This window comes from Alloalcanivorax balearicus MACL04 (genome assembly GCF_025532145.1).
GTDB lineage: Bacteria > Pseudomonadota > Gammaproteobacteria > Pseudomonadales > Alcanivoracaceae > Alloalcanivorax > Alloalcanivorax balearicus.
Genome location: NZ_ARXS01000007.1, coordinates 1 through 57671 on the forward strand (window position 1 = coordinate 1; position 57671 = coordinate 57671).

The 57671-nt window shown below is 62.3% G+C and carries 50 protein-coding genes, 1 tRNA gene and 1 riboswitch (1 of these 52 running past the window's edge); of the genes, 28 read left to right on the forward strand and 23 right to left on the reverse strand.

Annotation, left to right across the window (positions count from 1 at the left end; all coding sequences use genetic code 11):
- Positions 1-61 precede the first annotated feature (61 nt).
- The 9 genes from urtE to MA04_RS07825 form a co-directional block, all read right to left on the reverse strand.
- Positions 62-757 carry an urea ABC transporter ATP-binding subunit UrtE gene (gene urtE, locus MA04_RS07785; RefSeq protein WP_262460022.1) on the reverse strand — a complete coding sequence of 232 codons (696 nt, stop codon included), beginning with the start codon at positions 755-757 and terminating at the stop codon, positions 62-64.
- A 33-nt stretch (positions 758-790) separates the two neighbouring features.
- Entirely contained in the window at positions 791-1621 is an 831-nt protein-coding gene (urtD, locus tag MA04_RS07790) for an urea ABC transporter ATP-binding protein UrtD (protein WP_262460023.1), read from the reverse strand.
- A complete protein-coding gene (gene urtC, locus MA04_RS07795) occupies positions 1608-2774 on the reverse strand; it encodes an urea ABC transporter permease subunit UrtC (protein ID WP_262460024.1) in 1167 nt (388 codons plus the stop codon). The genes urtD and urtC overlap by 14 nt, the downstream gene beginning before the upstream one ends.
- Positions 2774-4390, reverse strand: coding sequence for an urea ABC transporter permease subunit UrtB (urtB, locus tag MA04_RS07800; RefSeq protein WP_262460025.1), 1617 nt, complete (start codon positions 4388-4390; stop codon positions 2774-2776). The genes urtC and urtB overlap by 1 nt, the downstream gene beginning before the upstream one ends.
- 95 nt (positions 4391-4485) lie before the next feature.
- A complete protein-coding gene (gene urtA, locus MA04_RS07805; RefSeq protein WP_394356144.1) occupies positions 4486-5784 on the reverse strand; it encodes an urea ABC transporter substrate-binding protein in 1299 nt (432 codons plus the stop codon).
- 48 nt (positions 5785-5832) lie between these two features.
- Positions 5833-6573, reverse strand: coding sequence for a GntR family transcriptional regulator (locus MA04_RS07810; protein ID WP_262460026.1), 741 nt, complete (start codon positions 6571-6573; stop codon positions 5833-5835).
- Positions 6570-10226: an urea carboxylase gene (uca, locus tag MA04_RS07815; RefSeq protein ID WP_262460027.1), complete on the reverse strand. Its 3657-nt coding sequence runs from the start codon at positions 10224-10226 to the stop codon at positions 6570-6572. Before uca ends, MA04_RS07810 begins: the two co-directional genes overlap by 4 nt.
- 12 nt (positions 10227-10238) lie before the next feature.
- A complete protein-coding gene (atzF, locus tag MA04_RS07820; protein WP_262460028.1) occupies positions 10239-12020 on the reverse strand; it encodes an allophanate hydrolase in 1782 nt (593 codons plus the stop codon).
- A gap of 174 nt (positions 12021-12194) precedes the next feature.
- Positions 12195-13097 (reverse strand): LysR family transcriptional regulator, encoded by a 903-nt coding sequence (locus MA04_RS07825; RefSeq protein WP_041717285.1) that lies wholly within the window; start codon positions 13095-13097, stop codon positions 12195-12197.
- A 124-nt stretch (positions 13098-13221) separates the two neighbouring features.
- On the opposite strand from MA04_RS07825, the gene atzD reads away from it, so the two are divergent.
- From atzD to hpxZ, 9 genes are read left to right on the forward strand one after another with little or no spacing between them, the layout of a single operon-like run.
- Positions 13222-14304: a cyanuric acid amidohydrolase gene (gene atzD, locus MA04_RS07830; RefSeq protein ID WP_163123335.1), complete on the forward strand. Its 1083-nt coding sequence runs from the start codon at positions 13222-13224 to the stop codon at positions 14302-14304.
- Positions 14305-14329: 25 nt separating this feature from the next.
- Complete coding sequence (locus MA04_RS07835; protein ID WP_163123338.1) at positions 14330-15439, forward strand: BMP family ABC transporter substrate-binding protein; 1110 nt, start codon at positions 14330-14332, stop codon at positions 15437-15439.
- A 3-nt stretch (positions 15440-15442) separates the two neighbouring features.
- Entirely contained in the window at positions 15443-16558 is a 1116-nt protein-coding gene (locus MA04_RS07840) for an ABC transporter permease (RefSeq protein WP_262460029.1), read from the forward strand.
- Positions 16551-17471: an ABC transporter permease gene (locus MA04_RS07845; protein WP_014993111.1), complete on the forward strand. Its 921-nt coding sequence runs from the start codon at positions 16551-16553 to the stop codon at positions 17469-17471. Before MA04_RS07840 ends, MA04_RS07845 begins: the two co-directional genes overlap by 8 nt.
- Positions 17472-17482: 11 nt before the next feature.
- Positions 17483-18505, forward strand: a complete 1023-nt coding sequence (locus tag MA04_RS07850) for a formamidase (RefSeq protein WP_262460030.1) — start codon at positions 17483-17485, stop codon at positions 18503-18505.
- Between the two features lie 5 nt (positions 18506-18510).
- Positions 18511-19200 carry a biuret amidohydrolase gene (gene biuH, locus MA04_RS07855; protein WP_262460031.1) on the forward strand — a complete coding sequence of 230 codons (690 nt, stop codon included), beginning with the start codon at positions 18511-18513 and terminating at the stop codon, positions 19198-19200.
- Between the two features lie 2 nt (positions 19201-19202).
- Positions 19203-20732 carry an ABC transporter ATP-binding protein gene (locus MA04_RS07860; protein ID WP_262460032.1) on the forward strand — a complete coding sequence of 510 codons (1530 nt, stop codon included), beginning with the start codon at positions 19203-19205 and terminating at the stop codon, positions 20730-20732.
- Positions 20726-21403, forward strand: coding sequence for a cysteine hydrolase family protein (locus tag MA04_RS07865; protein ID WP_163123353.1), 678 nt, complete (start codon positions 20726-20728; stop codon positions 21401-21403). The genes MA04_RS07860 and MA04_RS07865 overlap by 7 nt, the downstream gene beginning before the upstream one ends.
- Positions 21400-21795, forward strand: coding sequence for an oxalurate catabolism protein HpxZ (gene hpxZ, locus MA04_RS07870; protein ID WP_163123356.1), 396 nt, complete (start codon positions 21400-21402; stop codon positions 21793-21795). Before MA04_RS07865 ends, hpxZ begins: the two co-directional genes overlap by 4 nt.
- Positions 21796-22019: 224 nt before the next feature.
- Here hpxZ and MA04_RS07875 read toward each other — a convergent pair whose 3' ends face one another.
- Complete coding sequence (locus MA04_RS07875) at positions 22020-22511, reverse strand: 6,7-dimethyl-8-ribityllumazine synthase (RefSeq protein ID WP_262460033.1); 492 nt, start codon at positions 22509-22511, stop codon at positions 22020-22022.
- 102 nt (positions 22512-22613) lie between these two features.
- Positions 22614-22804, reverse strand: a riboswitch (FMN riboswitch).
- Between the two features lie 283 nt (positions 22805-23087).
- Between MA04_RS07875 and MA04_RS07880 the strand changes: the two genes are divergently transcribed.
- Positions 23088-24398: a peptidoglycan DD-metalloendopeptidase family protein gene (locus tag MA04_RS07880; protein WP_262460034.1), complete on the forward strand. Its 1311-nt coding sequence runs from the start codon at positions 23088-23090 to the stop codon at positions 24396-24398.
- A gap of 353 nt (positions 24399-24751) precedes the next feature.
- Here MA04_RS07880 and MA04_RS07885 read toward each other — a convergent pair.
- The 4 genes from MA04_RS07885 to MA04_RS07900 form a co-directional block, all read right to left on the reverse strand.
- A tRNA-Phe gene (locus tag MA04_RS07885) sits at positions 24752-24827 on the reverse strand.
- 51 nt (positions 24828-24878) lie between these two features.
- Positions 24879-25163, reverse strand: a complete 285-nt coding sequence (locus tag MA04_RS07890) for an oxidative damage protection protein (RefSeq protein WP_163123362.1) — start codon at positions 25161-25163, stop codon at positions 24879-24881.
- A gap of 31 nt (positions 25164-25194) precedes the next feature.
- The gene (gene mutY, locus MA04_RS07895; protein ID WP_240342684.1) at positions 25195-26232 is read right to left on the reverse strand and encodes an A/G-specific adenine glycosylase; all 1038 of its coding nucleotides are present in this window, start codon (positions 26230-26232) and stop codon (positions 25195-25197) included.
- 29 nt (positions 26233-26261) lie between these two features.
- A complete protein-coding gene (locus MA04_RS07900; protein ID WP_262460035.1) occupies positions 26262-28508 on the reverse strand; it encodes an AsmA family protein in 2247 nt (748 codons plus the stop codon).
- Between the two features lie 187 nt (positions 28509-28695).
- On the opposite strand from MA04_RS07900, the gene MA04_RS07905 reads away from it, so the two are divergent.
- Positions 28696-30606, forward strand: a complete 1911-nt coding sequence (locus tag MA04_RS07905; RefSeq protein WP_163123368.1) for a sensor histidine kinase — start codon at positions 28696-28698, stop codon at positions 30604-30606.
- 15 nt (positions 30607-30621) lie between these two features.
- Here the strand turns inward: MA04_RS07905 and asd are convergent, their stop codons facing one another.
- The 3 genes from asd to rsgA form a co-directional block, all read right to left on the reverse strand.
- The gene (gene asd, locus MA04_RS07910; RefSeq protein WP_262460036.1) at positions 30622-31482 is read right to left on the reverse strand and encodes an archaetidylserine decarboxylase; all 861 of its coding nucleotides are present in this window, start codon (positions 31480-31482) and stop codon (positions 30622-30624) included.
- A gap of 25 nt (positions 31483-31507) precedes the next feature.
- The gene (locus MA04_RS07915) at positions 31508-32326 is read right to left on the reverse strand and encodes a sulfurtransferase (protein WP_262460037.1); all 819 of its coding nucleotides are present in this window, start codon (positions 32324-32326) and stop codon (positions 31508-31510) included.
- A 148-nt stretch (positions 32327-32474) separates the two neighbouring features.
- The gene (gene rsgA, locus MA04_RS07920; protein WP_262460038.1) at positions 32475-33503 is read right to left on the reverse strand and encodes a small ribosomal subunit biogenesis GTPase RsgA; all 1029 of its coding nucleotides are present in this window, start codon (positions 33501-33503) and stop codon (positions 32475-32477) included.
- Between the two features lie 101 nt (positions 33504-33604).
- Here rsgA and orn point away from each other — a divergent pair, with 101 nt between their 5' ends.
- Positions 33605-34147: an oligoribonuclease gene (orn, locus tag MA04_RS07925; protein WP_262460039.1), complete on the forward strand. Its 543-nt coding sequence runs from the start codon at positions 33605-33607 to the stop codon at positions 34145-34147.
- A gap of 65 nt (positions 34148-34212) precedes the next feature.
- Positions 34213-34863, forward strand: coding sequence for a cytochrome b/b6 domain-containing protein (locus MA04_RS07930; protein WP_262460040.1), 651 nt, complete (start codon positions 34213-34215; stop codon positions 34861-34863).
- A 36-nt stretch (positions 34864-34899) separates the two neighbouring features.
- On the opposite strand, the gene MA04_RS07935 is transcribed toward MA04_RS07930, so the two are convergent.
- Both MA04_RS07935 and queG read right to left on the reverse strand, forming a co-directional pair.
- Positions 34900-35340, reverse strand: coding sequence for a c-type cytochrome (locus MA04_RS07935; RefSeq protein ID WP_163123385.1), 441 nt, complete (start codon positions 35338-35340; stop codon positions 34900-34902).
- A 102-nt stretch (positions 35341-35442) separates the two neighbouring features.
- On the reverse strand, positions 35443-36489 hold the full coding sequence (queG, locus tag MA04_RS07940; RefSeq protein ID WP_262460041.1) for a tRNA epoxyqueuosine(34) reductase QueG: 1047 nt from the start codon (positions 36487-36489) through the stop codon (positions 35443-35445).
- A gap of 64 nt (positions 36490-36553) precedes the next feature.
- Between queG and MA04_RS07945 the strand changes: the two genes are divergently transcribed.
- From MA04_RS07945 to MA04_RS08000, 12 genes are all read left to right on the forward strand, one after another.
- Positions 36554-38044, forward strand: a complete 1491-nt coding sequence (locus MA04_RS07945) for an NAD(P)H-hydrate dehydratase (RefSeq protein WP_262460042.1) — start codon at positions 36554-36556, stop codon at positions 38042-38044.
- Positions 38034-38465 (forward strand): tRNA (adenosine(37)-N6)-threonylcarbamoyltransferase complex ATPase subunit type 1 TsaE, encoded by a 432-nt coding sequence (gene tsaE, locus MA04_RS07950; RefSeq protein ID WP_163123394.1) that lies wholly within the window; start codon positions 38034-38036, stop codon positions 38463-38465. The genes MA04_RS07945 and tsaE overlap by 11 nt, the downstream gene beginning before the upstream one ends.
- A gap of 43 nt (positions 38466-38508) precedes the next feature.
- Positions 38509-39825: an N-acetylmuramoyl-L-alanine amidase gene (locus MA04_RS07955; RefSeq protein WP_316252588.1), complete on the forward strand. Its 1317-nt coding sequence runs from the start codon at positions 38509-38511 to the stop codon at positions 39823-39825.
- Positions 39826-39873: 48 nt separating this feature from the next.
- Positions 39874-41721 carry a DNA mismatch repair endonuclease MutL gene (gene mutL / locus MA04_RS07960; protein ID WP_262460043.1) on the forward strand — a complete coding sequence of 616 codons (1848 nt, stop codon included), beginning with the start codon at positions 39874-39876 and terminating at the stop codon, positions 41719-41721.
- Positions 41721-42725, forward strand: coding sequence for a tRNA (adenosine(37)-N6)-dimethylallyltransferase MiaA (gene miaA / locus MA04_RS07965; protein ID WP_262460044.1), 1005 nt, complete (start codon positions 41721-41723; stop codon positions 42723-42725). The genes mutL and miaA overlap by 1 nt, the downstream gene beginning before the upstream one ends.
- Positions 42726-42926: 201 nt before the next feature.
- Positions 42927-43226, forward strand: a complete 300-nt coding sequence (hfq, locus tag MA04_RS07970) for an RNA chaperone Hfq (protein ID WP_014993139.1) — start codon at positions 42927-42929, stop codon at positions 43224-43226.
- Positions 43227-43382: 156 nt separating this feature from the next.
- The gene (gene hflX / locus MA04_RS07975; RefSeq protein ID WP_163123405.1) at positions 43383-44750 is read left to right on the forward strand and encodes a ribosome rescue GTPase HflX; all 1368 of its coding nucleotides are present in this window, start codon (positions 43383-43385) and stop codon (positions 44748-44750) included.
- 11 nt (positions 44751-44761) lie between these two features.
- Positions 44762-45946 (forward strand): FtsH protease activity modulator HflK, encoded by a 1185-nt coding sequence (hflK, locus tag MA04_RS07980; protein ID WP_262460045.1) that lies wholly within the window; start codon positions 44762-44764, stop codon positions 45944-45946.
- Positions 45946-47007 carry a protease modulator HflC gene (hflC, locus tag MA04_RS07985; RefSeq protein ID WP_163123411.1) on the forward strand — a complete coding sequence of 354 codons (1062 nt, stop codon included), beginning with the start codon at positions 45946-45948 and terminating at the stop codon, positions 47005-47007. Before hflK ends, hflC begins: the two co-directional genes overlap by 1 nt.
- 75 nt (positions 47008-47082) lie before the next feature.
- Positions 47083-47280, forward strand: coding sequence for a DUF2065 domain-containing protein (locus MA04_RS07990; protein ID WP_163123414.1), 198 nt, complete (start codon positions 47083-47085; stop codon positions 47278-47280).
- Between the two features lie 16 nt (positions 47281-47296).
- Positions 47297-48520 (forward strand): ATP phosphoribosyltransferase regulatory subunit, encoded by a 1224-nt coding sequence (locus tag MA04_RS07995; RefSeq protein ID WP_262460046.1) that lies wholly within the window; start codon positions 47297-47299, stop codon positions 48518-48520.
- A complete protein-coding gene (locus tag MA04_RS08000) occupies positions 48480-49772 on the forward strand; it encodes an adenylosuccinate synthase (RefSeq protein ID WP_163123421.1) in 1293 nt (430 codons plus the stop codon). The genes MA04_RS07995 and MA04_RS08000 overlap by 41 nt, the downstream gene beginning before the upstream one ends.
- Before the next feature lie 79 nt (positions 49773-49851).
- Here the strand turns inward: MA04_RS08000 and MA04_RS08005 are convergent, their stop codons facing one another.
- Together MA04_RS08005 and MA04_RS08010 are read right to left on the reverse strand one after the other, a co-directional pair.
- Positions 49852-51486, reverse strand: a complete 1635-nt coding sequence (locus tag MA04_RS08005; RefSeq protein ID WP_262460047.1) for a hypothetical protein — start codon at positions 51484-51486, stop codon at positions 49852-49854.
- A gap of 81 nt (positions 51487-51567) precedes the next feature.
- Positions 51568-53310: a PhoX family protein gene (locus MA04_RS08010; RefSeq protein ID WP_022993848.1), complete on the reverse strand. Its 1743-nt coding sequence runs from the start codon at positions 53308-53310 to the stop codon at positions 51568-51570.
- Between the two features lie 319 nt (positions 53311-53629).
- On the opposite strand from MA04_RS08010, the gene MA04_RS08015 reads away from it, so the two are divergent.
- The 3 genes from MA04_RS08015 (at position 53630) to MA04_RS08025 (ending at position 57271) form a co-directional block, all read left to right on the forward strand.
- Complete coding sequence (locus MA04_RS08015) at positions 53630-55090, forward strand: alkaline phosphatase (protein WP_262460048.1); 1461 nt, start codon at positions 53630-53632, stop codon at positions 55088-55090.
- A gap of 26 nt (positions 55091-55116) precedes the next feature.
- Complete coding sequence (locus MA04_RS08020; RefSeq protein WP_262460049.1) at positions 55117-56523, forward strand: alkaline phosphatase; 1407 nt, start codon at positions 55117-55119, stop codon at positions 56521-56523.
- Between the two features lie 64 nt (positions 56524-56587).
- Complete coding sequence (locus MA04_RS08025) at positions 56588-57271, forward strand: hypothetical protein (protein WP_262460050.1); 684 nt, start codon at positions 56588-56590, stop codon at positions 57269-57271.
- Between the two features lie 27 nt (positions 57272-57298).
- On the opposite strand, the gene MA04_RS08030 is transcribed toward MA04_RS08025, so the two are convergent.
- A complete protein-coding gene (locus MA04_RS08030; protein WP_022993844.1) occupies positions 57299-57553 on the reverse strand; it encodes a hypothetical protein in 255 nt (84 codons plus the stop codon).
- A gap of 88 nt (positions 57554-57641) precedes the next feature.
- A protein-coding gene (locus tag MA04_RS08035; RefSeq protein WP_262460051.1) for an alkaline phosphatase D family protein crosses the window boundary here: on the reverse strand, positions 57642-57671 show its final stretch. Its footprint extends 1728 nt past the window's final position; 30 of the gene's 1758 nt are visible here — the last part of the coding sequence; its start codon lies off the right edge, out of view — the gene reads right to left on this strand; its stop codon occupies positions 57642-57644.

Here is a 57671-nt window from a genome sequence, read left to right on the forward strand (position 1 = left end):
GCGAGTCCATCCGATTACAGCGGCTTCGTAGTTTGGTCTGTGGGAATTGTTTTAGTCTCCCTTAGACAGTCAGATACTTCTTCACTAATGCATCATTGAGTTCCCCAACTGCCCCTTCCGCCACGTTACGGCCACGGTCGAGGATGGTGAAGCGGTCGGCGGTGGCGCGGGCGAAGTGGAGTTTTTGTTCCACCAGCAGCACGGTGAGGCCTTCTTCCCGGTTCAGGGTTTTGATCACGCGGCCGATCATGTCGACGATGTTGGGCTGAATGCCTTCCGTGGGTTCGTCCAGAATCAGCAGTTTCGGGTCCAGGGCCAGGGCGCGGCCGATGGCCAGTTGCTGTTGCTGGCCACCGGACAGGTCGCCGCCACGGCGGTGACGCATTTCGTGAAGCACGGGAAACAGTTCATAGATCCGTTCGGGGATTTTGCGCTGGCGATCCGGGCGCGCCTGCAGGCCGGTTTCCAGGTTCTCTTCCACGGTCAGTAACGGAAAGATCTCCCGGCCTTGGGGGACGTAGCCGATGCCGGCACGGGCGCGGTCCTCGGCGGCTTTCTTGCGCAGGTCCTGGTCGAGAAAGCGGATCTCGCCGGATGCCGAAGGCAGCAGGCCCATGATGGTTTTCAGCAGTGTGGTTTTACCGACGCCGTTGCGGCCCATCACGCACAGGCACTCGCCTTGTTGCACGGACAGGTCCAGATCCCAGAGCGTATGGGATTCGCCGTAGTATTGATTGATGCCTTTCAATGACAGCATGAGCGTTCCTGTTCATTGGTATGGGGCGGAGCGTTACTCGCCCAAATACACTTCGATCACTTTCGGGTCGTTCTGCACGTCCTGCATCTTGCCTTCGGCGAGGACGCTGCCCTGGTGCAGTACGGTGACGGTGCTGGCGATGCTGCGGATGAATTCCATATCGTGTTCCACCACCACCACGGAATGCTCGCCGGCCAGTTGTTGAAGCAGTTCGGCGGTGCGCTCCACTTCCTGTCGGGTCATGCCGGCGATGGGTTCGTCCACCAGCAGTAGTTTCGGTTGCTGCATCAGCACCATGGCGATTTCCAGCCATTGCTTCTGCCCGTGGGACAGCGCGCCGGCCACATGGTCGTGCCGGTCCAGCAGGCCGACGGTGTTCAGGGTGGCGGCGATGCGGTCGCGCTGTTCGCCGTTGAGCGGATGCACCAGGGTATGCCAGGTGGTTTTTTGGCCGGCCATGGCCAGCTCCAGATTTTCCGCCGCAGTGTGTTCCGGAAACACGGTGGGCTTCTGGAATTTACGGCCGATACCGGCGCCGGCGATTTCGGTTTCGCTCATGCGGGTCAGATCGAGGGTCTGGCCGAAGAAGCAGGTGCCCTGGTCCGGCCGGGTCTTGCCGGTGATCACGTCCATCATGGTGGATTTGCCGGCGCCGTTGGGACCGATGATGCAGCGCAGCTCGCCGGGTTCGATGTACAGGGTCAGGTCGTTCAGGGCTTTGAAGCCGTCGAAGCTGACCGTGATGTTCTCCATGTACAGCAGGTATTTGCCGCCGGTGTCCAGCTCGCCCGGTTTGATGGTGCGGGTACCGGGGCGGACCACATCGAACACACGATCACGGCGAAAGGTGTCACGCAGGTTCATGGGGCGCCTCCGGCTGGTCGTCGTTGGCGGTGCCGTTGCTATTGTTACCATCACTTTTGCGCAGGCGCTGACGGACGTTATCCGCCAGGCCCACCAGGCCACGCGGCAGGAACAGGGTCACCGCCACGAACAGGCCCCCCAGGGCGAACAGCCAGGCTTCCGGCATGATGCCGGTGAACACGGTCTTGCCGTAGTTGACCAGAATGGCGCCGATCACCGCGCCATACAGAGTGGCGCGGCCGCCCACCGCCACCCACACCACCAGTTCGATGGAGTTGAGCGGTGAGAACTCGCCGGGGTTGATGATCCCCACTTGAGGTACATACAGGGCGCCGGCGATACCGGCCAGTACCGCGCTCAGGGTGAAAATCCACAGCTTGTAGTGCTCGGTGCGATAGCCGAGGAAGCGGGCGCGGGACTCACCGTCGCGAACCGCCATCACCACCCTGCCCATGCGGGAGCCGGTAATGTAGCGGCACAGTACGAAGGCCAGTGCCAGGGCAATGGCGGTGGCGATCAAGAGAGCCACCCGGGTGCTGTCCTCGCGCAACGAAAAGCCGAGAATGTCCTTGAAGTCGGTGAGGCCGTTGTTGCCGCCAAAACCCAGTTCGTTACGGAAGAACGCCAGCATCAACGCGTAGGTCAGCGCCTGGGTGATGATCGACAGGTACACTCCGGTGACGCGGGAGCGGAACGCCAGCCAGCCGAACACGAACGCCAGCAGCCCGGGCACCAGCGCGATCAGCACCATGGTGAACAGAAACGAATGGGAGCCGAGCCAGTACCAGGGCAGTTCCTGCCAGTTCAGAAACACCATGAAATCCGGCAGCACCGGGTTACCGTAGACGCCGCGATCGCCGATCTGGCGCATCAGGTACATGCCCATGGCGTAACCGCCCAGGGCGAAGAAGGCGCCATGGCCGAGGCTGAGTATGCCGCAGTAGCCCCAGACCAGATCCAGGGCCATGGCCAGCAGCGCGTAACACAGATACTTGCCGAGCAGCGTGACCGTGTAGCTGCTCACATGCAGCCCGGAGTCCGCCGGGATCAGCTGATTCAACAGCACCACCAGGGCCACGGCGCCGAACAGGATGCCGATGAACCAGCGGGCGGCACGGTCGGTCAGGGCGGTTTTCAAATCCGAATGTCTCATTATTCCTCCGCGGCCCGGCCGCGCTGCGGGAACAGACCGCGCGGTTTACGTTGAATGAACAGGATGATGAACACGAGCACGAAGATTTTCGCCAGCACCGCGCCGGAAACCGGCTCCAGCAGTTTGTTGGCGATACCCAGGCTGAAGGCCGCGGTGAGCGTGCCCCACAGATTGCCGACGCCGCCGAACACCACCACCATGAACGAATCGATGATGTAGGCCTGGCCCAGGTTGGGGCCGACGTTGGTGAGCTGTGCCAGCGCCACGCCAGCGACACCGGCGATGCCGGAGCCGAGCCCGAAGGTGAGGGCGTTGATGCGGTCGCTGCGGATACCGAGGCCGCGGGCGGTTTGCCGGTTCTGACTGACCGCGCGCACTTGCAGGCCCAGCCGGGTTTTCTTCAGCACCAATAGCAGGCCGAGGAACACGGTAAGAGCGAAGGCGATGATGTAGAGCCGGTTAAAGGTCAAGGAGAACACCGGATTGATCTGCCAGGCGCCGCTCATCCACTCCGGCGTGACCACCGAGCGGTTCAGCGGCGAGAAGATCACCCGCACGGCTTGTTGCAGGATCAGGCTGATGCCGAAGGTGGCGAGCAGCGTTTCCAGTGGGCGTCCGTAGAGATAGCGGATCACGAAGCGTTCGATCAGAACGCCGACAAAACCGGAGATCAGAAACGCCGCCGGTATGGCCACAAGCAGGGACCACTCATGGCCCTGGGGAAAAATCTGTTGTACTACGAAGGTGGTGTAGGCTCCGAGCATGATCAGCTCGCCATGGGCCATGTTGATCACGCCCATGACACCGAAGGTGATGGCCAGGCCGATGGCGGCCAGCAGCAGTACCGAACCCAGACTGAGGCCGAAGAACAGCGTATCGGCGGTCTGGTAGCGGGCGGTACGGGCGTCGATACGCTTTAACGCGGTTTCCACCGCTTTGCGCTCACTGGGCGCGTCACTGTCGAGGCGGCTGCGCAGGGCATTGCGCACCGTCGGTTCAAGGCTGCCGGACAGGGCTTCAATGGCGTTGAGGCGCGCATTCAGGTCGCTGTCCTCGGAATACAGGGCGGCGGTGTTCAGTGTGGTATCGATGGCCGCCGCCACCGAGGTATTGTCTTCCCGTGCACGCCGTTCACGCAGAGCGGCCAGCAGGTCGGGATCCTTGGTACCGATCAGGCTGATGGCGGCCGCCCGGCGCAGGGTGGCGTCCGGGTTGTTGAGGCCGACCACCGCTTGCAGATTCTCGATCTGCCGGCGCAGACGGTTATTGATGGTAATTGGCGCGGCGGCCCGTGACTCCACCGTGCCGAGGTCCGCTTCACTGAGCGGGTCATGGAGTTGCCAGCCGCCGTCGGCGCGCTCGCCGAGCACGATGCGGTCGTTGGCACGGTCCAGCAACAGGCGCCGGTCTTGCAACGCTTTGAGCAGCGCATCCGCCCGGGGATGGCCGGAATGAGCCAGCGCATCAATGGCGGCGGCTTTGTCGTCGAAGCTGCGGCTGCGCAGTTGCTGCAGCACCTCTTCTATATCGGTTGTCGGTTCAGTGGCCGGCGATTCGGCCTGAGCCACACTCGTCAGACACAATAGGGCGAGTGCGAGCGCGAAAACCCTGAGCATGGTGGCTCCTCATTGCATAAGCGTCGGAGGCCGGGGACCGGCCTCGACGGCGTTTCCCATGGTGCATCCCTTTTTTTGGGGGACAACGGAAACGATTACTGCGCGGCCTGACCGCCGCAGGTTTTGGTTTTGCTGTTGTAGTTGCCGCAGTTGATCGGTTTGGTCCAGTCAGCGATCAGGTCCTTGGAGCCGGGCAGGAAGTCGGACCAGGCATCGCCGGCCACCAGGCCGTCGGTCTGCCAGACCACGGCGAACTGGCCGTCGTCCTGGATCTCACCGATCAGAACCGGTTTGGAGAGATGGTGGTTTTTGTTCATCACCGCGGTACCGCCGGTAAGGTTGGCGGTGCTGATGCCGATCATGGCGTCGGCGACTTTGTCGGTGTCGGTGGACTTGGCTTTCTCCACCGCCTTGGCCCACATGTTGAAGCCGATATAGGTGGCTTCCATGGGGTCGTTGGTCACTCGTTTGTTGTCACCGATGTAGTCGTGCCATTGCTTGATGAAGCTGTTGTTCTCGTCGGTGTAGACGCTTTGGAAATAGTTCCAGGCGGCCAGGTGGCCGACCAGCGGGCCGGTGTCGACACCGGACAGTTCCTGCTCGCCGACGGAGAACGCCACCACCGGAATGTCGGCGGCGTCGATGCCCTGGTTCCCCAGTTCCTTGTAGAACGGCACGTTGGCGTCACCATTGATGGTGGACACCACCGCGGTCTTCTTGCCCTGGCTGCCGAATTCCTTGATGCGGGAAACGATGGACTGCCAGTCGGAGTGACCGAACGGGGTATAGTTGATCATGATGTCCTCGTCGGCCACGCCTTTGCTTTTCAGGTAGGCTTCGAGGATCTTGTTGGTGGTGCGCGGATAAACGTAATCGGTACCGGCCAGCACGAAGCGTTCGGCGCCCAGATCGTCGATCAGATAGTCCACCGCCGGAATGGCCTGCTGGTTCGGTGCCGCGCCGGTGTAGAACACGTTCTTGGAGGACTCCTCGCCTTCATACTGAACCGGATAGAACAGCAGGCCGTTGAGTTCCTCCACCACTGGCAGCACGGACTTGCGTGATACCGAAGTCCAGCAGCCGAAGATAACGTCGACTTTTTCCTTGCTGATCAGCTCACGGGCTTTTTCCGCGAACAGTGGCCAGTTGGAAGCGGGATCGACCACCACCGGCTCCAGCTTCTTGCCGAGCAGCCCGCCTTTCTTGTTCTGTTCTTCCACCAGCATCAATACGGTGTCCTTGAGCGTGGATTCACTGATCGCCATGGTGCCGGACAGTGAATGCAGAACCCCCACCTTGATGGTGTCGGCGGCATTGGCCAGGGCCGACAGTGACAGCGCACCGGCGGCGAGCCCGGCCTGGGCCAGTCGTTGCCAACGTCTTTTCATGATCATGGTTTTCCCCTCTGTATCATTGCCGATTGAAGTGCCAGGTTGTGCGCATCACGCTCCGGCTCGGGAGCCGGAGGTGGGCGCGGGCAGGGCATCGCCGGTATCTCCGCTACCTTGACGCCGTGCCTCGTAAAGCATGTGCAGGGTGATTTTGCGAACCTCGTTGCGGCTCGCCTCGATGTGCGCCTTGAGCATGATCTGCGCCGGTTCCACCCACCGGTGCAGAATCGTCTCGAGAATCGCGTGATGCTCGTCGTAGGTGGCATCGATGCGCGCGCGCTTGGTGAAGTCCAGGCGGCGAATGATGCGCAGCCGCTCGGTGATGTTTTGATGGATGCGAGTCATCTCGCCGTTGCCGGCGGTACGCACCAGTTCGCTGTGGAAATTCTCGTCCAGATTGAGCACGCCGCTGATATCCCGCAGCCGCTGGTCCTCCGGTACACTCCACAGGGCCATCAGGGGTTGCAGCGTGTCGGCCAGATTCTCCAGCTCGCAGAGCCGGCGCACCGCCGCGCATTCCAGCACGGTGCGAACGTCGTAAAGTTCTTCGAAATAATGAAAATCGAAGGGCTTCACCTGCCAGCCGTTACGCGGGGAAACTTCCACATAGCCTTCCCGCTCCAGCCGGAACAGGGCCTCCCGCACCGGCGTGCGCGAGGCGCCGGTACGTTGCGCCATTTCGTTTTCGCTGAAGCGGTCGCCGGGCAGCAGCCGGAATTCAAAGATGTCGTCCTTGATGTCCTGATAGACCTTGTCGGCCAGCTGCTTGCCACGACGCGGGGACGAGATCATGCGGCGCTCTCCGTATCAATGACCGCCACCGGATCACCGGCGTTGATCAGGGTGCCGGGCTTGCAGTGCAGGCCGGTGACGGTGCCGGCGGCGCTGGCGGTGATGGCGAATTCCATCTTCATCGCTTCCACCACCACCAGGGTTTGCCCGGCTTCCACCTGGGCGCCTTCTTCCACCAGCAGCTTCCAGACGTTGCCGCTGATCTCGGCGCTGACCACATGGCCGTCGAGATCGCCGATTTCCACCTTGTTGCCCAGTAGCGCGGATTCCACCGCCGCGTCCTCGTCCTGCCAGCGCTGCACTTCGGCCTGGTAAGCGCTTTGCTGGCGCTCGCGGAACGCTTCCATCTCCGGTTCGATGCTTTCCAGGAAGGCGCGGTACTCCGCCAGGCTGAACGGTTCCTCGGTGATTTCCACCTGCAGGCGGCCTTCGCGGAAAGCGTCGCGCATTTCCCCCAGCTCCGCCTCGCTCACCGGGTAGTAACGCACCTGATCGAAGAACTTCAGCAACCAGGGCTCTCCGGGTTTGAATTGCGGGTTCTTCAGATGCTTGTTCCAGATCGGCAGGGTGCGGCCCACCAACTGATAACCGCCGGGGGAGTCCATGCCGTAGATGCACATGTAGACGCCGCCGATGCCGACGGTGCCTTCGGCGGTGTAGGTGCGGGCCGGGTTGTACTTGGAGGTCATCAGGCGATGGCGGGGATCCACCGGCACCGCGCAGGGCGCACCCAGATAAACGTCGCCGAGACCAAGCACCATGTAGCTGGCGTCGTAAACGATACGTTTGACCGCCTCGATGGAATCCAGGCCGTTGATGCGGCGGATGAACTCCGCGTTATTGGGCAGCCAGGGGGCGTCCGGGCGGATGGTTTCCTGATAGCGTTGCACCGCGTCGAGGGTGGCGCTGTCCTCGAACGCCAGTGGCAGATGTACCACCCGGGTGGGTACCACCAGATCGTCCACGGAACCGATGGCGGCTTCCCGTTCCAGCAGCGCGGCCACCAGATTCTGCTGGTGTAACACACGGGAATCGTAGTGCACCTGCAGGCTGCGCACGCCGGGAGACAACTCAAGAATGCCGTCCACCGGTGTCGATTTCAGTGATTCCATCAAGGCGTGGACACGGAAGCGCAATGCCAGATCGAGCACGTTTTCGCCGTACTCGATCAGAACGTATTTATCGCCGGCCTGGCGGTAGGTGATGCGTGGTACATCGCCGTCCGCGTCCCGTTCCACCAGCATGGTGGGAGAGGTGGTGTCCTCCGGCATCACGGTGGGAGATGTCGGGGCCGGCGTTACCGGCGTCAGACTCTCGATGCTTTGATCCTGGGCCTGCTCCAGCGCCAGCGCCTGATCGAAGTCGATGGCGACGAAACGGATCGAATCGCCGGGCTTCAACTGTCCGACCTTCCACAGTTCGGCCTTGGCGATGGTCACCGGGCAGACGAAGCCGCCGAGGCTCGGGCCGTCCTTGGTCAGGATTACCGGGAAGTCGCCGGTGAAGTTGATCGAGCCGATGGCGTACTCGTTATCGTGCAGGTTGGACGGATGCAGCCCGGCCTCGCCGCCGTCGGTGCGCGCCCAGGTGGGTTTCGGGCCGGTCAGGCGGATACCCAGGCGGTTGGAGTTGTAGTGCACCTGATAGTCAGCGCCGAAGAAGGTATCGATGGCCTCCTGGGTGAAATAATCCGGCGCGCCGTGGGGACCGTACAGTACCTTGATTTGCCAATGCTGCGGATAGTCCGGGATCAGTGTGCCCTCCGCCGGTGACGGTTCATGCACCGGCGCCGGGGTCGGGCAGCCGGGCAACTGAGGCTGGCACAGGGACAGCACATCACCCTTGCGCAAAGTACGGCCGCCGTGTCCGCCGAACTGTCCCAGCACGAAAGTGGATTTGCTGCCCAGGTAATCGGGCACGTCGATACCATTACGTATGGCGATGTAGGTGCGGCAGCCGCTGGCCACCTTGCCGGTGACCAGGGTCTGGCCGGCACGGACCCGTATCGGTTGCCACAGCGCGACGGCTTCCCCGTCCAGGGTGGCGTCACAGGTGGCGCCGGTGAGGGCGACAATCGTTTCGCTATGGAAGTACAGAGTCGGGCCGATCAGTGTGGCTTCCAGGCCGGCGGCGCTGTCGTGGTTGCCGACGATGCGGTTGGCCAGACGGAACGCGTAATCATCCATCGGGCCGGAGGGCGGCACGCCGATATCCCAGTAGCCGGCACGGCCAGGATAGTCCTGCACCGTGGTATAGGTCCCCGGTTCCTGTACCTCGAATACTCGGGGACGATATTCGAAGGTCTCCAGATAACGAGTGGAGACGCGGCCTGCCGCCACGTTCGGGTCGATCAGAATCTGCCGCAGGTAATCCAGGTTGGTGGCAATGCCGCTGAGGCGGGTTTCCGCCAGGGCGGTCTGCATTTTCCGTAGAGCGGCCTCGCGATCGTCGGCATGGACGATCAGTTTTGCCAGCAGAGGATCGTAGTGCGGGCTGACCACGGTACCGGTGTCGACCCAGCCGTCCAGCCGCGCCGCCGCCGGAAACACCACTTCGGTGAGTTCGCCGGGGCTGGGCTGGAACGCCTTCAGCGGGTCTTCCGCATAAATACGAACCTCCATGGCGTGGCCATTGACCTGGTAGGTCTGGTCCAGCGGTGGGCGTTCCCCACCGGCCAGCATCACCATCCACGCCACCAGATCGACGCCGAAGATTTCCTCGGTGACGCCGTGCTCTACCTGCAAGCGGGTGTTGACCTCAAGGAAATAAAACTCGTCGCGCTCGTCGTCGTACACGTACTCGACGGTGCCGGCGGAGCGGTAGTTGACCGATTCGCCAAGGCAGCGCGCGCTTTCACGCAACTGTTCGCGGGTGGCTTCGGGTAGATTTGGAGCCGGGGTTTCCTCGACCACTTTCTGGTTGCGGCGTTGCAGCGAACACTCCCGCTCCCCCAACGCCAGAACGGTACCGTTGCCGTCCCCGAAAATCTGTACTTCGATATGGCGGGCCCGGGCCACGAACCGCTCCAGGAACACGCCGCTGTCGGAGAAGAAACTTTCGCCAAGCCGGCGCACGGATTCAAACGCCGCCACCAGCTCCTCTTCGCTATTACAGCGGGTCAGGCCGATGCCGCCGCCGCCGGCGGTGCTTTTCAGCATCACCGGATAGCCGATTTCCAAGGCGGCTTGCCGGGCTTCATCCAGATCCTGCAACAGCCCGGTGCCCGGTGCCAGTGGCACGCCGGCGGCTTCGGCCAGGGCGCGGGCTTCGTGCTTGAGCCCGAATTGGCGCAACTGCGTTGGCGTCGGCCCGATGAAGGCGATGCCCTCGGCGTCACAGGCTTCGGCGAAGTCGGCGTTCTCGGAAAGAAAGCCGTAACCGGGAATGATGCCGTCGGCGCCGGTTTCCCGCGCTGCCTTCAGAATGGCGTCGGTACGCAAATAGCTTTCGGCGGCGGTCTGGCCGCCCAGGGCCACCGCTTCATCGGCGGCGCTGACGTGCTGACTGTTGCGGTCGGCGTCGGAGTATACCGCCACGGAGGCGATGCCCATTTGTTTCAGGGTGCGGCAGATGCGGACCGCGATTTCCCCCCGATTGGCGATGAGCACTTTTTTCAATCCGGTTCCCTTCAACCCGTTTTCTTTCAACATCATTCCGGTCCCGTTTCAGTTTGCCGTGTTTTGCCGTTGGGCGATGTAGGCCCGCCAGCCCCCCAATGCGGTGATGTCGGTGGCGTCGTCGATGGCCCAGCCTTCGCAGATGAATCCTTTCACCAGGCGGCCATCGGCGGTTTCCAGTGAGCCGATCCCCAGCGGTGGCGGGATCAGCCCGACAAAGCTGCCAAACTCGCTGACCGGCAGTTGCCACAGTTCGATCTGGATGGCGGCGCCGTCATCGCTCTTGATCAGGCCGGGTTTCGGCGGCGTGGTATTGGCCAGGGCATAAAGGCGGTAACAGGGCGCGGTTTCGGTGGCTTCCAGCAAGACGCCGCCGCGTTCGGTAAGTTGGCCATTCAGAGGCATGCCGCTGAGGTGGGCGCCCACCACCGCGACGGTGATGTGATCGGCGTCGTCTTCGCTGGCTTGCGCGGGGGTGACTCGCGGCAGATCGCTGCCCACGGCTCCTGCCTGCCAGGGCTGATGCTGTTGCCAGCGCCGCCCGAATTCGGCCAGGGCGGCGTCGTGCCAGGCCGGGCCGATCAGCGTGATACCACAGGGCAACCCGTCCTCGCGGAAGCCGCCGGGCAGGGCCAGGGCGCATTGGTCGAGCAGATTGACGAAGTTGGTCCAAACGCCGAGTTGGCTGTTGAGACGGATCGGATCGGCGTTGACCGCGTCGATGCGATAGATGCCCGGTGAGGTCGGCACCAGCAGCGCATCCACCTGGGACAGCAGCGCGTCGGCCTGGCGTTTCAGATCCGCCAGTTTGTATTGCGCTCGGAAAGCATCGACCGCGCTCATGCCCTCGGCCACGCCGATGACATCGCGGATCACCGGCAGCAGCGCGTCCTGATTCTGCATCAAGGGTTCCGCCACGGAGTAACGCTCGGCTACCCAGGGGCCCTGATAGAGCAGGGCGGCGGTGTCGTGCAGCGCCTGCAGGTCCAGTGGCACTAATTCGGCGATGTCGGCCATGGCGCTGAGCTGCTGTTTCCAGGCCTGCTCCGCCTGAGTGTCGTCAAACCAGGGCAACTGATCGGGAATACCCAGTCGCGGTCTCGCCGGCAGGGCCTTGGGGCGTGCCGCCGGGTCCGGGCGGCTGTAGCCGTCCTCGGCATCGTAGCCGCGATACAGGTCGTAAACGGTTTCCGCATCCGCCACTGACAGGGCGAATACACTCACGCAATCCAGAGTCCGGCAAGCCGGTACCACGCCGCGAGTGCTCATGCTGCCCTTGGTGGGTTTCAGGCCGACGGTGTTGGTGAAACCGGCGGGCACACGACCGGAACCAGCGGTGTCGGTACCCAGCGCGAACGGCACTAATCCCTGGGAAACCACGGCGGCGGAGCCGGAGCTGGAGCCGCCGGTGATGTAGTCCGGATTGAACGGATTGGGCACCGCGCCGTAGGGCGAGCGCACGCCGACCAGCCCGGTGGCCAACTGATCCAGATTGGTTTTACCGACCAGAATGGCGCCGGCATCCAGCAATGCCTGTACCACCGGGGCGGTGTGTTCAGCGGTATAAGTGAAAGCGGGGCAGGCGGCGGTGGTCGGCAGACCGGCCACATCGATGTTGTCTTTCACCGCGAACGGAACGCCGTAAAGAGGCAGGGAAGGATCACTCAGCTGCTCGGCCCGGGCCACCAGATCGGACTCGTCCAGCAGGTGAATCCACAGACTCCGCTCGCTGTCACGCAGAGTCGTGTACAGCGCTTTCATTGCCGAGACCGGCGTGTAGTCTCCCGTCTGATAGGCGTCACGCCATTGTTCCAGAGTCCAGCCAAGCACGTTCGCATACCTCGTTGTATACCAGTAGGTATGCGAGTCAGTGCAAAGGCGGTGCCAACCCGGAGCCGTGCGCTATATATAGGGAAATATCGCCTATTCGCCGGTGCCGGGGCGGGGATTATCCGGGCTGTCCGTGCGCTGTTCTGGGGCGCCGGCCCCAGAAAGGGGCAGGTATCAGGAGGTTTCCTCCCGCAGACGTTGCTTCAAATATTCGGCGAAGCGCGCGGTGGCTACTGGCAGCGAGCGGGAATGCTCCATGCACAAGGTCAGGCGGCCGCGCCGCAGGCCCCGATCGGACAGTGGCAGAGCATGCATGCCGCCGGGCAGATGAGCCGGTGGCATGCCGCTTTGTATTTGAAAGCACACGCCGCCGCTTTTGATGGCGAAGTTACGCATCATCTCGAAGGAGTTGGATTCCAGCGCCGGTTCCAGCCGTAGCGAGCGGCGGGCCAGAAATTCATCCAGCAGAGCACGCCCGCCCAGTGAGGTGTCCGGCACCGCCAGAGGGTAGGCGATACAGTCGGACAGACGAACCGACTCTCGTGCCGCCAGCGGATGATCCGGTGCCACGAACGCGCAGAGCCGTTGCTCCACTTCGAGAAGCGGCCGGATTTCGGCGTCGGCCGGCGGATTGAAGACCAGGCCGATGTCCGCCTCGAACTCTTTCAGCCGGGTATGGATGTCGCCACGCCCGCAGATGTAAACGCGAAAACGGATCTTGGGGTGGCGCTGCTGAAAGGCCTCTATGGTCCTGGGCAGGAACTCGGCGGCCATGCCCTCAATGGCGGCAATGCGGACTTCCCCGCGCCGGACACTTTGCAAGTCCTCGATCTCCGAGAGCATGCGTTCCGAATCGGCGATCTGTTTGCGGGCGTAGGCGATGAACAACTCGCCGGCGGCGGTGAGCCGCACACCGCGCGGACGCCGTTCGAATAACGCCGTGCCGATTTCGTCTTCGATATCCAGGATGCGGCGATTGACCGCCGAAGACACCACGTTGAGCTGTTCCGCGGCTTTGCGAATGGAGCCGCTGCGGGCAACGGCGTCAACGTAACGGAGCAGACGCAGGTTATACATGAACGGACTCTCCGACTGAGTGATGCCGTAACGGCATCGCAATGGTGAATAAATAGCGCTGGTTTGAATCGCCGGATAAATCTTATCGTGCTCCCGTTTCCAGGCCCACCGGAGATTGCCTGTCATGAAAACCCGTGTTCACCGCTTCGCCACCGCTGCCCCGGACGATGTTTCCCCTCTGCGACGGGCGCTGGGCGAAGGCGGGATCAACGCGGAAAAGGTGATCGCGGTTCTCGGCAAAACCGAAGGCAACGGTTGCGTCAACGACTTCACCCGCGCGCTGTCCACCCTGGCGCTGACCCGGCTTTTCTCCGAGGTTCTGGGTCTGAGCGACGAGGCGGTGGCGGAACGTATTGCATTGGTCATGTCCGGTGGCACCGAAGGGGGATTGTCACCGCATATCCTGGTGTTCGAGGTGATGGATGACCCCGCGCGCTCTACGTCGCCGGGGCTGGCGGCTGGCGTCGCGTTCACGCCCGCTTTTTTGCCGGAGCAGATCGGCCGGCGGGCGCAGATCGATGCCACCGCGCAAGCGGTACGCGAGGCCATGGCCCGCGCCGGCATCGAGCGCGATGAGGACGTGCATTTCGTGCAGATCAAATGCCCGTTGTTGACCTCCGCCCGCTGTGACGAAGCGGCCCGGCGTGGTGCCGCCGTCGCCACTACCGACACCTATGAGTCGATGGCGTATTCGCGCGGCGCTTCGGCGCTTGGCGTGGCGCTTGCATTGGGAGAGATCGAGCCGGCGCAATTGCGGGACGCCGCCGTCTGTCACGAGTTCGGCCTGTACTCCGGCCGCGCCAGTACTTCCGCCGGGATTGAACTGATGCGCAATGAAATCCTGGTACTCGGTAACGCACCGGGATGGGACGCGGAATTCCGTATCGGCCATGACGTGATGGCCGATGCCCTGGACGCCGATGCCGTGACTCGCGCGCTGGCCCGGGTGCCCGGCGATGGCGCTGGTGAACTGGTGGCGCTGCTGGCCAAGGCCGAACCGTCGCGCAACGGTCTGATTCGCGGTCACCGCCACATCATGTGGGATGACAGTGATATCAACGCTACCCGCCATGCCCGGGCCCTGGTTGGTGGGGTGTTGGCGGGACGTACCGGGCATACCGCCTTGTTTGTTTCCGGGGGTGCGGAACATCAGGGGCCCGATGGTGGCGGCCCCTTGGCGGTGATTACTCGCACGCTGATTTCTTAATGATCCAATTTACGAGGTCTCTCCGATGCCAATCCTGAATCGTCGTTCTTTTATCAAGGCCGCCGGTGTGCTCGGTGCCAGCACGGCACTGCCGGTCAATCTGGCCCGCGCCGCCGACAAACCGGTGACCGTGGGTTTCATTTATGTCGGCGCCAAGGACGACTTCGGCTACAACCAGGCCCACGCCGAGGCGGCGGCGATCATCAAGGGGTTACCCAACGTCACCGTGATCGAGGAGGAAAACGTTCCGGAAACGGTGGCGGTGCAACGGTCCATGGAGGCGATGATCCGCCAGGACGGCGCCCAACTTATTTTTCCCACCTCGTTCGGTTACTTCGACCCGCATGTGATCAAGGTGGCACGCAAGTATCCGGAGGTGCGTTTCGCCCATTGCGGCGGGCTTTGGCAAAAAGGGGTTCACCCGGACAACGCCGGCAGCTTCTTCGGCTACATCGACGAGGGCCAGTACCTCAACGGTGTCGTCGCCGGACACATGAGCAAGAGCAAGAAGCTGGGGTTCGTGGCCGCCAAGCCGATCCCACAGGTATTGCGTAACCTGAATGCCTTCACGCTTGGCGCGCGTTCGGTGGATCCGGAGATCACCACCACGGTGATTTTCACCGGCGACTGGTCGCTACCGGTGAAGGAAGCGGAAGCCGCCAACAGCCTCATCGATCAGGGCTGTGATGTGCTCACCTGTCACGTCGATGGTCCCAAAGTGTTGGTGGAAACCGCGGAAAAGCGCGGCGTGATGACCTGCGGCTACCACGCCAGCCAGGCTGCGCTGGCGCCGAAAGGGTATCTCACCGGTGCCGAATGGAACTGGGAGACGCCCTACCGCGCCCACGTGATGGCTCTGCAGTCCGGAGCGCCAATGAACAACTTCATGCGTGGCGGTTTGAAGGAAGGGTTCGTCAAGACCTCGCCCTACGGGTCGGCGGTGAGTGACGCGGCCAAGGCGGCGGCGGATGCCGTCAAGGCCAGTATGCTCAAGAGCGAGTTATCCATCTTTACCGGCCCGATCAGGAACAACACCGGCGAGGTGATGGTGGCCGAGGGGACGGTGCTGACACAAACGGATGTGGTGCTGGAGAGGATGGACTATCTGGTGGAAGGCGTGCGCGGCCAGATCTGACCGATGTCGATACGTATTCCTCCCGTTGCCGCTCGCGGGCTGGCTTTGGGCCTGCCCGCGCTGCCCACGGTGTTGGCGGTGGCCACGACCGTGGTGTTGTTCTCCGTGTTTCTTTGGGCCCGGGAAATACCGGTTCTGGAAGCCGGCGCGCTGATTTATCAGGGTGCCTTCGGCTCGACGTTTTCCTGGGAAAACACACTTCTGCGCGCGGCGCCGCTGATGTTGACGGCGCTGTGCGTGGCGTTGCCGGCACGGGCCGGCCTGATCATCATCGGCGGCGAAGGCGCGCTGGTGCTGGGCGGGTTGGCGGCGGCGGTGACGCCGCTGTGGCTGCCGGCATTGCCGGCCTCGCTGATGTGGGTGGCGATGGCCGCCGCCGCCATGGCCGTGGGTGGCTTCTGGATCGGTCTCAGTGGCTGGATGCGCCAACGGCGCGGTGTCAACGAGACTATCGGCAGCCTGCTGCTTTCCTATATCGCCCTGGCGGTGTTCCGGCATCTGGTGGAAGGCCCGCTGCGGGATCCCGCCAGTCTGAACAAACCGTCCACGGCACCGTTGCCGGATGCGTACAGCGTGGGCGTGATCAGCGATACGTTCTACGTGCACTGGGGTCTGGTGGCCGGCGTGGTAGTTTGCCTGCTGGCCCATGTGCTGGTTCGCCACAGTGTTTCCGGTTTCGCCTTTTCCATTGTCGGCGGCAATGTGCGTGCCGCCCGTATGCTTGGGTTGCCGGTAAACCGTCTGGTGCTGGTGACCTGCGCGCTGGGCGGAGCCGCCGCCGGCCTTGCCGGCATGTTCGAAGTGGCGGCGGTTCAGGGCAGCGCCAACGCGGCTTTGATCGCCGGTTATGGCACCAGCGGCATTCTGGTGGCCTTCGCCGCCCGCCATAACCCGTTGGCGATCATCGTCTGTGCGATTCTGCTCGGCGGGGTCGAAGCCAGCGGCAGCCTGCTGCAACGGCGGCTGGGGCTGCCCGATGCCACCACTTTGATTCTCGAAGGCGTGCTGTTCGTCAATCTGCTGGCCTGGGAAGCGTTGAACGGCCGCGTTCTGCATTGGCGTATTCACTGGCGGGAGCGAGGCCGGGCGCCGGCCGAAGGGGTGGTGCAACATGGCTGAAATCGACTATTCGGTATTGCTGCTGGCTTTGCTGGCCGGCGCCATACGGGTGGGAACCCCGTTCCTGTTCGTCAGTCTCGGCGAATGTCTGACCGAGAAAGGCGGCCGCATCAATCTGGGTCTGGAGGGCATTCTGGTGGTGGGCGCCATGAGCGGCTACGCCGTGGCCTATCTCACCGATTCCGCCTGGCTCGGTGTGCTGGCCGCCGGTTGTGCCGGCTGCGCGCTCGGTGCTTTCCACGGCGTGATCTGTTCTCTGCCTCGGGTCAATGACATCGCCTTCGGGATTGCTCTGATCCTGTTGGGTACCGGTCTGGCGTTCTTTTTCGGCAAGGCGTTCATCCAGCCGCAGGCGCCGTCTTTGCCGTCCATCGAGCTGGGGGCATGGAGCGATGACGCCCGGGTGCGCTCCGCTCTGTCGGTGAATGTTCTGTTCTTTATCGGCGTGGCCCTGACGTTGTTGATGCACTGGGGGCTGCGCGCCACCCGTTGGGGATTGGTGCTGCGGTTGGTGGGGGATCACGCCCAATCCGCCCGGGCCCTCGGATACCGGCCGGCGCTGGTGCGCACCCTGGCCACCGCCAGCGGCGGCTTCCTGGCCGGTGTTGGCGGCGCTTATCTGTCTCTCTATTACCCCGGCAGCTGGAATGAAGGGCTTTCCAGTGGCCAGGGACTGATGGCCGTGGCACTGGTGATCTTCGCCCGCTGGCAACCACTGAACTGTTTGTGGGCGGCTTTATTGTTCGGCGCCTCCGGCGCGGTCGGCCCGGCGTTGCAGGCGGTGGGCATCAGCAGCGGCTATTACCTGTTCGCGGCCATGCCTTACGCCCTCACTCTGCTGGTGATGTACCTGTCCTGCCGACCCAATCAAACCCTCAGCGGTGCGCCCGGTGAGTTGAGTCTCAACCGATAGGAGACGATGACATGAGCAGTGGCCTTGGAGGCTTGAATAAATCCCCGAACGGTGTGGTTGTCGGCCTGGCGCAGCTGGCGTTGCCGGATCCGCACAGTCGCGACGAAGTGTGGCAACAAACACAGAACGTAATCCGGATGATCGGCAAGGCCCGGCGCAGTATGCCGGAGATGGATCTGATCGTATTCCCCGAGTACTCGTTGCACGGGTTATCCATGGACACCTCCGATGAGGTCCTGTGTTCTCTTGATGGTCCGGAAGTCAGCGCGCTGCGTGAGGCCTGCGTGGAAAACCGCATCTGGGGCTGCTTCTCGATCATGGAAGCCAATCCCGGAGGCAATCCGTTCAACAGCGGTCTGATCATCGATGATCAGGGCGAGATTCAGTTGTACTACCGCAAATTGCATCCCTGGGTGCCGGTGGAGCCTTGGGAGCCGGGCGACCTGGGAATCCCGGTGTGCGACGGCCCCAAAGGGTGCAAGCTGGCGCTGATCATTTGCCACGATGGCATGTTCCCGGAAATGGCGCGGGAGTGCGCCTATAAAGGCGCGGAAATCATGATCCGCACCGCCGGTTACACCGCGCCCATCCGGCATTCCTGGAAAATCACCAACCAGGCCAATGCGTTCTGCAACCTGATGCAAACCGCCAGCGTCTGCATGTGCGGCTCCGACGGTACTTTCGATTCCATGGGCGAAGCCATGTTCGTCAACTTCGACGGTGTACCGCTGGTGGAAGGAAGTGGTCGGGCCGATGAAATCGTCTGCTGCGAGCTGCGTCCTGATCTGGTGCGCGAGGCGCGGCGGCACTGGGGCGTGGAAAACAATATCTATCAGTTCGGCCATCGCGGTTACGTGGCGGTGAAGGGCGGCGCTGGAGACTGCCCCTATACCTACATGCACGACCTGGCCGCCGGCCGTTACCGGCTGCCGTGGGAAGAGCAGGTGGTGCACACCGACGGACGTGCTTTCGGGTTCGATGCGCCGGAACGCCTTTACTCGCCCAGCGGCGATCACGCCGACCAGAAGGATTGAATGTCATGCCACCACGTTACCTGGATTCGGAACCCTACCCGTGGCCGTACAACGGCGAACTGACGCCGGAAAATACCGTGCTGATCGTGATCGATATGCAGACCGACTTCTGCGGCGCCGGCGGTTACGTCGACACCATGGGCTACGATCTGTCGCTGACCCGGGCACCGATTGAACCGATCAAAACGGTGCTGACGCTGATGCGGGAGCAAGGATTTTGCATCATTCATACCCGCGAAGGGCATCGCCCGGATTTGTCCGACTTGCCCGCCAACAAGCGCTGGCGTTCGCGGCGCATCGGCGCCGGTATCGGCGATCAGGGACCCTGCGGCCGCATTCTGGTCCGTGGCGAACCGGGGTGGGAGATCATTCCGGAGCTGGCGCCACTGGCCGGTGAAGTGATCATCGACAAACCCGGTAAGGGGTCGTTCTGTGCCACCGATCTTGAATTGATTCTGCGCACCCGTGGCATCGAAAACCTCATCCTTACCGGTATCACCACCGACGTGTGCGTGCACACCACCATGCGTGAAGCCAATGACCGGGGTTTCGAGTGTCTGCTGCTGGAGGACTGCTGCGGTGCCACCGACGCCGGCAATCACGCCGCCGCGATCAAGATGGTGAAGATGCAGGGGGGCGTGTTCGGCGCGGTGTCGGATTCCGAAGCCCTGTTGCGAGCCCTGAATGGAGTCTGATCATGAGGGCACTGAGCCTGGAAACTCTGAGCGCGGGGAAATCCTACGGACATTTTCGCGCGCTCGATGGGGTATCCCTGAAAGTCCGTGCCGGTACCGTGCATGCGCTGCTGGGGGAGAACGGGGCCGGTAAAAGCACGCTGGTGAAAGGTCTGGTGGGCTACGATCCGCTGGACAGCGGGTCGATTCTGGTCAGTGATCGCGAGCGGCAAATTCGTGCACCGCGTGAGGCGCATGCACTCGGCATCGGCATGGTCTACCAGCACTTCACGGTAGCGCCGGGCCTCAGCGTGGCGGAGAACCTGGTGTTGTCCCGCGACGATCCGCCATTGCGAATCCGGTGGAAAGAGGAACGGGATCAACTGCGGGCGTTCATGGACGATATGCCGTTCCAATTGGACCCGGACCGTCCGGTGAGCGGGCTCGCCGCCGGCGAAAAGCAGAAGTTGGAAATTCTCAAACAGCTTTATTTACAGCGCCGTCTCATCATCCTTGATGAACCGACCTCGGTGCTGACGCCGCAGGAGGCGGATGAAGTGCTCGGGCTGATGCGGGACCTCGCTCACGCCGGGGAAGTATCGGTTCTGATGATCACGCACAAATTCCGGGAAGTCACCGCCTTTGCCGATGACGTGACCGTGCTGCGCAAGGGCGCCATGGTGGGCAGCTGCGCGGTGGCGGACACCACGGTGGAGGCGCTGTCCGGCTGGATGATGGGGCGGGCGCCAACCCATAACACCACGGTGGAGCGACCGCCGGTGAACGAGAAGGCCGAACCGTGCCTGTGTGTCACGGATATGGTGGCGCATAACGACAAGGGCGTTGAGGCGGTGCACCGGGTGTCCCTGTCGGTGCGCCCTGGGGAAATCGTCGGCATCGCCGGTATTTCCGGCAATGGCCAGAAAGAGCTTACCGAGGTGCTGCTCGGGCAGCGTCAGGCGGAGAGCGGATCGGTTTTCATTAACGGCCGCCCCTACCATGGCCGACGTGAGGAAATGCTGCGGGAGAAAGTACACAGCCTGCCGGAGGAGCCTTTGCGCAATGCCTGTATCGGTACCATGAGCGTGGCGGAGAATCTGGCGTTGCGGCAGTTTGATCAACCCGCGCTGTGCCGTTGGGGTTGGTGGATCAACCGGGCCGCCATCGACAAACAGGCCGGTGAGCGTATCGAGCGCTTCCAGGTCAGCCCGGCGGACCCGGCGCGTCCGATCCAGACTCTTTCCGGTGGCAACGTGCAACGGGTGGTGCTGGCGCGGGAACTGACCGAGGAGGTGGCGGTGCTGATCGTATCCAACCCGGTGTTCGGCCTCGATTTCGCCTCCGTGGCGATGATCCACCAGCGTCTGCTGGAAGCGCGCAATCGTGGCGCCGGAGTGTTGCTGCTGAGTGAAGACCTGGATGAGCTGCTGGAGCTGGCGGACCGGATCCTGGTGATCCATGACGGCCACATCAGCTACCAGACCCGCGCCGCCGACGCCAACCGGGTTGAACTGGGACGTCACATGGCCGGCGTGGAGGCGGAGGCATGTTGAGCGTCACCGCGAAGCCGGATGCTTTTCCCCTCGACCCTGGTCACTGCGCCTTGGTGGTGATCGATATGCAGCGGGATTTCATCGAACCTGGCGGGTTTGGCGCGGCGCTCGGCAATGATGTGTCCCGGCTGGCGCCGGTGGTGCCGAGAGTGGCGGCGCTGCTGGCGCTGGCCCGGGATCAGCGGCTGACGGTGATCCATACCCGTGAATCGCATCTGCCGGATCTGTCCGACTGCCCGCCGTTGAAACGGAACAAACTGCCAGCGGGGCGCCGCATTGGCGATGACGGACCAATGGGACGGATCCTGGTGCGCGGCGAGCCCGGCAACCGGATCCTCGATGCGGTGGCGCCCGGGCCCGGTGAATGGCAGGTGGATAAGCCGGGAAAAGGCATGTTCCATGCCACCGGGCTGGATCAGCGCCTGCGCGACGCGGGTATCACTCAGTTGATTTTCGCCGGCGTCACCACCGAAGTCTGTGTACAAACCAGCATGCGTGAGGCCTGCGATCGGGGCTATGACTGCCTGGTGATCGAGGATGCCACGGAAAGCTACTTCCCCGAATTCAAAGCCGCCACTCTGGCGATGATCGTGGCCCAGGGCGGCATCGTCGGACGGTGCGCCTCACTGGACGCGTTGCGCCGGGCTTTCCAACAAGGAGTGAGTGCATGACCGGTCAGGACATCAATATTCCCTCGGTGGTGGCCGAGGTACGCGCCGCTTTCGAGGCGTATGAAGAGGCGCTGTTGGCCAACCGGCTGGCGGCGCTGGATCGGGCTTTCTGGGACGCGGAGGCAACGGTGCGCTACGGCGTTGCCGAGAATTTATACGGTGCCGGCACTATCGCTCGCTATCGGCGTCAGTGCGAGCCGGTGCCCGCCAGTCGCCGGCTGCTGAATACCGTGATCACCACTTATGGGGCCGACGCCGCCACGGTCAGCACCCAATTTCGTAACGGAGACAGTCAGCAATTGGGGCGCCAGATGCAGACCTGGATCCGTTTCGAGGACGGCTGGAAGGTGGTGGCGGCCCATGTCAGCGTGGATTTGGCGACTCTGGAATAGGGGGCGGCGCGCTTACAGCGTGGTCTTGGGGACATGAATTCGCACTGTATTCGCGAGCAAGCTCGCTTCCCACAGGGGGCTACGATGTCGCTGTGGGAAGCGAGCTTGCTCGCGAATGTGGCGTGCTAGCGTGCCAGCGGTCGATCAACCGCGATTTCCCCGGGGGGGCACTTACCGTCACCGCTGGGGGAAACCGCGAGTGTTCACCGGCGTCAAACTGCACCCTACAGGAACGATTTGGCGTCGGAGGTGCGGCGCATGGCGCCATCGGCGGCGTTCGCCAGCTCCCGCCCCTTGGTGACGAAATGCCGGGAAAAATAATCATGGTGCTCGGTATGTTCATGGAAATGATGCGGCGTGAGCACCGCGGTGAGAACCGGCACTTCGGTTTCCAGCTGCACCTGCATCAGGCCGTTGATGACCGCGGTGGCGACGAAGTCGTGGCGATAAATGCCGCCATCCACCACCAGGCCGCTGCAGGCGATCGACGCGTAACGGCCGGATTTGGCCAGCAGTTTGGCTTGCAGGGGGATTTCGTAGGCGCCGGGTACCGCGATCACGTCGATCTGGTCGTCGCCGTAGCCGAGGCGGCCCAGTTCTTCGCGAAAGCCGGCCAGACACTGGAGCACGATGTCCTGGTGCCAGCTGGCATGGATAAAGGCCATACGCTGTTGTTCGGGATGGTAAGGCTGGGTGGAACTCTGGGTCTGATTCATGCCGTGTTTCCTGAGTGGCGTTGAGATGAATCAGGGCGAACGTGGGTCGGTGCCGGCGCGAAGGCAACGCATGGGCGTGCCGCCACGGAGGCAGGGGAACCGTCCCGTTCTCTCTTATCCGGACTATCACCGTCGGCTCTGGAATCACACCAGATCTGCTGACCCCGTGACCGTGAGGCAGACCGGACCGCCGATGGAGACAATGGCGATGGCCTGTGGCCGCGGGCGCTCGCGGGCTTGGGAGAGGCTCCCTTACCGCCGGTGGGGACTTTCACCCCGCCCCGAGAACGATCCGGCGGCAGGGCCGCCGGGCAAGGCAATATAGAAAGTCTGTTGCCCTGAGTCAAAAGCGGATTTGCAACCAAATCGCCAGGCCGTTGTCGATAACCGGGATGCCCGCTGACCGCGCGGCCCTGAACCCCGGTGCTTCCGGTGCTTGGGCCTGACCTCGGGATCGGGTATGGTGGCGCCCTTGTTTTCGCGCCCCGGCCGGGTCACGGCCGCTTGGTTCTGAACCCTTGTTCACGAATACAGAAACAGACCGACCGGCACGGCCGGTCCCAGATCACGGTTGTCATGACGGAATCCACCGCCACAACACGGACCTCGAGATCGCCCCTGCTGCGCGCCATGGTGCCCGCTCTGGCGGCCGCCATTGCGTTGGCGTCCTGGTGGTGGGCGCCTTCCGGCGACGCCGCCTTGATGACGGACCGGGCTCTGCTGGGGCTGATCGAGGACTCCGACCTTTATGCCGTCGATGTGGACCCGGCTCCCACGGTATGGGAGCACTACACCATCGCTCAGGGGGACTCCCTGGCCAATCTCTGGACCAACCAGTGGCAATTGCCGGAAGCTGCCCTGTACACCTTGCTCAATGATCCCAGAAGCGCCGATATCCTGCGGCAGGTCAGTCCCGGTCAGCATCTGGAATGGCGCGCCGATGGTGAGGGCAGCCTGCTGGCACTGAGATTGTGGACGGATCCCTCCAAGGGGTGGGAATGGAATCTGCGAAGCGGTCAGTTGCACCGAACGGCGCTGACCTACGAGCGGAATCTGCATCAGGTGGCGGTGCGTGGCGAGATCCGTACCTCCCTGTCCGCCGCGCTGGCGGAGATGCCATCCCTGGGCGGTCGTGCCCAGGCCATCGCCGCGGAGATGGGGGAATTGCTGCCTTTGGCCAGCAAGGCCCGCAAGGGCGACCGGTTTTCCCTGTTGGTGGACCTGGAGTATATCGACGACGCTGAAGGGGCCTACGCGGCCCGGTTGGCGGGGTTTGATTACGAGGGGGAGCAGATCTCGGTGCGTGCCGCCCGCTTCGACGATGACCGTTTCTATACGCCGGAAGGCAAGAGTCTGCTGCCGGGCTTCCGCCGGACCCCCTTCAACAGTGAGTACCGCATCAGTTCACCGTTCAATCTGCATCGCCATCACCCCATCACCGGGCGCGTGACGCCCCATTTGGGAACGGATTTCGCCATGCCGGTGGGTACCAGGGTGCTGGCGCCGGCCAAGGGCGTGGTGCGCACGGTGTCCTACCATCCGTTGGCGGGGCGCTTCGTGGTGATCGATCACGGCCAGGGCTATCAGACTCGCTACCTGCACCTGCAAAAGGCGCAAGTGCGGCCCGGGCAGGAAGTAAAGCCGGGCGATGTCATTGCGCTGAGCGGCAATACCGGCCGCAGCACCGGCTCCCATTTGCACTACGAACTGCGCCTCAATGGCCGTCCGCTGAACCCGATGACCGCTTCATTGCCGTCCCGCGAACGGCTGCAGCCGGATGAGTTGCGCCGTTTCCAGAACCAGTACGCGGCCTATTTCGACCTGCATGAGCAGGAGAGTGCCACCGCCGTGGCGGGTAACGGCAACCGCCGCGATAACGCCGGCTGATTTGTTCTTCCCTGGCGCATCCTCTTTTACTCAGAGATAGCTACAAGGCGGCTGTGGGAAGCTTGCTTGCAAGCGAATTGGCTCCCGTTGCCCAAGAATTCGCTTGCAAGCAAGCTTCCCACAGCGGCTCCGTGGCGCAAACTGTAGGAGCCAGCTTGCTGGCGAATGCAGCCTCTGGTGTTGGCACATTCGCTTGCAAGCGGAGCGCCGCCCGGCAAGCTCCCACAGCGGTCTTGTAGCCCCTTCTGTGAGCGGTCGACGTGTTAACAGATTGACCCACAACGTTGTTGGGGCCCGGAAAGCCGCGATGAACCAAAAAAAAGCCCCGCTCTTGCGAGCGAGGCTTTTTTGTATGGTGCCCGGAGGCGGAATCGAACCACCGACACGGGGATTTTCAATCCCCTGCTCTACCGACTGAGCTATCCGGGCGTCAGGGCGCGTATTAAAGCGACTCCGTTGGACGTCGTCAAGTGCGGTTATTTATTGGTCATTTTCTTCCGAAGGCGGGGTGTAGCCCTCGGCCTGTTCCACGTTTTCATTGTTGAAAAAACGATCACGTTGCTCGTCGAGAAAGGTGCGCGCCTTGGGATCCATCACGTTCAGGTGCTTCTCGTTAATCAGCAAGGTTTGATGCTGCAGCCATTCCTGCCAGGCCTTGCGTGACACGTTGTCATAGATGTCCTGGCCCTTGGTGCCAGGAAAGGGAGGGCGATCCAGGCCTTCCAGACGTTCCTGATATTTGCGGCAGAATACGGTGCGGGTCATGGCATCCTCGGAATGGTTCAGGGTTTTCAGGTTACAGCATGCTCTGTTGGCGCGGCTGACGCAGCCCGCTGAGCAATTTTTTTACCGGGGCGGCCAGGCCCAGTTCGCCCGGATCGGTGGGGTCCACCCAGCGTCCACGGTCTTCCCCCAAGCGGGTGCCGGTGCCGTCCACCTGAATCAGCGCCGGTTCCACGTCCAGGTGAAAATGGCTGAAGGTGTGCCGGAACGGCGTCAGGGTTTCCCGGCGGCGTTCGGTCAGGCCCCATTGTGTCAGCAGGCTTTCGGGTGATTCCTCCAGGTCTTGTTGCGGAAAACACCAAAGGCCGCCCCAAATGCCGCTGGGCGGGCGCGGCTCCAGCCAGACGCTGCCATCGTCACTTTGCAGGATCAGCATACGGGATTGGCGAACCGGTTTGGCCTTGGCCGGCTTGCGGCCAGGATACTGCTCCGGATTGCCATCGGCATGGGCCTGGCAGCGCCGATGCACCGGACACTCGCCACAGGCCGGGCGTCGCCGGGTGCACAGCGTGGCGCCAAGGTCCATCACTGCCTGGGTATAGTCCGCCAGGCGCTGCTGCGGCGTGTAGTGCTCGGCCAGTTCCCATAGCCGGTTTTCCACCGCTTTCTGTCCGGGCCAGCCGGCCACGGCGTGCAGGCGGGTCAGAACCCGTTTTACGTTGCCATCCAGGATGGGGGCGCGTACCCCACGGCTTTGCGCCAGGATGGCTCCGGCGGTGGAACGGCCAATACCGGGCAGGGAAGCCACTTCCTCCACGGTTTGTGGGAATTCGCCATCATGGTCACCGACCAGTTGCCGAGCCGCTTTGTGCAGATTGCGGGCACGGGCGTAGTAGCCCAACCCGGTCCACAGGTGCAGCACCTGATCCACCTCGGCGGCGGCCAGGCGATGCACGTCCGGGAAAACCTCCATGAAGCGCCGGAAGTAATCGATGACGGTAATCACCTGGGTCTGCTGCAGCATGATTTCCGACACCCACACCCGGTAGGGCGTGCGTGGATGCTGCCAGGGCAGGTCCTTGCGCCCGTGCTGGTCGTACCAGGCCAGCACGGCGTCGCTGAAAGCGGTGGTCGTGGTGCTCAGTTGAACAGCCCCTTGAGTTTGTCACCCAGTTTTTCGTTGAGTTTATCGCGCTGCTTGTCGATCTCTTCCCGGGCTTTCTGTCCGGCGGCGTTTTTCAGCACTTCCTCGGTGGTGTCGCCTTCGGCGTCGATGCCGAGTTTGTCTTTCAGTTTGCCCTTGGCGGCGTTGGTGGCCGCCTGCTGGGCGATCTTGCGGAAGCCGTCCCGGTCCGGGCCGCACCATTTGGCCGGGCTGCTCTCCAGGCTGCCCTGGCAGCGCAGCGGCCAGGTGGCGTCGCCCAGGTATTTGCCGCCGTCCAGCTCCGGTGACTTCATGCCGATGTGCATATCGAATTGCTGGGTCAGCACGTTGAACCAGCCATTACCGGAGAGGCTGCCTTTTTCCAGCGTGGCATCCAGGCTTTCGAGGTAGGCGACCTGCTTGTCCAGGCGGGTTTTGCTGGTCAGATCGATGATCTTGGTGTCCTCGGAGAGCACCGAGGGCAGCTTGCCGGATTGCTGGTCGGGAATCAGCGCGGTCAGCCCCTTGAGCCCGCCAAGGGTATCGTTGATGCCGCCCACCAGGGTGTTGTACAGATTCAGGCCGCGCACGGTACCGTCGGCCAGTCCCAGGTTCAAGTTGCCCTTGGCCGATTCCACCAGCGCCTTCTGGCTGTTGCCGCTGGCGTTGAAGCTGCCGTCCATGCTGAACAGACCGGTGGCCAGATCGTCCTTCATGGCCATCTTGGCGATGGGCTGGATCTGCATGCGATTCACCTTGGTGCGCGCGCTGATCTGCGGAGTCTTGCCGGCCACGTTGAGGGTGCCGCTGGCGTTGAAATCCCCGTTCAGGGTCTTGCCGCTGGCCTGGGTTAGCTTCAACACGCCATTGGCGGCGGACACGGCAAAGCTCAGATCACTGGCTTCGATCTGTTCGAAGGTCAGATGGCCGATGCGGAGCTTGCCGTCCAGCAGCAACGGACGCAGGGTCTCCACCGGAATCAGTTCGGCCTCGGTGAGGTTGGCGGTACCGCCGCTCTTGCCGGCGTCGCCGCCGGTGGCGGCCGGTTTGTCCTCGGAGGAAGGGCTTTCCGGAGGCAGATACTGGTCCAGCAGGATTTTGTCCATGGTCAGATCGAAGACGATCTTGCCGGTTTCCAGGTTCTGCAGCCCGGCGCTGCCATTAATGGTGCTGTCATCAAGGGTAAGGGTAAGAGGCTTGGCGATGACGCTGTTGGCCGGGCCGGACAGGGTGGCGCTCATCGCCACTTTGTTGAGGGCACTGTCGCCCCGGGTCTCGATGGCCGGCTCGCCCAGCGTCTTCAGTACCGTGTTGAGGTTGAACGGTTCGGTATCGAGTTTGCCGGCCACGACCAGGTCGCCGGTGAGTCCGGTGATCCGCGCTTCGCCGGTGGTACGCGTGCCGGCGGCCTGCAGCACCAGGTTGGTGAGATTGGCGCTATCTTCATCCAGATTCACTTCCAGCGCCTGTTCCAGATGCACATCCACGGGTTGGGCGGTGGCGCCGGCGATATTGGCGTCCAGCACCATCGGATTCAACACGAAGTGGTTGGCATCCAGGTTGGCGGCCAGGGTGGTTTTCAGGTTCAGATCCACGCGCATGTCGCTCTGGTCCTGATAGCGCAGCGACATCTCCAGCGGGAATGGCTCCTCCAGACTGACATCGCGGGCATTGAAGTTGAAATGCTCGACGCGGATATCGGTGCCGTCGGTGGCGTTGCGATAGCTGATGCGGCCATTGGTGATATCCACTGAGGGAATGGTCAGAGGAATATCAAGGGTGCTGCCTTCCTCGCCGCCGTCGGCGGTTTGCTGTTCCTCTTCGGTCTGATCCTGGCTGGTGTCATCCTGGGGGCCGATCCTTTCCCAGTTGCCGCCTTGTTGATCTTCGCGCAGATTTACTTCCAGGCCGTCGATCAGCACGCCATCCATTTCCACCTTGCCAAGCAGCAGGGGCCACACGGCGACGCTGACGCTGGCGTTGTCGAGGGCGGCGAACAGCTCTTCCTCATCGGCGATGCGGGCTTCTGTGCGGCCCAGGCTGACGCCCAGTGAGGGCCAGAACTGCCAGGAGAGGTCGCCGGGAATGGAGAGGTCCAGGTTGGCGTTCTGGCGTGCCTGTTCCTCGATCTGCGGCTTGAAATCGTTGGGGTCGATCACCTGGGTGACGACGAAGATCGCCGCGGCCAGCAATACCACGATGGCCAGGATTACGATGACAATGATCTTGATTGCACGTCCCATGACGGTGCTCTCCTTGCGCCCGGGCCCTCGGGCCCCGATGATAACGAGTTGGTGTAATCGTAACGAAGCTCTGGCCCGTTCGACACCATGATAACGATGATAACCTTTTGAGCCCGGGCCGTGGTGCTTGTGTCGCCGCGGCGTAAAGATCGTGAACAGGCTCTTATGACCATTTGGGGAACGACGATTGGTAAAGTTCCGTAACTTCCTGCTGTTTCTGGGGCTGGCCCTGTGCGCCGCGCGGCTTTGGGCGGCGCCGGTGGTGGTGCCGGACGGCCACCAGAATCAGGTGGCGGTGGCGAAATCCATGGACGTGCTGGTGGATCCCGAGGGGCAGTGGGATTTGTCTCAGGTGCGTGAGGATTTTTCCCGCCGCTTTACCGTCAACACAGCGGAGGAGCCCAATTTCGGTTTTACCAGCAGCGTGATCTGGCTGCGGTTCACGCTCGACACCAGCAAGGTGATGAACCAGAGCTGGTATCTGGTGGAACGTTACCCGATTCTCGACCACATCACGCTGTATGCGCCGCGCCCGGACGGCGGTTACGATGAAGTGGCCATGGGGGACACACTGCCGTTCCACATGCGGATGATGAACCATCGGGCCTTTATTTTCCCCCTGAACACCGACAGACCCGGCCCGCGCACCTTTTATGTGAAAGTCAGCGGCAAAGGGGCGATCAACCTGTCGCCGGTGCTCTACAACAGCACCGGGCTGGTGGAATACACCTACCGGGATACCCTGCTGTACGGGGTGTTCTACGGGTGTTTGTTGATCATGGTCATCTATAACGCCCTGTTGGCATTGTCGCTGCGGGAACCGGTTTATCTGTATTTCGTCGCTTTCCTGGTGGGGATGGTGATCTTCATCCTCAACATCAACGGCTTTGGTTTGCAGTTTGTCTGGCCGTTGTGGCCCAGGCTCAATGAGTATTACTGGCTTGGCATTTACATCAGTTGTCCGGCGCTGGCCATGTACTCCCGCTCTTTCCTGGAATTGCGCGTGCGTTTTCCGCGCTATGACCGGGTGCTGCGGCGCTACCTGATCGGTGCGTTCGTGCTGCTGGCGGTGCAACTGATGATCGCGCCGCCCTGGTCCTACTATCTGTCCACCGCCTTGGTGGGGGTCACGGTCGTGCTGTTCAGCTGGCTTGGCTGGATGGTCCTGTCCCAGGGGTATCGGGCGGCACGCTTGTTCGTGCTGGCCTGGTGGGTCTTCATGCTGCTGGTGTTCATCTTCATCCTCGGTATTGTCGGCTGGCTTCCCTATACCTCGTTCATCACCATCCTGCCGCATCTGGCCACGTTGTGGGTGGTGGTGATGCTGTCGCTGGCCCTGGGGGACCGCATTCGTTTCCTGGAACGGGAGCGCAACAGTTTGTTCGAGGAATCCCGCCGCAACCTGGAACGCCATGTGGCGGAAATGGAGCGCGTGAACCGGGACAAGTCCACCTTCCTGCAATATGTCAGCCATGAATTGAACACCCCCATCAACTGGCTCGGGGCGGCGGATACCCTGAGCGACGATGATGATCGCCGGGATACCTGGAATCTGGTGCGCAAAGGGCAGCAACGTTTGATGGGGCTGGTGAGCACGTCGCTACGTTATTTTGATCTGTCGGATCGGGAAAGCCCCACACTGATCACCGTGTGCGACCCCTACTGGTTGGTGGAGGCGCTTACCACCAGCCGTTGCGAGTGCCTGGAGCAGAGTGGCCTGAAGGTGCAGAACCGGGTTTCGGAACGGCTGCGGGTGCGTGCCAACGAGAGTGAGCTGCAGGAGGTGCTGGCGATGGCATTGGATAACGCCATCCGTTTCAGTCCCGCTGGAGAAATCATCGACATCAGCAGTCAGCGCCTGGATAGCGTGGGCGAAATCCGTATGCGTGATAATGGCCGCGGTGTCGGCGCGGATCAGTTGGAGAGTCTGTTCGAGCCCTTTTTCATCATGGGATCACGCCACCACGAGGACGGGTTTGGCCTGTCTCTGGCGATGGCGCGGGTAATGATCGAGCAGAGCGGTGGGCGGATCTGGGCGGAAAGCACCGGCGAAGGGCAGGGCTTCACCCTGGTGATCCGCTTGCCGCTGGCGGAATAGGGGGCGTGAAGCCCCCTAGCGCAGTGTCCCCATTGCTTGTCCCATGCGTACCGGGCTTTCGGCGGCCAGGGCGGCATCGAATTCCGCGTGGCCACGGGCGAACAGCACAATGGCGGTGGAGCCGAGCAGGAAGCGGCCCAGTTCTTCGCCCCGCTGCAGAGTAATCGGTTGTCGGTTCTGGTAGTCGCTGTGCGTCACGTGGCGAGACAGCGGTGTGACCTGGCCGGAGAACACGGTTTCGATACCGGCGACGATCATCGCCCCCACCAGAATCACCGCCATCGGACCCTGCTCGGTATCGAAAATGCACACCAGCCGTTCGTTGCGGGCGAACAGCCCGGGTACCCGTTCGGTGGTGGCCTGGTTCACCGAGAACAGCCGCCCGGGTACGTAGCGCGTTTCCCGCAGGGTGCCGGCGGTGGGCATGTGCACCCGGTGATAATCCTTTGGTGACAGATAGACGGTGGCGAACTGGCCGCCAAGGAATTCCGTGGCCAGATCATGGTCGCCGCCGAGCAGCTCGAACAGGCTGTAGTTATGTCCCTTGGCTTGGAAAATCCGGTCGCCTTCAATGGCGCCAAGCTGGCTGACGGTGCCGTCGGCCGGGCAGGCGATGGCATCGGCCTGTTCCGGTAGTGGCCGGGCGCCTTCGCGCAGGGCACGGGTAAAGAACGCGTTGAAATGGGGATAGCGCTCGGCTTCGGTGATCTCCGCTTCGGACAGATCGACCTGAAAGCGGCGAATGAACAGACGGATGAAGGTGTCCTTCACCCAGGGTGTTTCGCTACGGGCCAGAATGCCCACCAGCCGTGACAAGGCGTGGTGGGGCAGCAGATATTGCAGAGCGACGAACAGACGTTGCCATAAGTCCTTCAAGAGCACCTCGAAATGCGGCCGGTTGTTATTCGGATTTTTCGAACGGGGTGTCGGGGTGGTTGCCCCATTCCGCCCAGGAACCGGCATAACCGGCGATATGAGGGAAACCCAGCAGTTTGCCCACCAGCCAGGTAAAGCTGGAACGATGGTGGGTCTGGCAGTGGGTGATCACTCTGCGGTCGGCGGTGATGCCCAGCGCGGCCAGTTCCTGGCGCAGGGTATCCAGATCACGCACCCGCAGGTGGTCGTTCTTGTCCATGGCATCGGTCCACTCATAGTGCACCGCGCCAGGAATGTGGCCGCCTTTCTGGGCGAAGGCGCGGATGCCGGCGTACTCCTCCTCGGAGCGCGCATCCCAGATCACCACGTCCGGGTTCTGGTATTCGGCCAGCACCGTCTCCAGGCCCACGTTGACGCCGGCCTTGTGCAGGCTGACCTCATAATCGCCGGGCGTGGGGGTATGCGGTTCGCTGCTGGTGGGCAGGTCCGCCGCCAGCCAGGCGTGGATGCCGCCATTGAGGTAGGTGTAGTGGGCATGGCCGATGTAATCCAGGGTCCACAACAGCCGCCCGGCCCAGCCGCCGCCTTCATCGTCATAGGCGACCACCTGGGTGTCCGGGGTCAGCCCCAGCTCGGAGAACAGGTCGGAAAGGGTATCGTCATCGGGCAGCAGGCCGGGGGCCGGCTGAGTGCCTGTCTGCAGGCGTTTGAAATCCAGGTGAACGGCGCCGGGCACATGGGCCTGGGCGTAAACCTGTTCCTTGCTCAGATCAACGATCAGCAGGTTGGCGTCATCAAGATGATTGGCCAGTTCGGCGGGTTCCAGCAACAGGGGCAGGGACATAAGTCAATCAAACGGTCGTGGGTCGGGAATTTGGAGGGTGTGAATAAAATTTCACCGCCTCGTGCATGGAATCATTGTCCAATATCCGCCGGGCTTTATCCAGGTGGGATCCAGGCGGGACAGTCCCGATGGCGGCGGCGCGAATCACTCAGTACCGTGCGCGGGCCTCATCGTCCAGGGTGTCGGCGATCTGGAAGTAGTTGTTCAGGCGCTCGTGTATGAAGGCATCGTCCTGGGCGGCTTCCAGCAGAGCGCAGCCGGGTTCATGCCGGTGGGTACAGTTGCGGAAGCGGCAATGGCCGGCTCGTTCGGACAACTCCCGATAACCGTGCAGCAACTCCTGTTCATCGATGTGCCAGAGGCCGAATTCGCGAATCCCCGGGGAGTCGATCAGATGACCGCCTTCGGGGAAATGGAACAAGCGGGCGGTGGTGGTGGTGTGCTGGCCCAGCCCCGACATCTCCGAAATTTCGCCCACGGGCAGTTCCGCCTCCGGCAGGATGGCGTTCACCAGAGAGGATTTGCCAACCCCGGATTGACCGACGAAGACGCTGGTGGCATCCGCCAGGGCGGCGCGCAAGGAGGCCAATTGGTGGCCGTCGCCATGGGCGGACAGGGTGATGACCTGATAGCCCAGGTGGCGATAAAGCGCGCAGATGTGCTCGGCGTGTTCGCGATTGCCATCGTCCAGCAAATCGGTCTTGTTCAGCACCAGCACCGGCTCGATGCCGGACAGTTCCGCCGCCACCAGGTAGCGGTCGAGCAGGGCGCTGGAAGGCGCCGGGCGCGGAGCGAACACCACCAGGAGACGGTCCACATTGGCGGCCACGGGCTTCAAATTGCCGTAATTGTCCGGGCGTTTCAGCACCGAATGGCGCGGCTCCACGGCCGTGACCACGCCGGTGCCCTCGCTGTGCGGCGGATGCCAAAGCACCCGGTCGCCGACCACCAGCTGTTCCAGATTGGCGCGGAAGTGACAGCGGGTCCGGTTGCCGTCCCGGGCCTCCACCAGTACCTGGCCGCCGAAATGGGCGATCACCGTACCCCACTGCTCCTCGCCGAGGGTGGTGGCCACGGGCTGTTCTTTTTCCGCTTTGCGCTGCATGCGATCGCGGCGCTCGGCCTGGATCTTTTCGATGCGCCAGCGTTGTCGCCGGTTGAGATTGCGTTTCGCCATGCGTTCGCGAGGGGTCGGTTAAGGTGGCGCCATTATGGCACGGTTGGGGCTCCGGCTCTGCTACCATGACGTCAAATTCATTACCGCACGGGGCCCCTGAGATGCCATCGAAAGACAACCTGATCTGGATCGACCTGGAAATGACCGGTTTGAGCCCCGAGCAGGATCGCATCATTGAGATCGCCACCATCGTCACCGACGCCAATCTGAATGTGCTGGCGGAAGGACCGGTGTTGGCGGTGCATCAGAGCGATGAACGTTTGGCGGCCATGGACGAATGGAATACCCGCCACCATGGCAACTCCGGATTGACCGACCGGGTACGCGCCAGCCGTGTGGACGAGGCGGAGGCGGAGCGGCAGACCCTGCTTTTCCTGGCGCAATACGTGGACGAGAAGATGTCACCGATGTGTGGCAACAGCATTTGCCAGGACCGCCGTTTCCTGGCGCGCTACATGCCGACCCTGGAAGCGTTCTTCCACTACCGCAATCTGGATGTCTCCACCTTGAAGGAGCTGGCCGCGCGCTGGAAGCCGCGGATCCTGTCCGGCTTCAAAAAAGAGAACAAGCATCTGGCGTTGGACGACATCCGCGAATCGATCGCCGAACTGGCCTACTACCGGGAACATTTCATCCGCGAATAGCGTCCCTTTATTTGCTAAGCCGGGTGTTGGCCGGCCACGGAGCAAGTTGATCGAAAGGAGAGAACATGGACGCCATTCGTGTCTGGGACCTGCCCACCCGTCTGTTTCATTGGTTGCTGGTGGCCGCTATCGGCTTCCTTTGGTACTCCGGTGGCAAGGGCGAGGCGCTGATGGTCTGGCATATGCGCGCCGGCTATCTGGTGCTGGGTTTGGTGATTTTTCGCATCATCTGGGGGCTGTGGGGCTCCCGCCACAGCCGTTTCACGGCGTTTCTGACCGGGCCGCGGCGGACACTGGACTACAGCAAGGCCTTTGCCCGCGGACGGGCGCCGGTGTTCGCCGGCCACAATCCGCTGGGTGGCTGGATGGTAATGTTGATGTTGCTGTCACTGCTGGTGCAAACCGTTACCGGGCTGTTCGCCACCGACGACATTTCACTGGAAGGGCCGTTGAGCGGTCAGGTCGGTGGCGCCACGGCCCGCGCACTCACCGATGTGCACTTTTTGAACTTTGATCTGCTATTGATTCTGATCGTGGCGCATGTGGCGGCGGTCTTGTTGCACCGGGTGTTGGGGGAGCCACTGCTGGCGGCCATGCTGACCGGGCGCAAGCGGGTGCCCGATGAAGCCGGCCCGGACCAGGCCTTCGTCCCCTGGTGGCGGGCGCTGCTGGTGGCATTGCCGGTGGCCGGGGCGATTTACTGGCTGGTGAGCTGACGGGGCCGCCAGTGGCGGCCCCGGGGCGTGGGCGGTTTAGCGTTCGCGATATTCGGTGTGGCAGGCACGGCAGGTTTCGCCGACTTTGCCTACTTGCGCGAACAATGCCTGCTGATCGGCGCCGCCAGCCATTTCGGCCAACTCGGCGGCGGCGTCCTGGAAGTCCTGGGCTTTGCCTTCAAAGTCGGCACGGTTTTCCCAGATCGCCGGTTTGGCGTGGCTGCCATCGGCGGAGCCGGCGTCCGCGAAACCTTCCCAGGGCAAGTGGGACAGGTCCGCCACGATGCCGGCTTTTTCCTCGAATACCGCTTGATCGAACGGCTGCTCGCCCTTGGCCATGGCACCCAAGGTGCCGAAGTGCCAGGCGGCGGCCTTGAACACGGATTCGCGATACTCCGCCGCCTCGTTCGGGCCTTTGCCGCAGGCGCTGAGCAGGCCGGCGGCAAGCACCGGGATCAACAGGCTGACTTTCTTCATTGGACTCTCCTCATTGGGCTCTCCCTGACATAACGTGACTTGATTGTCGTATAAAACGTAGGGTCTTTGCACAGGGAAAAGGTTCCCCTGCCAAGTGGTCGTTCAGGTCAACAGGCGATGCAGGGCCCAGCTCACGTGCTCACGCACCAGCTCGCTGGGATCGTCCCGCCGCGAGCGCAACGCACCGATGGCCTCCATGCTGGCCGGGCCATTGCCCAACGCCACCGCCAGATTGCGCAACCAGCGCTGATAGCCGGCGCGGCGGATTGGCGAGCCTTCGGTGCAACGCAAGAAAGTGGCTTCGTCCCACAGAAACAGAGTAACCAGATCGCTGTTTTCCAACTGATGCCGGGGATGAAAGTCGCCCTCGCCGGTGAATTGAGCGAAACGGTTCCAGGGGCACATGAGCTGGCAGTCGTCACAACCGAAGACGCGGTTGCCGATGCCGGCGCGGAGGGTCTCCGGGATGGAGCCCGGATGCTCGATGGTCAGGTAGGAAATACAACGCCGGGCATCCAACTGGTAGGGGGCGACGATGGCGTCGGTGGGGCAGACCGTCATACAGGCGGAACATTTGCCGCAGCGGTCTTCCACCGGCTGATCCACTGGCAATGGCAGATCGGTGTAGATCTCGCCGAGAAAAAACCAACTGCCGGCCTCGCGATTGATCAGTAGCGTATGCTTGCCCTGCCAGCCCAGTCCGGCTTTGGCGGCCAGCGGCTTTTCCATCACCGGCGCGCTGTCGACAAACGCCCGGGCCAGTTCGCTGTCACTGACTTGTTCGCGGATCCAGCGCGCCAGTGTCGCCAGCCGCTTGCGTACCAGCTTGTGATAGTCGCGTCCCAGAGCGTAGCGTGACACATAGGCCTTCTCGCCCTGCTTGAGCAGCTTCACCGGCTGGGTGTCCGGCGGCAGATAATTCATGCGCAGGGAGATCACCCGCAGAGTGCCGGGTTCCAGCTCCCGTGGTCTTGAACGCTTGTGTCCATGGGCTTCCATCCACTTCATTTCACCGTGGTATCCGGCGTCCAACCAGCGTCGCAACCTCGTCTCGGCCTCTCCGAGGTCGATATCGGCCACCCCAAGTTGCTGGAAACCCAGCAGCCTGGCCTGTTCGGCCAGTTGTGTTTTGAAATGAGTGAAATCCATGGAGTGATCGAGAACTGTACGTGGTCAACGTATAATGGAGGATGTTCGCGACAGGATAGCAGCGATGGCCATGGCACCGTTACCCAATCGACTTTACAGCGCCGCCCAGACCCGGGAACTGGACCGGCTCGCCATTGCCGGGGGCGTCAGCGGCGCCACGCTGATGGCCCGGGCGGGACAGGCCGCCTTTGACCTGATGCTGCAGCGTTGGCCGGAGGTGCGTGAGCCGGCGATCTTGTGCGGTGCGGGTAACAACGGTGGTGACGGCTATGTGGTGGCGCGCCTGGCCCAGGAAGCCGGGCTGCGGCCCGTGGTGTATCAGTGGCGTCCGCTGGATCGCCTTGGCGGTGATGCCCTGGCCATGGCGGAGGCGGCCCGTGATGCCGGGGTGCCGATGCAGCCATTGAATCTGGATAACCTGCCGCTTACCGCGCCGCTATTGGTGGACGGCCTGCTGGGAACCGGCATCAGCGGGGCGTTGCGCGACGACATGCGGGCTTTGCTGCAGGCGCTCGATGCCTTGGGCAAGCCGGTACTGGCTCTGGATGTTCCCTCCGGCTTGTCGGCGGACTCAGGGGCCAGCGCCGGTGCCGTGTTGAGCGCGGATTGCACCATTACCTTCATCGGCGTGAACCGCGGCCTGCTCACCGGGGTGGGGCCATGCCACAGCGGCCAACTGGTGTTCTCCGGCCTTAACGTGGACGAGGCCGTGTATCAGGCCATACCCGATCCGGTTTGGCGGCCTACGCCCTTGGATCTGCGCCGCTGGCTGCCGCGTCGGCGCCGTGACGGCCACAAGGGCCATTACGGTCACGTCCTGGTGATCGGTGGCGACCATGGTTTCGCCGGCGCGCCGTCCATGAGCGCCCAGGCCGCTGCCCGCTGCGGCGCTGGTTTGGTCAGTCTCGCCACCCGCGCCGAAAATCTGACCGCGGTACTGGCCCGGCAGCCGGAAATCATGGCGCGGGCGGTGGAGGACGTCGCCGAGCTGGAGCCACTGCTGGAACGGGCCACGGTAGTGGCGGTGGGGCCGGGGCTGGGCACTGGCGAGTGGGGGCAAACGTTACTGAAACGGGCGCTGATGACGGACCTGCCGCTGGTGCTGGACGCCGATGCCCTGAACTTGCTGGCCGACTGGGGCGTGGACGCCAACGATCACTGGGTATTGACGCCCCATCCCGGTGAGGCCGGACGGCTGTTGGGCAGCGACAGCGCCACTGTGCAACGGGATCGCTTTGCCGCCGTGGAAGCCCTGGCCAGCCGTTACGGCGGTACCGCCCTGCTCAAGGGGCTGGGTACTCTGGTGCGTGGCGGGGACGGTTGCGCTCTGATCAGCGACGGCAACCCTGGCATGGGCAGTGGCGGCATGGGCGATGTGCTCACCGGCGTTATCGCCGCGTTACTGGCCCAGGGGGTTCCGCCGTATCTGGCCGCTACCCTGGGCGCCATGGCGCATGCCCGGGCCGCCGATCGGGCCGCCGCCGAGCACGGCGAGCGCGGGCTGTTGGCCACGGATCTTTTACCGCCGTTACGATGGGAATTGAATGGAAAATAAACCAACCGGATCCCGCTATTTGGCGGACGAGACGGCCACCCTGGCCCTGGGCGCGGAATTGGCCGCCGTGCTCAAATCCGGCCAATGCGTTTACCTGTTGGGGGACCTGGGGGCGGGCAAGACCACCCTGATGCGCGGGCTGCTGCGGGGGCTGGGACACCAGGGGGCGGTGAAGAGCCCGACTTACACGCTGGTGGAACCCTATGAGCTCGATGGCGTCCATATCTATCATTTTGACTTGTACCGGCTGGCGGATCCCGAGGAGTTGGAATTGATCGGCATTCGGGATTATTTCGACGGCCACGGGCTGTGTGTGTTGGAATGGCCGCAAAAAGGCGCGGGGGTGATTCCGGCGCCGGATCTCACCGTGACACTGACCGTGCAGCCGCCGGGGCGTAATGCGAATTTGGAGTGGGCGTAGCCGAACTATGGGTGTAAATCAGCGTAAGTCCGTCCGGGGAATAATGGCATGGCGTCTGCTCATCGGCATGCTGGGCGGCCTTCTGACGATGGCGGCACAGGCGGCGGTGAAAGTGGATTCCGTGCGCATGCACCGGGCTCCGGATCATACCCGGGTGGTGTTTGATCTGCCGGACCCGGTGGAGCACAAGGTGGACATCCTCGCCAACCCGGACCGGGTGGTGGTGGACCTGATGGACACCGATTTCAACTTTGACGTGAAAACGCTGGATGCGGGTAACGGGCCGGTGGCGGATATCCGTGTGGGACAGCACGCGGACAAGACCCGCATCGTATTCGACCTCAAGGCGGCGGTGCGGCCGCGCACCAATCTGCTGAAACCGGTGGCACCGCATGGCTGGCGTCTGGTGGTGGATCTCTTCGATAAGGATCCGCCGCCGGCGAAGACCATTCCCAAACCCAAGGCCTCGGCGGAAAAGCCCCGTGAAATGATCGTCGCGGTGGATGCCGGGCATGGCGGCGAGGACCCCGGCGCCAGAGGCCCCCGGGGCACCAAGGAAAAAGTGGTGGTGCTGCAGATCGCCAAGAAGGTTTACAACATGATCAACAACGAGCCGGGCATGCGCGCGGTGCTGGTTCGTGATGGCGACTACTATGTGCCATTGGCGGAGCGCCGCCGCATCGCCCGTGAGGACAATCACGCCGACGTGTTCATCTCGATCCACGCCGATGCCTTCACCGATGCCCGCGCCCGGGGCGCCAGTGTATTCGCGCTGTCCAACAGCGGCGCCACCAGTGCCCGGGCCCGTTATCTGGCCAAGATCGCCAACGAATCCGACCGTGTTGCCGGGGTCTACGAGGAGGAGAAGGACGACTCCAACCTGCTCAGCGTGCTGGCGGACATGCGCATGTCCGGCTCCATGGCGCACAGCCTCTATCTCGGGCGGCAGATCCTGCAGGAATTCAACGGTGTCACCAAGCTGCATGGCGACCGGACCACGGTGGAACAGGCCGGCTTCGCCGTATTGAAGGAGCCGGAAATGGTGTCGGTGTTGGTGGAGACCGGGTTTATTTCCAACCGCGAGGAAGAGGGTCTGTTGCGCTCCAGTACCCATCAGGCTCGTATCGCCCGGGCGGTGACCAATGGCGTTAAACGCTATTTCCAGACCCACCCGGCTCCGAACAGCTACTTCGCCGCCCAGCGCCGGCAGCAGGGGGATCAATACCGCATCCAGCCCGGTGATACCCTGTCCGCCATCGCCCGTGCCCATCAGGTGTCCGAGGACGCCTTGCGCGCCGCCAACAATCTCAACGGCGACCGTATCGTGGTGGGGCAGTTGCTGACCATTCCGGGCTCCTGATCCCGGAAAGCGGAAACAAAGCAGGGGCCGCGACCCCGGGAGACCATTTTGTCCAAGATTCAACTGCTGGATTCCCGCCTCGCCAACCAGATCGCCGCGGGTGAAGTGGTGGAACGGCCGGCGTCGGTACTCAAGGAACTGCTGGAAAACGCGTTGGATGCTGGTGCCCGGCAGATCACCGTGGACGTGGAGCAGGGCGGCACCAAGCTGATTCGGGTTCGCGACGACGGTAGCGGCATCGAGCGGGACGAGCTGCCGTTGGCGTTATCCCGGCATGCCACCAGCAAGATCCATGTGGCCGAGGACCTGGAAGCCATCGGCACCCTGGGGTTTCGCGGTGAGGCGCTGGCGGCGATCAGTTCGGTGTCGCGGCTGAGCCTGACCAGTAATACCGGTGAGCAGGCGGAAGGCTGGGAAGTGGTGGTGGAAGGCCGCGACATGGCCCCTTCGGTGACGCCGGCGGGGCATCCGCGCGGTACCACCGTGACCATGCGCGACCTGTTCTTCAACACCCCGGCCCGGCGCCGTTTCCTGCGCACCGAGAAAACCGAGTTCAACCATCTGGAGGAAGTGTTCCGGCGCATCGCCCTGAGTGAGTTCCAGACCGGATTCCGGCTCAGCCACAACCAGAAAGTGGTGCACCAGCTGCCCAGTGGCGACAACGAGGCGCTGCGGGCCGCCCGGGTGGCGCGATTGTGCGGCAGTGCTTTCATGGAGCAGTCGATGCCGGTGGACGTGTCCCACGCCGGCCTGCGCCTGCATGGCTGGCTCGGGCTGCCGACCTTCTCCCGTTCCCAGGCGGACTTGCAGTACTTCTATGTGAACGGCCGGGTGATCCGCGACAAGGTGGTCAGCCACGCGGTGCGGCAGGCCTATTCCGATGTGCTCTACCATGGCCGCCAGCCGGCGTTTGTGCTGTTCCTGGAACTGGATCCAGCACTGGTGGATGTGAACGTGCACCCCACCAAGCACGAAGTGCGTTTCCGCGAGCAGCGCATGGTCCATGACTTTCTCTATCGGACCCTGCACCGGGCGATCGCCGAGGTGCGCCCGGCGGACCGGCTGGACGTGCAGGCGTCGCCGCAGACGATGCCCTCCTGGTCAGCGCCGACTCAGGGAGCCATGCCGTTGACCCAGCCCCGCGACAGCGGGGCGGATGTCAGTGGGACTGGGTACCAGGGTGGGGGCGCGGCGCCGGCTTATCGTCCGCCGCCATCGGTTGCCGACGGCGACCGTCAGGCCAGTGCCTACGGTTCGTTGGTGACGCCCCGCCCGGAAGCCGTGCCGATGCCGGTGCCGGAACCAGGCCAGACGCCGCCGTTGGGCTACGCGGTGGCGCAGATCCATGGCATTTTCATCATCGCCGAGAATGAGCACGGCATGGTGCTGGTGGACATGCACGCGGCTCATGAGCGCATCACCTATGAGCGGCTCAAGCGGGACTGGGCCGAGGAGAAAGTGCGTGGGCAGCCCTTACTGGTGCCGGTGTCCATGGCGGTGTCATCACGGGAGGCGGATTTCGCCGAGCAGCAGCCGGAAGTGTTCCAGCGTCTCGGTTTTGGCGTCGAACGGGCCGGGCCGGAAACCCTGATGGTGCGGGAAGTACCGGTGTTGCTGCGTAACGCCGACAGCGAGACGCTGGTCCGTGACGTACTTTCCGACCTGCTCGCCCACGGCAGCAGTGAGCGCATCGAGCAGCATCTGGATGCGCTGTTGTCCTCCATGGCCTGCCACGGCAGCGTACGCGCCAATCGCAAGCTGACTATCCCGGAAATGAATGCTCTGTTGCGGGATATGGAGGCCACCGAGCGTTCGGGGCAATGCAACCACGGTCGCCCGACCTGGACCCAGATGAGCGTCAAGGACCTGGATCGCCTGTTCATGCGGGGGCAGTAATGGACGCTGGACGCCGGCCCGTTGTCTTCCTGATGGGGCCAACCGGGGCCGGTAAAACCGCCTTGGCCATGGACGCCGTAAGCCGGCTGCCAATGGAAATCATCAATGTGGACTCCGCTTTGGTGTATCGGGGGTTGGAAATCGGTGCCGCATGCCCCACTAAGGAAGAACTGGCGAAAGCGCCCCATCGGTTATTGGGGTTCCGGGATCCGTCGCAGCCCTATTCGGCGGCGGATTTTCGTACTGACGCGCTGGCCGAGATCGAGGATATCCAGCGGCGTGGCAAAGTGCCGCTGCTGGTCGGCGGCACCATGCTGTATTTCAAGGCCCTGACGGATGGGCTGGCGCCGATGCCACCGGCGGCCCCGGCGGTGCGGGCGGAAATCGCCGCCCTGGCCGAACGGGAAGGGTGGCCCGCGGTGCACGCGGAACTGGCCCGGGTCGACCCGGCCAGCGCCGGGCGCCTTAAACCCGGTGATCGGCAGCGGCTGCAGCGGGCGTTGGAAGTGTACCGGCTCACCGGCGAGCCGCTATCGGCGTTCCATGCCCGGCACGAGACCCGCGCGGAAGCTCTGGAACAGGGTTTTTACCGTTTCAGTGGTCTGCCCTCGCCGGTACTGAGTCTGGCGGTGGCGCCGCCGCGTGAGGAATTGCATCGGCGTATCGAGCAGCGCTTCCACGCCATGTTGCGGGACGGATTGTTGGAAGAAGTGGAAAGACTGTTTCTTCGCGGCGATTTGCACGGGAACCTGCCGGCGATCAAAGCCGTGGGCTACCGACAGGTATGGGCCTATTTGGACGGCCAATGGGATTACCCGACCATGGTCGAAAAAGGTATTATTGCGACACGCCAGTTGGCGAAACGGCAGCTCACCTGGTTGCGAAAATGGCCCGGATTGCAGTGGTACGACAGTACCGAGGAGAACCAGCGCAAGGCGTGCGCGGCGCGGCTTGCGCAGGTTTGTAAATCCGTGTTTAGTAGCGGTGAGAATGATCTGGGGTGAAACTTTTTCAAGGTCATGTTGCCGGATGAATCAATGAACGGATTCAGGGCCCGGAATCAAGGATGTCCGGGCTCGGATGGCCGGTCCTGGACGACCGGGGTACAACATTGAATTGAACACTCGCAGGACGCGGATTCAATGCGCTGATTGCCCGAACCGTTGGGCGCTACTTTTTATATTTGGATGCTGAGGAGAACTGCCATGTCAAAAGGGCATTCGCTACAAGACCCTTTTCTCAATGCGCTGAGAAAGGAACGTATTCCGGTTTCTATCTTTCTGGTTAACGGAATCAAACTGCAGGGGCAAATCGAGTCTTTCGACCAGTACGTGGTACTGCTGAAAAACGCGGTAAGCCAAATGGTGTATAAGCATGCTATTTCCACCGTGGTGCCCGCCCGCAATCCGCGTGCGTCCGGCGGTGGTAATCCGGCCATGCAAGGCACCACCGGTGCCGCCGCTGGCGGCCAGGCTGGGGCGGGTGACGAATACGGTAATCAATAGCCGCGTCGCCTGTTCCGGCTTATGCAAAGCCACGCCCTTGCGGCGTGGCTTTGTTTTGTCGACCACCCTGCACGGCGCTGTTGACGTGATGGCGGAAATTACATTCGGTCCGTCGTATTTGTGGCGTTCCCGCGGACTGTGGGTACACTGAGGTCCATGGATTTATTCGAACGTACTGAACAGGTACGCACCGGGGCTGGCGAACGGGCCATTCTGGTGCACATGGACCTGCCCGACGCCTTCGGGCGGGAGGATCTGGAGGAATTCCACCACCTGGTGGTGTCCAGCGGCGTGGTGCCCGTGGCGGAATTGCTGGGCAAGCGCGACCGTCCTGATCCGGCACTGTTCATCGGCAGCGGCAAGAGCGAGGAACTGGCCGAATTGGTACGCCAGGAAGAGGCCGACGTGGTGCTGTTCAACCACGCGCTCAGCCCGGCCCAGGAGCGCAATCTGGAGCGGGCGGCGAAATGCCGGGTACTTGACCGTACCGGCCTGATCCTGGACATCTTCGCCCAGCGTGCCCGTACCCACGAAGGGCGTCTGCAGGTGGAGCTGGCCCAATTGCGGCATCTGGCTTCAAGGCTGGTGCGCGGCTGGACTCACTTGGAGCGGCAGAAGGGCGGCATTGGCCTGCGTGGTCCCGGGGAAACACAGCTGGAAACGGACCGTCGCCTGATCCGGGATCGTATCCGCGCCATCGAGGCTCGTCTGGAAAAGGTGCGCAAGCAGCGAGAACAGGGGCGCCGGGCCCGTGACCGGTCGGAGACGCCGCTGATCTCCCTGGTGGGCTACACCAACGCCGGCAAGTCCACCCTGTTCAACGCGCTGACCACCGGCGAGGTTTATGTGGCGGACCAGCTGTTCGCCACTTTGGACCCGACCCTGCGCAAGGTGCGGGTGCCGGGCGTGGGACCAGCGATTCTGGCGGATACCGTGGGTTTTATCCGCCATTTGCCTCACCGTCTGGTGGAGGCCTTTCGGGCCACCCTGGAGGAAACCATCAACGCTTCCTTGCTGCTCCATATCACGGATTGCAGTGCCGAAGAGCGCGACGATAACGTGGCGTCGGTGAATGAGGTGCTGGAAGAGATTGGTGCCGATCAGGTGCCGGTGTTGCATGTCTACAACAAGGTGGACCGTTTCGGTGAGACGCCCCGGCTGGACCGGGACGAACAGGGGCTACCGTGGAGAGTGTGGCTGTCGGCCCGGGAGCAGAAAGGGTTTGATTTGTTGCACCAGGCGATCGCCGAACGTCTGGCTGAACACTGGGTGGACCGGTGGCTGCGTTTGCCGCCGGAGGCCGGGCGCCTGAGAGCGCGTTTGCATGAGGCGGGCGAGGTGCTGGCGGAGGAAGCCGGCACCGACGGCGCCATGTTGCTGAGGGTGCATCTGAATCGGGTGCACTTTGAACGCCTGCTGCGAGAAGCGGGTCTCAGCGAAAAGGATGTGTTGGTGCCCGCGCCTCAGGTTGCAGAGGGCTCGGCCCATTCCTACAATCCAGAACGCTCGCACAAAGCGGGATAACGGAGAAATCAATGGCCTGGAATGAACCTGGCGGTAATAAACCCAGGGATCCCTGGGGTGGGGGCGGTGGCGGAGATCAACGTCCACCCGATCTCGATGAAGCGCTGAAGAATCTGAAGGACCGCATCAACGGTCTGTTCGGAGGTAAAGGTGGCAGCGGTGGCGGTGGCAAGCGAGGCGCTGGCGTACCGAAAGGACTGCTGATCATCGTCGCTCTGGTGCTGGTGGTCGGCTATGTGATGATGGGCTTTTACCAGGTGGACCAGCGGGAGCAGGGCGTGGTACTGCGCTTCGGCAAGTTCAACCGCATAGTGGAGCCGGGCCTGAACTGGCGCGCGCCGGTGATCGAACAGGCGATGAAGGTGGATGTGGGCCAGAACCGCAGCTACGAGCTGAGCGAAGAAATGCTCACCCGCGACACCAATATCGTCTCCGTGACACTGGAAGTACAGTACAAGGTGCTGGACCCCCAGGCGTTTCTGCTGCGGGTGGCCGCTCCGGAAGCCATTCTTGAACACGCCACCAGCTCCGCGCTGCGTCATGTGGTGGGCAGTTCCACCATGGATGACGTGCTGCGTGATCAGCGTGAGGATATTCGCCTGGAGGTGCGCAAGCGGCTGCAGGAATACCTGGATCGCTATAACACCGGCCTGGTGATCAACCAGGTGGTGCTGGATCGTACCGCGGCACCGGATGCCGTGCGTGACGCCTTTGACGACGTGGCCAAGGCCCGTGAGGATGAGGACCGCTTCAAGAAGGAAGCGGAGGCGTACTACAACGCGATCATTCCACAAGCTCGTGGTAAGGCGGCGCGGATCACCGAGGAGGCCAAGGCCTACAAAGCCAAGGTGGTGGCCGAAGCCCAGGGTAACGCCGCGCGCTTCGAGGATCTGGTAGCTGAATATGAGAAGGCGCCGTCCATCACCCGGCACCGTTTATATCTGGACACCATCACGGAAGTGCTGGGCGCATCCAGCAAGGTTCTGGTTGATGTGAAAAACGGCAATAACCTGATGTATCTGCCTCTGGATCAACTGATGAAGCCAAGGGAAACCGCGAAAGGGGGCGAGAGTGGCTCCGGCGGGTCTTCCAGTAGCACATCACGCACCACCAATGCGGGCGCCGATGACGGTGGAAGCAGCGGGGGCCAGACGCCGCGCAGCCTGTATAACACCAACCGCACGGAGATTCGCTGATGGGTACACGAGGTTGGCTGATGCTGGTGGCGGCGGGCGTACTATTGCTGCTGGCATTCGATTCATTCTATATCGTCAATGAAACCGAGAAGGCGGTGCTCAAGCGCTTCAGCCGGATCGAAAGCACGGACATCAAACCCGGGCTGTATCCGAAGGTGCCGCTGATCGACGAAGTGATTCGCGTGGATGGCCGTCTGTTGACCCACGATGTGCCCACCCAGGCGTTTCTCACCGGTGAGAAGAAGCTGCTGAATGTGGATGCCTTCGTGACTTGGCGTATTGCCGACGTCCAGCGCTATATCGTCAGTGTCGGCGCGGGCTCCAACAACAGCATGGTGATGGAGCGCCGTGCCCGGGAGTTGCTCGATCCGCGTGTCAACGAGGCGTTGCGGAACCAGTTCGCCGCCCGCACGGTGCAGGAAGTGGTGGCGGGTCGAGGTGGCGAGCTGCCTGATGAGGCGCTGGATCCGTCCGCGGTGAGCACCGGTGAGGCCCTCGACAAAAGCGAGGAGCAACTGGCGTCCGAAGAGGACGAGGAATTCCGCAAGAAAGTGCAGGAGAAAGGGGCTACCCAGGCGTTGTTGGAAGACAAGCACGATCAGCGTGAGAAGCTGATGAACTCGGTGGCCGAGGAAGTGAACGCCGCCACTCTCCAGGACTTGGGGATCGAAGTGGTGGATGTCCGCGTGAAGCAGGTGGATTGGCCCGATGAAGTGCGTGGCCGGGTGTTCGACCGGATGCGTGCCGAGCGGGCCCGGGATGCCTCCGAGCATCGCTCCGAGGGGCGCGAGGAAGCGGAGCGGATCCGTGCCGCGGCCGATCGCGAGGAAACCGAGACCGTGGCGCGGGCCTATGAAGAGGCACAGAAAGTCCGTGGTGAAGGGGATGCCCTTGCCACCGGCATTTACGCCCGCGCCTACTCCCGCGATGAAGAGTTTTTCCGCTTCTACCGCAGCCTGCAAGCCTATCGGGAAAGCTTCAAATCGCCCAATGACATCCTGCTGCTGGAACCGGATAGCGATTTCTTCAGGTATCTAAAAGACTCCGAGGGCGGCCGTTAGTCGTCGGCCCTTGGTCCATGGTAGAATGCCGTAACCGGGTGCCTGGCACCCGGTTTTTTTGTGGACAGGCTCCGGATGGACTGGATTCTGCTGATCAAGGCGTTGTGTCTGGTGCTGGTGATCGAGGGGCTACCCCTGGCGCTGGCTCCGGAGCGCATGCGCCGCGCCGCCCTCGAACTGGCCCGTCTGGATGGCCGGATACTGCGCGTCTGTGGCCTGGTGGCCATGGCTGTGGGCGCGGGTATTCTGCTGTTCCTGCGGCCGGGCATGTGACTTTGAGAGCATGACAATGAATCAGGAAGAACAGTGGTTGCTCCCCGATGGCGTGGAAGAGGTCCTTCCCGAACGCGCCAGGGCCATCGAGCACCTGCGGCGCCGGGCGCTGGACCTGTACCAGTCCTGGGGCTATGAGTTGGTATTTCCGCCGCTCATCGAATTCCTGGAATCCCTGCTCAACGGCGCCGGCCGTGACCTGGAGCGGGAAACCTTCAAAATTACCGATCAACTCAGCGGCCGTCTGATGGGCGTGCGCGCGGATATGACGCCCCAGGTGGCGCGCATGGACGCCCACAGTCTGCGTCACCGTGCGCCGACGCGGCTGTGTTACTGCTCCACCGCGCTGCGTGCCCGCCCGGCCCAGGCCGGCGGTAGCCGCGTGCCTTACCAATTGGGCGTGGAACTGTTCGGCCATGACGGTGCCGAAAGCGATCTAGAAGTCATTCTATTGATGCTGGAAACCATGGCTCTGGCCGGAATCCAGGATCAGGTGGTGCTGGACCTGGGCCATGTCGGCATTTTCCGTTCTCTGGTGGCGGCCTGCGATCTGACCGCCGCCGACCAGGCCCGTCTGGAAGACATCTACTTGCGCAAGGCGCGCACGGAACTGGATGCGTTTCTGGCTGAGCGGACGCTGCCGGCGGCGGCCAGCCGGGCGCTGGCGGAACTGCCTTTCCTGGACGGCGACAGCGCGGTGTTCGAGCAGGCCCGGGCGTTGCTGGCGGATTTCCCCGAGGCCCTGGCGGCACTGGCCGCCCTTGAGGCGCTGGCTGAAGCGCTGGCCGGCTGTCCGGCCCGGTTACACCTGGATCTCGGGGAACTGCGCGGCTACCACTACCATACCGGTGTGGTGCTGGCGGTTTATCTGCCCGGTGACAGTGAACCGCTGGCCAAGGGCGGCCGCTATGATCATATCGGTGAAGTGTTTGGCCGGGCCCGTCCGGCCACCGGCTTCAGTGCCGACCTGAAGAAACTGGCGGCTTTGGCCGCCGTGCCCCGGGGGGGGGCAAGCTGTCCGATGCCGCCTTTACCGCTGAAGTGGCGGCATTGCGCGCGGACGGCGAACGTGTGGTGCTGGCTCTGCCCGGCGCCGATAACGACCCCGGCGAACTGGGGTGTGACCGGCAACTGGTGGCCGCCGACAATGGCTGGACCATTCAACCCATTTCCTCCTGAACAGCGAAGCAGCGATAGCCATGGGCAAGAACGTCGTAATTCTCGGTACCCAATGGGGTGATGAAGGCAAGGGCAAGATCGTCGATCTGCTCACCGATCAGGTGGCCTACGTGGCCCGTTTCCAAGGCGGGCATAATGCCGGCCATACCCTGGTGATCGATGGCAAGAAGACCGTGCTGCATCTGATTCCGTCCGGCATTCTCCGCGACGGCGTGCAATGCATGATCGGCAACGGCGTGGTGCTGGCGCCGGACGCTTTGCTCAAGGAAATGCGGGGGCTGGAGGAGCAGGGCGTGCCGGTGCGTGAGCGTCTGCGATTGTCTTCCGCCTGCCCGCTGATCCTGCCGGTGCACGTGGCCCTGGATCAGGCCCGTGAAGTGGCGCGCGGTGCCCAGAAGATCGGCACCACCGGTCGCGGCATCGGCCCGGCTTACGAAGACAAAGTGGCGCGCCGTGGCGTGCGTCTCGGCGATCTGTTCCACCGTGAACGGTTCGCCGCCAAGCTGGGTGAAGTGATGGATTACCATAACTTCATCCTGCGCAGCTTCTACAATGCCGAGCCGGTGGATTTCCAGAAGACGCTGGACGATCTGCTGGCCATGGCGGAAGAGCTGCGCCCGATGGTATGCGATGTCACCGCCGAGCTGCATCACGCGCGCGAGCGTGGTGAAAACATCATGTTCGAGGGCGCCCAGGGCACGCTGCTGGACATCGACCACGGCACCTACCCCTACGTGACCAGTTCCAACACCACCGCCGGCGGTGCCGCCACCGGTTCCGGCTTCGGCCCGCTGTATCTTGATTACGTGCTGGGGATTACCAAGGCCTATACCACCCGGGTAGGTGGCGGCCCCTTCCCCACCGAGCTGTTCGACGAGACCGGCCGCTATCTGGCCGAAAAAGGCCACGAGTTCGGTGCCACCACCGGCCGCGCCCGGCGTTGCGGCTGGTTTGACGCCATCGCTTTGAAGCGGGCTATCCAGATCAACTCGATCAGTGGTCTGTGTCTGACCAAGCTGGACGTGCTGGATGGCCTGGAAGAAGTGCGTATCTGCGTGGGCTATAAAAACGCCGCCGGTGACAAACTGGAGTGCGCCTGGGACGCGGACAGCTACGCCGAAGTGACGCCGATGTACGAATCCCTGCCGGGCTGGAAGGAATCCACCCTGGGCGTGAAGAAGCTCGAGGACCTGCCGGAAAACGCGAAGGCCTACCTCAAGCGCATCGAGGAAGTGACCGGCGCGCCCATCGACATTATTTCCACCGGACCGGATCGGGTGGAAACCATCATCAAGCGTAATCCGTTCTCCTGAGTTTCGCTTCCGCTGATAAAAAAGGCCGGCAATAGCCGGCCTTTTTTTGTGTGTGACCCGTCCTGAATAGAGTTGACACTCAATTCGTGCCAGCGGACCAATCCAGCCGGATTTCATAGCCGTCGATGCGTTTTTCCGGTTTCAGAGGTTCGATGTCGTCCGGGTTGATATGACGGAACACATTCTTCGCTGGCGCCAGGGTGGCGTCGCGGCCGTACAGGAAGCTCTGTTCCTCGACGATCAACTTGTAGGCCTTGTTCAGTGACAGGGCGCGGTCGCGGCTCGGCGTGATCAGTTCGTAGACATCGGCCTTGGCGATCTTTTCCAAATCGACGCTGCCGTCCTCGTTGAACCAGCGCGTTTGCATTTCGCCATTCTCACGGAACTCGTTACCGCCACCGACCAGACCGAGGTATTGGGCGATCTCACCCAGGGGCTGATTCAGTGCCGGCGCATCCGGCATGCCTTTCAGATCGATGTAGCCCCAGCCCTCGGCACCGGTGACTTTGCGGGGGAAAGCGAAAGTCTGGTCGATGGTGGTGCCAACGGTGGTGTGGCAGCCCATACAGAAACGCTGTTCCTGGTTGCTCTGCGGGCGCAGGCTGCCGTCCGCCTTTTCGATGAAGCCCAGCACCATCCAACCAAAGCCGTTATCCATGCCTCGATCGCCATGGTCGGTATAGGTGGGCAGGTTGCCCTCGGCCTTTTCCTGATGTTCATTGCCGTACAATGATTTCAACTGAGCGCTATTGAAAGAGCGAATTTTGTTCATGTAGCGCACTTCCTTCATGCGCCGGGGAATGCCGATATTACCTTGATCGTCCACGCCCACATAACGCACCGTATGCAGAAATTCGATGCCTGTGGGGTAGAGCATGTTGGTGACGGGGACATCCTCGGCGCCGCCGAGATAATGATCCCGTCGCGCTATTTCGTGGGCGGTGGCCAGAGTGCCGTCACCATCCAGATCGGTGCAGACCGCGGTTTCGTCGATCGGTGGTGTGGTGATACTGTCCAGCTCCTTGATCGCCATTTCCATCAACGACAGATTGGCCAGATAGACGTCCCGGGACTCGCCGGCCAGGCAGGTGCTGGTGCGAAATTTTTCGGGCAACCGCACCATGACGTCATCGGTGCTACCGTTGGTGGGCCAGAACGTGCTGGGCAGAGGTTTGTAGTTGAAGGCTACCCAGTGGCTGCCATCGCGGGCGAAACCCTGCTCGTCGAAGGCGCGGGCGCCGTTCTGAAGATTGCGAATATAAGGGACCGGTCCTTTCCAGTCGCTGTTCTCAGCCAGCGCCTTCATGTAAGGCGTGTAATTGTCCTGGTTGATGTAGCGAATGATGTCCTGATCCGACATCTTCGCCACGGCGTCACGCCGGTCCACGAACAGGTTGAGCCAGTGGTTGGTCTCGCCCAGTTCGGAAAAATCGTAGCTGCCCTGCAGGTAACCATCCCACATGGTGTTGGGACGAGTCCGGTTCGGATAGGTCTGATGACAGGTGTAGCAGGGATTGAAGTCGCCTTCGGTGCGGGTATAGCACTGCGGCGGAATCGGCGCTTCCTGGTTATAGATGCTGTTCAGATCCGGCGGCAACTGCCGCTGTGGACCGGACTCCACGGCTGCCTGAACGGAAGTGCCGGGCTCCGGCCGGTCGCCCTGATCGCAGGCGCTCAGAGCCAGGGCAAGCAGCGGAACGATAGTGTATTTCATGAAAGAAGCCTGTTGCGATGAAGACGGCAAAGGGGAGGGCGCCTTGAGCGCTCCTCCCCCTGGATTGTGGAGCCGGAGTGATCAGGATTCCGGATCCAGCAGCCAGACCATGTTGTTTTCATGGTTGCCGGTGTCCTCACCGATCAGGATGCGGCCGTCATTCATGACCGCCACGTTGTCCGGACCAGACAGGCCATCCACGCTGCAGGTGTTGGCTTCGTCGGTGGGCTGGTAGGGTCCACCCAGTTCCACCATTTCCAGGCGGGCAACGTCGTAACCGGCTTGCAAAGGCATGCGGAAAACGCCGCCGCAACGGGCATCGTCGTTGGTCAGTTGAATGGCGCCTTCCTCATCCAGCATGGTGCCGGAGATGTCGGACATGGCTACATAAACGTAGGCCTGTTCTCCGTCCCCTTCCACACTAGCCTCGGCAAGGGTCAGGTTGATGTTGATGCCTTCCATCTTGTTGAACTCGCCGGTGGCGCCCAGTTTCACCGCCGCCTTGCGGGATTCCAGGAAGGCCACGCGATCATCGCCAAACGGGTTGGCGGCCACATCGCCGCTGCCATCCAGGTCTTCGTCAAGCTTGCTTTCCGCCCAGTCATTGATCTGCTGTTCGCTGATATAGCTGTTTTCGCCTTCCACATAGTCAGCGACGGTGATGCCATCGTAGTCCGCGACCCAGCTCTGGATCTCGGCGTTGGTGCCGTGGGCCAGTTCGATCCACTCCAGGTCGAAACCTGCTTGGGCGGCGTCCATGGGAATGGAGTCGGAAGTGGCTTTGGCGGCGTAGAGCGTGCCACTGCCCAGGTTGCCGGCCTCGTCGGCGACGAACTTGAACATGATCACGCCGCCGCCGTCGTCGCTCATGTAGACGGTCTTCTGATCCGGCATCACCACGGCGTTTTCATGGGAGTAGCGGCCCAAGGTGAAATGCTTCACCGGGGCGGGTGTGTCGGTGGGATTGGTGATCTCGACGATGTAACCGTAGTGGTACGGGTTCGGGTAGGCAGTTGTGTAGCTGGAATCGGTTTTGCCGGCCAGATAATCCGCCAGATCCTGCACTCCGCCTTCGTTGGGGGCGTTCCAGTTAGCAGTGTCGTCAAAGTAAAGCTCTTCGGACGTCAGCGGGGTATTCCAGGGGGAAACCGTACCGAAGCAATTAACCCAGGTGCCGTGCACGGCGGAGAAGTCGACCATGGTGGCGTCGTTGTTTTGCACCTCCCAGCTGCCTTCGGCCGTGCGGATCAGGTGCAGGCGGCTCATGCCACCCGGGCGATCTTCCCAGTTGGTGAACAGATAGCCTTCGTTTTCACTCACCGGTACCCAGCCGTTGAAATCGGGGTCGTTGGAAACGCGGATCGTGGCGCTGCCGTCCTTCACGTTGATGGCGCCCAGGCCGCTGGGTTCTGGTGCGCCGCCCCAGTCGTTGCCCTGCTGACCAAGCACGTTATAACGGCCCACCGCCACGCGCATGATCTGCTTCTCCTCGTCGGTTTCCGGTACGGAAACAGGCTCGAAGTAGTCATGGATGTCCATGCCTTCGATCAAGCCCACGGTAGCGAGCGTGTAGGTGTGGCCGGACTCGTCCTGAGTGACGTTGGCATCGGAAGGATGCTGGATGTTGGTGAAGACTTCACCGTCTTCCTTCATGAACAGGCCGGTGGCTTCGGAGCCAAGCGGCAAGGTGGCGATACGGGTCAGCCGTTCCATCTGTGGCTGCGGATCAGGGTCGTTATCACTGTCGCTTCCGCAACCAGTGACTGCCATGGAAATGGCAACCGCCAGTGCGCCCAGTTTAAAAGCGTCGTTCCTCAGAGACATGGATAGCTCCGTCTACTATTGTTTGGAATTGGGGTGCGAATAGAGTGGGGGGCGAGGATGGCGTTTTAATGAGAGAAAAATGACAAAAATATTTCTCGTCATGAGAAGTGAGTAATCAGCGGCGTGGTGATTGTTGACTGGCGGCGGGATCAGGCCTTCGTTTCGGGGTGCCCGGTCAAATTTTGATTTGTTATATCGTTACATTTAAGAGGAGATGGCCGCCACTTCACAACACATTCCTGCAAGTATCTCAAAACTGTCATAAAGATTTCGAATACTCCTTGCCGGGGTGGTCCCTTGCCCAGTTGGGGCCGAAGACATGACGATGAGACAGGAAGTGCTGATGAAAATGCTCAAAATGGCGGGGCTTGCCCTTGCCGTAACACTGGCCGGCTGCGGCAGTGACAGCGACAATCACGATGCGCCACCGCCAGCCACCGCCAAGAAAAACGTACTGTTCTTCCTCGGTGATGGCATGGGTATCACGACGTTGACCGCCATGCGCATCTTCGAAGCCGGTGAAGCGGGCAGCATCACCATCGATACGCTGCCGGAAACCGCTTTCGTCCGTACTTACTCCGCGGATGGTCAGGTGACCGATAGCGCTCCCTCCATGGCCGCTTACATGACCGGCGTGAAGATGAAAAATGAAGTCATCTCCATGAGCACCGGCACCAACGCCTACGCGCCGGACGGTTCCCAATATGTGGATGCCGACGGCAACAGCACCTGTGAGGAAGGTAACGGTGCCTCAGTCGAGACGCTGCTGGAGCTGATGAAGGGGCAAGGCTTTGCCACCGGCGTGGTCACTACCACCCGCGTTACTCACGCCACTCCGGCAACGACCTACGCCCACATCTGTAACCGTAATGGTGAAAACACCATCGCCGCGCAGATGGTGCCGGGCGGGGACGGCTTCAATGCTGCCCTTGGTGACGGTGTCGACGTCATGCTCGGTGGCGGCCGCCGTCACTTCCTGCCCGCGGATCAGAGTGGCCGCCGTACCGACGGTCGTAACCTGATCGAGGAAATGCAAACCGCCGGCTATCAGTACGTGGATAGCACCGACGCTTTGATGGGCGTGGCCGACGACACCGAAAAGCTGCTTGGCATTTTCACCAGCAGCGATATGAGCTACGAGCTCGACCGTATTCCCACGCAAGAGCCGAGCCTGGCGGAAATGACCGGCAAAGCCATCGATTTGCTCAGTCCTCGCGACAATGGCTTCTTCCTGATGGTGGAAGGCGGCCGTATTGACCATGCTCTTCATGCCACCAGCGGCAAGCGCGCGCTGACCGACGGTATTGCGTTCGATAACGCGGTAAAAACGGCGCTGGAAAAAATGGAAGAGATCGATCCGGGTCTGGAAAACACTTTGATCGTGGTCACCGCGGACCATGACCACACCCTGGTTATCAATGGCTATGCCGAGCGTACCGGCAAGACCACCGAGGACCACGCGGGAGTTCTGGGTATGGTTCGTAACTACGCCAATGGTCCGAACAAAGGGGAGCCGCGCACCGATGTTGATGGTAACCCGTACACCATTCTCGGTTTCGGTAACGGCCCGAATCGCCCCGCCACCCGTGTCGCTTTGACGGAGACCCAAACCGCCGCGGATGACTACCTGCAGGAGGCGGTCATTCAGCTCAGCAGTGAAACCCACGGTGGTGGTGACGTGTTCCTGGGGGCGGTTGGCATGGGTGCCGACGTTTTCCACGGTGTCATCGACAACACTGAAGTCTTCGGCAAGATCAAGGCCGCTCTGGATCTGGATTGAACCGCCAATTAAAGCAGGAGAGAAACATGAAACGTTCCGTTATTGGCGGTGCACTGATCTGCTGTGCCGCCTCTCTGATGACTCAGCCGGTCAGCGCCGCTCAGGCCAAGAACATTATTTTCTTTCTTGGTGACGGCATGGGCCCGGTAACACAAACCGCGGCACGCATTTACGCCGGTGAAAAAGCCGGACTGGAAGTGCCGGAGACCTATAAGCTGGCGATGGAAAAGCTGGACTACGCCGCGCGTATCAAGACCTACTCCGAGGACGCCCAGACCACTGACAGCGCTCCCGGTATGGCCAGCTACATGACCGGCATGAAATCCAAGAACGAAGTGATTTCGATGACGCCGGATGCCAACCCCAACGATGATGATGGCAATCCGTACCAGAGCGATGGTGACAGCCTCTGCCCGGAAACCGGTAACGGCGAGGCGGCGCGGACTCTGCTGGAGATCCTCAAAGCCGAGGGCTACAGCACCGGAGTGGTGACCACCACGCGTATCACCCACGCCACACCCGCGACTACCTATGCTCACATCTGCAACCGCAATGCTGAAAATACCATTGCCACTCAGATGGTGCCGGGCGGCGATGGTTATAACAGCGCGCTGGGGAACGACGGTATCGACGTGATCCTGGGCGGTGGCCGCCGTCACTTCCTGCCGGCCCCTGACGGACGCCGCAGTGATGACCGCGACCTGATCATGGAAATGCAGGGCGCCGGTTATACCTACGTGAGCAGTGGCTCGGAACTGGGTAATGTCGACCTGGGCAGCACGGAAAAACTGTTCGGTCTGTTCAACAGCAGCGATCTGAACTACGAGCTGGATCGGGTCAATAATGATCTGGATGAGCCGAGCCTGGCGGAGATGACCGGTTCCGCCATCGATATCCTGTCCCGCAATCAGGACGGCTACTTCCTGATGGTGGAGGGCGGCCGTATCGACCACGCGCTGCACGGCACCAATGCCAAGCGCGCACTGGAAGACACGCTGGCGTTCGACCAGGCCATTGCCGCCGCGGTGGAAAAAGCGGATCTGGAGAATACCCTGATCATCGTTACCGCGGATCACGATCACGTCATGGCGTTCAACGGCTACTCCAAGATCGGTAACCCGGTACTCGGTTTGCTGAAGGAATACCGCACCGGCGGGCTGGCGCTCGACGCCCAGGGCAAGCCCTTCACCACTCTGGTGTTCGGTAACGGCGGCGGCCCCCGTGAAGCGGACCGGGCCACGTTGACCGAGGACGAAGTGCTGCAGGACGATTATCTGCAGGAAGTGGGCGTGAAACTGGGTGGACCGGGCAGTGAGACCCACGGTGGCGGTGATATTCGTCTGAACGCGGGCGGTGCCGGCAGCGAGCTGTTCAAAGGCACCCTGGATAACGTGGACGTGTTTGGTTTGATCCACGAAGCCATGGGGCTTTAAGTTTTCCGGTTTTCGCGGGTGGCCGTCATGGCCACCCTTTTTTTTGCTGTTTGCAGGTAGTTGAATGATGGTTGCAAAACGAATCATGGTTCTGGGGTTGGTGGCGTTTTTGGGATTGCCGCTATCCGCTTGGGCACAGCCGGCTTCGGCGCTGCGCGTGGAGTATCATCAGTGGCAAGTGGGTAAGGATGGCGTGCGGCAGGAGCTGTCCTACACGGAGAAACTGTACCGGCAGGAAAACGCCTTATGGGTGGAACGGGAAGTGCCGGAAGCTGCCCAACGTGATCATGATGACCACCATCACGGTGGCCTGGGCCACAAACACGCGGATGTTGTGGGCGCGCCGTTGTGGATCCAGCGGGACGACAACGGCAACGTCGACGTCAAACTGGTGGACCGTTACGAACAGCGTCTGATCGATATCGCGCCGCCGTACTACGGCAACGTGGGCTACGATGGTCACTGGATGGAAACCTGGGCGCTGGTGGATCCGGCCAGCCTGTCTTCCCTGGAACCGTCCTCGGTGGCCGATGACGGCGTCGAAACCTACCAGATCCAGCGCGGTTCCCAGCATATTACGTTGGTGTGGAATCCCGAGCGGCGCTACGTGGTGTCCATCCGTGCCCGGGACGAACACGGTTTGTCCGGCCGCACCATCGAGGCAAGGGAAATCGCCGATCCGGAGCCGGCTCCCTGGACTACCCTGAAAGGTTACAAGAACCGGGACTACTCGGACCTGCTTGATTGAGCGGTGGTGTAGAGAGCGTGAGCAGGCTCAGCGGCGTTTGATGATGATCAGCGCGATGGTGATGCCGAGAGCGGCGGCGGGAAACAGCAGCAGAAATTTCTGACGCCTCTCCGCCCGGGCTCGCTGTTCGTTGGCCTTTTGAATTTCCGGGTGTACCTCGGCCCGCGCGGTTGCCGGCAGATAGGCTGGCGCTTGCAAGGCCAGAAACAGGGCCAGTGCCAATACGGGCAGGCGACGGCCCCGGGAAGCATGAAGGGCGGGGGTGGCTTGATTCTTTTGCATAGGGACCACGTTATCGCTCGAGTCTGCGTGCGGCCCGGATATTGGGCCACTTCGGCGGCGTATGCAAGTTCACCATCCCCCGCTGTTTTCAGTCCGCCTGGGTCAGAGCCGGACTCCC

Coding starts and splice junctions, on each gene's coding strand:
- hflC (WP_163123411.1), top strand. CDS start 45,946: ATGGGTACACGAGGTTGGCTGATGCTGGTGGCGGCGGGCGTACTATTG.
- urtA (WP_394356144.1), bottom strand. CDS start 5,784: ATGATCATGAAAAGACGTTGGCAACGACTGGCCCAGGCCGGGCTCGCC.
- queG (WP_262460041.1), bottom strand. CDS start 36,489: ATGGATTTCACTCATTTCAAAACACAACTGGCCGAACAGGCCAGGCTG.
- MA04_RS07945 (WP_262460042.1), top strand. CDS start 36,554: ATGGCCATGGCACCGTTACCCAATCGACTTTACAGCGCCGCCCAGACC.
- biuH (WP_262460031.1), top strand. CDS start 18,511: ATGCCACCACGTTACCTGGATTCGGAACCCTACCCGTGGCCGTACAAC.
- miaA (WP_262460044.1), top strand. CDS start 41,721: ATGGACGCTGGACGCCGGCCCGTTGTCTTCCTGATGGGGCCAACCGGG.
- MA04_RS08015 (WP_262460048.1), top strand. CDS start 53,630: ATGACGATGAGACAGGAAGTGCTGATGAAAATGCTCAAAATGGCGGGG.
- MA04_RS08000 (WP_163123421.1), top strand. CDS start 48,480: ATGGGCAAGAACGTCGTAATTCTCGGTACCCAATGGGGTGATGAAGGC.
- tsaE (WP_163123394.1), top strand. CDS start 38,034: ATGGAAAATAAACCAACCGGATCCCGCTATTTGGCGGACGAGACGGCC.
- MA04_RS07825 (WP_041717285.1), bottom strand. CDS start 13,097: ATGTATAACCTGCGTCTGCTCCGTTACGTTGACGCCGTTGCCCGCAGC.
- MA04_RS07990 (WP_163123414.1), top strand. CDS start 47,083: ATGGACTGGATTCTGCTGATCAAGGCGTTGTGTCTGGTGCTGGTGATC.
- MA04_RS08030 (WP_022993844.1), bottom strand. CDS start 57,553: ATGCAAAAGAATCAAGCCACCCCCGCCCTTCATGCTTCCCGGGGCCGT.
- MA04_RS07875 (WP_262460033.1), bottom strand. CDS start 22,511: ATGAATCAGACCCAGAGTTCCACCCAGCCTTACCATCCCGAACAACAG.
- MA04_RS07810 (WP_262460026.1), bottom strand. CDS start 6,573: ATGATCTCGTCCCCGCGTCGTGGCAAGCAGCTGGCCGACAAGGTCTAT.
- MA04_RS07845 (WP_014993111.1), top strand. CDS start 16,551: ATGGCTGAAATCGACTATTCGGTATTGCTGCTGGCTTTGCTGGCCGGC.
- MA04_RS07915 (WP_262460037.1), bottom strand. CDS start 32,326: ATGTCCCTGCCCCTGTTGCTGGAACCCGCCGAACTGGCCAATCATCTT.
- atzD (WP_163123335.1), top strand. CDS start 13,222: ATGAAAACCCGTGTTCACCGCTTCGCCACCGCTGCCCCGGACGATGTT.
- urtE (WP_262460022.1), bottom strand. CDS start 757: ATGCTGTCATTGAAAGGCATCAATCAATACTACGGCGAATCCCATACG.
- rsgA (WP_262460038.1), bottom strand. CDS start 33,503: ATGGCGAAACGCAATCTCAACCGGCGACAACGCTGGCGCATCGAAAAG.
- MA04_RS08005 (WP_262460047.1), bottom strand. CDS start 51,486: ATGAAATACACTATCGTTCCGCTGCTTGCCCTGGCTCTGAGCGCCTGC.
- MA04_RS07850 (WP_262460030.1), top strand. CDS start 17,483: ATGAGCAGTGGCCTTGGAGGCTTGAATAAATCCCCGAACGGTGTGGTT.
- MA04_RS07930 (WP_262460040.1), top strand. CDS start 34,213: ATGGACGCCATTCGTGTCTGGGACCTGCCCACCCGTCTGTTTCATTGG.
- urtD (WP_262460023.1), bottom strand. CDS start 1,621: ATGAACCTGCGTGACACCTTTCGCCGTGATCGTGTGTTCGATGTGGTC.
- MA04_RS08025 (WP_262460050.1), top strand. CDS start 56,588: ATGATGGTTGCAAAACGAATCATGGTTCTGGGGTTGGTGGCGTTTTTG.
- hflK (WP_262460045.1), top strand. CDS start 44,762: ATGGCCTGGAATGAACCTGGCGGTAATAAACCCAGGGATCCCTGGGGT.
- MA04_RS07995 (WP_262460046.1), top strand. CDS start 47,297: ATGAATCAGGAAGAACAGTGGTTGCTCCCCGATGGCGTGGAAGAGGTC.
- uca (WP_262460027.1), bottom strand. CDS start 10,226: ATGATGTTGAAAGAAAACGGGTTGAAGGGAACCGGATTGAAAAAAGTG.
- MA04_RS07935 (WP_163123385.1), bottom strand. CDS start 35,340: ATGAAGAAAGTCAGCCTGTTGATCCCGGTGCTTGCCGCCGGCCTGCTC.
- MA04_RS08020 (WP_262460049.1), top strand. CDS start 55,117: ATGAAACGTTCCGTTATTGGCGGTGCACTGATCTGCTGTGCCGCCTCT.
- MA04_RS07955 (WP_316252588.1), top strand. CDS start 38,509: ATGGCATGGCGTCTGCTCATCGGCATGCTGGGCGGCCTTCTGACGATG.
- hpxZ (WP_163123356.1), top strand. CDS start 21,400: ATGACCGGTCAGGACATCAATATTCCCTCGGTGGTGGCCGAGGTACGC.
- MA04_RS07880 (WP_262460034.1), top strand. CDS start 23,088: ATGACGGAATCCACCGCCACAACACGGACCTCGAGATCGCCCCTGCTG.
- MA04_RS07900 (WP_262460035.1), bottom strand. CDS start 28,508: ATGGGACGTGCAATCAAGATCATTGTCATCGTAATCCTGGCCATCGTG.
- MA04_RS07860 (WP_262460032.1), top strand. CDS start 19,203: ATGAGGGCACTGAGCCTGGAAACTCTGAGCGCGGGGAAATCCTACGGA.
- orn (WP_262460039.1), top strand. CDS start 33,605: ATGCCATCGAAAGACAACCTGATCTGGATCGACCTGGAAATGACCGGT.
- hflX (WP_163123405.1), top strand. CDS start 43,383: ATGGATTTATTCGAACGTACTGAACAGGTACGCACCGGGGCTGGCGAA.
- urtC (WP_262460024.1), bottom strand. CDS start 2,774: ATGAGACATTCGGATTTGAAAACCGCCCTGACCGACCGTGCCGCCCGC.
- urtB (WP_262460025.1), bottom strand. CDS start 4,390: ATGCTCAGGGTTTTCGCGCTCGCACTCGCCCTATTGTGTCTGACGAGT.
- hfq (WP_014993139.1), top strand. CDS start 42,927: ATGTCAAAAGGGCATTCGCTACAAGACCCTTTTCTCAATGCGCTGAGA.
- MA04_RS08010 (WP_022993848.1), bottom strand. CDS start 53,310: ATGTCTCTGAGGAACGACGCTTTTAAACTGGGCGCACTGGCGGTTGCC.
- MA04_RS07890 (WP_163123362.1), bottom strand. CDS start 25,163: ATGACCCGCACCGTATTCTGCCGCAAATATCAGGAACGTCTGGAAGGC.
- MA04_RS07835 (WP_163123338.1), top strand. CDS start 14,330: ATGCCAATCCTGAATCGTCGTTCTTTTATCAAGGCCGCCGGTGTGCTC.
- MA04_RS07840 (WP_262460029.1), top strand. CDS start 15,443: ATGTCGATACGTATTCCTCCCGTTGCCGCTCGCGGGCTGGCTTTGGGC.
- MA04_RS07865 (WP_163123353.1), top strand. CDS start 20,726: ATGTTGAGCGTCACCGCGAAGCCGGATGCTTTTCCCCTCGACCCTGGT.